The 57,671-nt window shown below is 36.2% G+C and carries 54 protein-coding genes and 1 pseudogene (2 of these 55 cut by a window edge); 44 read left to right on the top strand and 11 right to left on the bottom strand.

Annotated features, from left to right (window positions below):
- Nucleotides 1–530: the end of an NADP-dependent phosphogluconate dehydrogenase gene (gndA, locus tag AC0L8O_RS16290; protein ID WP_473443783.1), read on the top strand. Its footprint begins 883 nt before the window's first position; the window shows 530 of its 1,413 coding nt (coding positions 884–1,413); its start codon lies off the left edge, out of view; it ends in the stop codon at nucleotides 528–530.
- A gap of 119 nt (nucleotides 531–649) precedes the next feature.
- Here gndA and galU read toward each other — a convergent pair whose 3' ends face one another.
- Complete coding sequence (gene galU, locus AC0L8O_RS16285) at nucleotides 650–1,531, bottom strand: UTP--glucose-1-phosphate uridylyltransferase GalU (RefSeq protein ID WP_473443781.1); 882 nt, start codon at nucleotides 1,529–1,531, stop codon at nucleotides 650–652.
- 456 nt (nucleotides 1,532–1,987) lie between these two features.
- On the opposite strand from galU, the gene AC0L8O_RS16280 reads away from it, so the two are divergent.
- Nucleotides 1,988–3,088: a CotS family spore coat protein gene (locus AC0L8O_RS16280; protein ID WP_473443779.1), complete on the top strand. Its 1,101-nt coding sequence runs from the start codon at nucleotides 1,988–1,990 to the stop codon at nucleotides 3,086–3,088.
- Between the two features lie 2 nt (nucleotides 3,089–3,090).
- Nucleotides 3,091–4,716 carry a glycosyltransferase family 4 protein gene (locus tag AC0L8O_RS16275; RefSeq protein ID WP_473443777.1) on the top strand — a complete coding sequence of 542 codons (1,626 nt, stop codon included), beginning with the start codon at nucleotides 3,091–3,093 and terminating at the stop codon, nucleotides 4,714–4,716.
- A 176-nt stretch (nucleotides 4,717–4,892) separates the two neighbouring features.
- Here AC0L8O_RS16275 and AC0L8O_RS16270 read toward each other — a convergent pair whose 3' ends face one another.
- Nucleotides 4,893–5,516, bottom strand: coding sequence for a hypothetical protein (locus AC0L8O_RS16270; protein ID WP_473443775.1), 624 nt, complete (start codon nucleotides 5,514–5,516; stop codon nucleotides 4,893–4,895).
- Nucleotides 5,517–5,857: 341 nt separating this feature from the next.
- Between AC0L8O_RS16270 and AC0L8O_RS16265 the strand changes: the two genes are divergently transcribed.
- The 4 genes from AC0L8O_RS16265 to AC0L8O_RS16250 all read left to right on the top strand — a co-directional run bounded on the left by AC0L8O_RS16265 (nucleotide 5,858) and on the right by AC0L8O_RS16250 (nucleotide 9,700).
- Entirely contained in the window at nucleotides 5,858–6,100 is a 243-nt protein-coding gene (locus AC0L8O_RS16265) for a hypothetical protein (RefSeq protein WP_051475730.1), read from the top strand.
- 210 nt (nucleotides 6,101–6,310) lie between these two features.
- Nucleotides 6,311–7,600, top strand: a complete 1,290-nt coding sequence (locus tag AC0L8O_RS16260; protein ID WP_473443773.1) for a UDP-glucose dehydrogenase family protein — start codon at nucleotides 6,311–6,313, stop codon at nucleotides 7,598–7,600.
- Nucleotides 7,597–8,544, top strand: coding sequence for an NAD-dependent epimerase/dehydratase family protein (locus AC0L8O_RS16255; RefSeq protein ID WP_473443771.1), 948 nt, complete (start codon nucleotides 7,597–7,599; stop codon nucleotides 8,542–8,544). The genes AC0L8O_RS16260 and AC0L8O_RS16255 overlap by 4 nt, the downstream gene beginning before the upstream one ends.
- Nucleotides 8,545–8,557: 13 nt before the next feature.
- Nucleotides 8,558–9,700, top strand: coding sequence for a glycosyltransferase family 4 protein (locus AC0L8O_RS16250; RefSeq protein ID WP_473443769.1), 1,143 nt, complete (start codon nucleotides 8,558–8,560; stop codon nucleotides 9,698–9,700).
- A 60-nt stretch (nucleotides 9,701–9,760) separates the two neighbouring features.
- On the opposite strand, the gene AC0L8O_RS16245 is transcribed toward AC0L8O_RS16250, so the two are convergent.
- Nucleotides 9,761–10,930 carry an ROK family transcriptional regulator gene (locus AC0L8O_RS16245; RefSeq protein WP_473443767.1) on the bottom strand — a complete coding sequence of 390 codons (1,170 nt, stop codon included), beginning with the start codon at nucleotides 10,928–10,930 and terminating at the stop codon, nucleotides 9,761–9,763.
- A gap of 491 nt (nucleotides 10,931–11,421) precedes the next feature.
- Here AC0L8O_RS16245 and uxaC point away from each other — a divergent pair, with 491 nt between their 5' ends.
- The 13 genes and pseudogenes from uxaC to AC0L8O_RS16180 all read left to right on the top strand — a co-directional run bounded on the left by uxaC (nucleotide 11,422) and on the right by AC0L8O_RS16180 (nucleotide 24,608).
- Nucleotides 11,422–12,825, top strand: a complete 1,404-nt coding sequence (uxaC, locus tag AC0L8O_RS16240) for a glucuronate isomerase (RefSeq protein WP_473443765.1) — start codon at nucleotides 11,422–11,424, stop codon at nucleotides 12,823–12,825.
- A 16-nt stretch (nucleotides 12,826–12,841) separates the two neighbouring features.
- Nucleotides 12,842–14,110 carry a nickel pincer cofactor-dependent isomerase, group 22 gene (locus AC0L8O_RS16235; RefSeq protein ID WP_473443763.1) on the top strand — a complete coding sequence of 423 codons (1,269 nt, stop codon included), beginning with the start codon at nucleotides 12,842–12,844 and terminating at the stop codon, nucleotides 14,108–14,110.
- A gap of 60 nt (nucleotides 14,111–14,170) precedes the next feature.
- A complete protein-coding gene (locus tag AC0L8O_RS16230; protein WP_026562473.1) occupies nucleotides 14,171–14,941 on the top strand; it encodes an SDR family oxidoreductase in 771 nt (256 codons plus the stop codon).
- A 39-nt stretch (nucleotides 14,942–14,980) separates the two neighbouring features.
- On the top strand, nucleotides 14,981–15,778 hold the full coding sequence (gene larE, locus AC0L8O_RS16225; protein ID WP_473443761.1) for an ATP-dependent sacrificial sulfur transferase LarE: 798 nt from the start codon (nucleotides 14,981–14,983) through the stop codon (nucleotides 15,776–15,778).
- A 70-nt stretch (nucleotides 15,779–15,848) separates the two neighbouring features.
- Entirely contained in the window at nucleotides 15,849–17,321 is a 1,473-nt protein-coding gene (locus AC0L8O_RS16220; RefSeq protein WP_473443759.1) for a gluconokinase, read from the top strand.
- A 46-nt stretch (nucleotides 17,322–17,367) separates the two neighbouring features.
- Nucleotides 17,368–18,123, top strand: coding sequence for a nickel pincer cofactor biosynthesis protein LarB (gene larB / locus AC0L8O_RS16215; protein ID WP_026562470.1), 756 nt, complete (start codon nucleotides 17,368–17,370; stop codon nucleotides 18,121–18,123).
- Nucleotides 18,120–19,451 (top strand): annotated as a pseudogene (gene larC, locus AC0L8O_RS16210) (nickel pincer cofactor biosynthesis protein LarC). The gene larB and the pseudogene larC overlap by 4 nt, the downstream one beginning before the upstream one ends.
- A 409-nt stretch (nucleotides 19,452–19,860) precedes the next feature.
- Nucleotides 19,861–20,484 (top strand): efflux RND transporter periplasmic adaptor subunit, encoded by a 624-nt coding sequence (locus tag AC0L8O_RS16205; RefSeq protein ID WP_473443757.1) that lies wholly within the window; start codon nucleotides 19,861–19,863, stop codon nucleotides 20,482–20,484.
- Between the two features lie 347 nt (nucleotides 20,485–20,831).
- Nucleotides 20,832–21,572: an ABC transporter ATP-binding protein gene (locus AC0L8O_RS16200; RefSeq protein ID WP_473448952.1), complete on the top strand. Its 741-nt coding sequence runs from the start codon at nucleotides 20,832–20,834 to the stop codon at nucleotides 21,570–21,572.
- A complete protein-coding gene (locus AC0L8O_RS16195) occupies nucleotides 21,511–22,689 on the top strand; it encodes an ABC transporter permease (RefSeq protein WP_473448950.1) in 1,179 nt (392 codons plus the stop codon). The genes AC0L8O_RS16200 and AC0L8O_RS16195 overlap by 62 nt, the downstream gene beginning before the upstream one ends.
- A gap of 53 nt (nucleotides 22,690–22,742) precedes the next feature.
- Nucleotides 22,743–23,162 carry a hypothetical protein gene (locus AC0L8O_RS16190; RefSeq protein ID WP_473443755.1) on the top strand — a complete coding sequence of 140 codons (420 nt, stop codon included), beginning with the start codon at nucleotides 22,743–22,745 and terminating at the stop codon, nucleotides 23,160–23,162.
- A gap of 43 nt (nucleotides 23,163–23,205) precedes the next feature.
- Nucleotides 23,206–23,463, top strand: coding sequence for a hypothetical protein (locus tag AC0L8O_RS16185; protein ID WP_473443753.1), 258 nt, complete (start codon nucleotides 23,206–23,208; stop codon nucleotides 23,461–23,463).
- On the top strand, nucleotides 23,460–24,608 hold the full coding sequence (locus AC0L8O_RS16180) for a cadherin-like beta sandwich domain-containing protein (RefSeq protein ID WP_473443751.1): 1,149 nt from the start codon (nucleotides 23,460–23,462) through the stop codon (nucleotides 24,606–24,608). The genes AC0L8O_RS16185 and AC0L8O_RS16180 overlap by 4 nt, the downstream gene beginning before the upstream one ends.
- A gap of 67 nt (nucleotides 24,609–24,675) precedes the next feature.
- Here AC0L8O_RS16180 and AC0L8O_RS16175 read toward each other — a convergent pair whose 3' ends face one another.
- The 5 genes from AC0L8O_RS16175 to AC0L8O_RS16155 are packed head-to-tail and all read right to left on the bottom strand — an operon-like array spanning nucleotide 24,676 to nucleotide 26,995.
- Nucleotides 24,676–24,975 carry a spore coat protein gene (locus tag AC0L8O_RS16175; RefSeq protein ID WP_026562462.1) on the bottom strand — a complete coding sequence of 100 codons (300 nt, stop codon included), beginning with the start codon at nucleotides 24,973–24,975 and terminating at the stop codon, nucleotides 24,676–24,678.
- 16 nt (nucleotides 24,976–24,991) lie between these two features.
- The gene (locus AC0L8O_RS16170; protein ID WP_473443749.1) at nucleotides 24,992–25,192 is read right to left on the bottom strand and encodes a hypothetical protein; all 201 of its coding nucleotides are present in this window, start codon (nucleotides 25,190–25,192) and stop codon (nucleotides 24,992–24,994) included.
- 16 nt (nucleotides 25,193–25,208) lie between these two features.
- A complete protein-coding gene (locus tag AC0L8O_RS16165; RefSeq protein WP_473443746.1) occupies nucleotides 25,209–26,345 on the bottom strand; it encodes a zinc-dependent alcohol dehydrogenase in 1,137 nt (378 codons plus the stop codon).
- An 18-nt stretch (nucleotides 26,346–26,363) separates the two neighbouring features.
- Complete coding sequence (locus AC0L8O_RS16160) at nucleotides 26,364–26,732, bottom strand: spore coat protein (RefSeq protein WP_473443744.1); 369 nt, start codon at nucleotides 26,730–26,732, stop codon at nucleotides 26,364–26,366.
- Between the two features lie 17 nt (nucleotides 26,733–26,749).
- Complete coding sequence (locus AC0L8O_RS16155) at nucleotides 26,750–26,995, bottom strand: hypothetical protein (protein WP_026562458.1); 246 nt, start codon at nucleotides 26,993–26,995, stop codon at nucleotides 26,750–26,752.
- A gap of 225 nt (nucleotides 26,996–27,220) precedes the next feature.
- Here AC0L8O_RS16155 and AC0L8O_RS16150 point away from each other — a divergent pair, with 225 nt between their 5' ends.
- From AC0L8O_RS16150 to AC0L8O_RS16100, 11 genes are all read left to right on the top strand, one after another.
- Nucleotides 27,221–28,171: a sugar kinase gene (locus AC0L8O_RS16150; RefSeq protein ID WP_473443742.1), complete on the top strand. Its 951-nt coding sequence runs from the start codon at nucleotides 27,221–27,223 to the stop codon at nucleotides 28,169–28,171.
- 12 nt (nucleotides 28,172–28,183) lie between these two features.
- The gene (locus tag AC0L8O_RS16145) at nucleotides 28,184–28,822 is read left to right on the top strand and encodes a bifunctional 4-hydroxy-2-oxoglutarate aldolase/2-dehydro-3-deoxy-phosphogluconate aldolase (protein WP_473443740.1); all 639 of its coding nucleotides are present in this window, start codon (nucleotides 28,184–28,186) and stop codon (nucleotides 28,820–28,822) included.
- A 156-nt stretch (nucleotides 28,823–28,978) separates the two neighbouring features.
- Nucleotides 28,979–29,743, top strand: a complete 765-nt coding sequence (locus AC0L8O_RS16140; protein ID WP_473443738.1) for a DeoR/GlpR family DNA-binding transcription regulator — start codon at nucleotides 28,979–28,981, stop codon at nucleotides 29,741–29,743.
- Between the two features lie 543 nt (nucleotides 29,744–30,286).
- Complete coding sequence (bglB, locus tag AC0L8O_RS16135; protein ID WP_473443736.1) at nucleotides 30,287–31,390, top strand: beta-galactosidase BglB; 1,104 nt, start codon at nucleotides 30,287–30,289, stop codon at nucleotides 31,388–31,390.
- 79 nt (nucleotides 31,391–31,469) lie between these two features.
- A complete protein-coding gene (locus tag AC0L8O_RS16130) occupies nucleotides 31,470–32,465 on the top strand; it encodes a TRAP transporter substrate-binding protein (RefSeq protein ID WP_473443734.1) in 996 nt (331 codons plus the stop codon).
- A gap of 14 nt (nucleotides 32,466–32,479) precedes the next feature.
- A complete protein-coding gene (locus AC0L8O_RS16125) occupies nucleotides 32,480–32,983 on the top strand; it encodes a TRAP transporter small permease (protein ID WP_473443732.1) in 504 nt (167 codons plus the stop codon).
- Between the two features lie 39 nt (nucleotides 32,984–33,022).
- Nucleotides 33,023–34,321: a TRAP transporter large permease gene (locus AC0L8O_RS16120; RefSeq protein WP_473443730.1), complete on the top strand. Its 1,299-nt coding sequence runs from the start codon at nucleotides 33,023–33,025 to the stop codon at nucleotides 34,319–34,321.
- A 458-nt stretch (nucleotides 34,322–34,779) separates the two neighbouring features.
- Nucleotides 34,780–34,932, top strand: coding sequence for a hypothetical protein (locus tag AC0L8O_RS16115; RefSeq protein ID WP_473443728.1), 153 nt, complete (start codon nucleotides 34,780–34,782; stop codon nucleotides 34,930–34,932).
- 22 nt (nucleotides 34,933–34,954) lie between these two features.
- Nucleotides 34,955–35,914, top strand: coding sequence for a LacI family DNA-binding transcriptional regulator (locus AC0L8O_RS16110; protein ID WP_473443726.1), 960 nt, complete (start codon nucleotides 34,955–34,957; stop codon nucleotides 35,912–35,914).
- Between the two features lie 75 nt (nucleotides 35,915–35,989).
- Entirely contained in the window at nucleotides 35,990–36,775 is a 786-nt protein-coding gene (locus AC0L8O_RS16105; protein WP_473443724.1) for a Cof-type HAD-IIB family hydrolase, read from the top strand.
- A 409-nt stretch (nucleotides 36,776–37,184) separates the two neighbouring features.
- On the top strand, nucleotides 37,185–37,955 hold the full coding sequence (locus tag AC0L8O_RS16100) for a class I SAM-dependent methyltransferase (protein WP_473443722.1): 771 nt from the start codon (nucleotides 37,185–37,187) through the stop codon (nucleotides 37,953–37,955).
- A gap of 53 nt (nucleotides 37,956–38,008) precedes the next feature.
- Here the strand turns inward: AC0L8O_RS16100 and AC0L8O_RS16095 are convergent, their stop codons facing one another.
- The 3 genes from AC0L8O_RS16095 to ytvI all read right to left on the bottom strand — a co-directional run bounded on the left by AC0L8O_RS16095 (nucleotide 38,009) and on the right by ytvI (nucleotide 40,438).
- Nucleotides 38,009–38,752, bottom strand: coding sequence for a GTP pyrophosphokinase (locus AC0L8O_RS16095; protein ID WP_026559443.1), 744 nt, complete (start codon nucleotides 38,750–38,752; stop codon nucleotides 38,009–38,011).
- Nucleotides 38,753–38,783: 31 nt separating this feature from the next.
- Nucleotides 38,784–39,311 (bottom strand): TetR-like C-terminal domain-containing protein, encoded by a 528-nt coding sequence (locus AC0L8O_RS16090; RefSeq protein ID WP_473443719.1) that lies wholly within the window; start codon nucleotides 39,309–39,311, stop codon nucleotides 38,784–38,786.
- An 89-nt stretch (nucleotides 39,312–39,400) separates the two neighbouring features.
- Entirely contained in the window at nucleotides 39,401–40,438 is a 1,038-nt protein-coding gene (gene ytvI, locus AC0L8O_RS16085) for a sporulation integral membrane protein YtvI (RefSeq protein WP_473443717.1), read from the bottom strand.
- Between the two features lie 301 nt (nucleotides 40,439–40,739).
- On the opposite strand from ytvI, the gene ltaS reads away from it, so the two are divergent.
- The 13 genes from ltaS to AC0L8O_RS16020 form a co-directional block, all read left to right on the top strand.
- Complete coding sequence (gene ltaS, locus AC0L8O_RS16080) at nucleotides 40,740–42,743, top strand: lipoteichoic acid synthase (RefSeq protein ID WP_473443715.1); 2,004 nt, start codon at nucleotides 40,740–40,742, stop codon at nucleotides 42,741–42,743.
- Nucleotides 42,744–43,140: 397 nt separating this feature from the next.
- Complete coding sequence (locus tag AC0L8O_RS16075; RefSeq protein ID WP_473443713.1) at nucleotides 43,141–43,863, top strand: (Fe-S)-binding protein; 723 nt, start codon at nucleotides 43,141–43,143, stop codon at nucleotides 43,861–43,863.
- A gap of 1 nt (nucleotide 43,864) precedes the next feature.
- Nucleotides 43,865–45,289, top strand: a complete 1,425-nt coding sequence (locus AC0L8O_RS16070) for a LutB/LldF family L-lactate oxidation iron-sulfur protein (RefSeq protein ID WP_473443711.1) — start codon at nucleotides 43,865–43,867, stop codon at nucleotides 45,287–45,289.
- A 4-nt stretch (nucleotides 45,290–45,293) separates the two neighbouring features.
- Nucleotides 45,294–46,013, top strand: a complete 720-nt coding sequence (locus tag AC0L8O_RS16065) for a LutC/YkgG family protein (RefSeq protein WP_473443709.1) — start codon at nucleotides 45,294–45,296, stop codon at nucleotides 46,011–46,013.
- Nucleotides 46,014–46,121: 108 nt separating this feature from the next.
- Nucleotides 46,122–48,191, top strand: a complete 2,070-nt coding sequence (locus AC0L8O_RS16060) for a bifunctional aldolase/short-chain dehydrogenase (protein WP_473443707.1) — start codon at nucleotides 46,122–46,124, stop codon at nucleotides 48,189–48,191.
- A gap of 303 nt (nucleotides 48,192–48,494) precedes the next feature.
- Complete coding sequence (locus AC0L8O_RS16055; RefSeq protein ID WP_473443705.1) at nucleotides 48,495–49,262, top strand: DeoR/GlpR family DNA-binding transcription regulator; 768 nt, start codon at nucleotides 48,495–48,497, stop codon at nucleotides 49,260–49,262.
- A gap of 93 nt (nucleotides 49,263–49,355) precedes the next feature.
- Nucleotides 49,356–50,321 (top strand): AraC family transcriptional regulator, encoded by a 966-nt coding sequence (locus tag AC0L8O_RS16050; RefSeq protein WP_473443703.1) that lies wholly within the window; start codon nucleotides 49,356–49,358, stop codon nucleotides 50,319–50,321.
- 160 nt (nucleotides 50,322–50,481) lie between these two features.
- On the top strand, nucleotides 50,482–50,664 hold the full coding sequence (locus AC0L8O_RS16045; RefSeq protein WP_473443701.1) for a hypothetical protein: 183 nt from the start codon (nucleotides 50,482–50,484) through the stop codon (nucleotides 50,662–50,664).
- The gene (rhaB, locus tag AC0L8O_RS16040) at nucleotides 50,628–51,896 is read left to right on the top strand and encodes a rhamnulokinase (RefSeq protein ID WP_473448947.1); all 1,269 of its coding nucleotides are present in this window, start codon (nucleotides 50,628–50,630) and stop codon (nucleotides 51,894–51,896) included. Before AC0L8O_RS16045 ends, rhaB begins: the two co-directional genes overlap by 37 nt.
- A gap of 5 nt (nucleotides 51,897–51,901) precedes the next feature.
- Nucleotides 51,902–53,155: an L-rhamnose isomerase gene (gene rhaA / locus AC0L8O_RS16035; protein ID WP_473443699.1), complete on the top strand. Its 1,254-nt coding sequence runs from the start codon at nucleotides 51,902–51,904 to the stop codon at nucleotides 53,153–53,155.
- 144 nt (nucleotides 53,156–53,299) lie between these two features.
- Complete coding sequence (locus AC0L8O_RS16030; protein WP_473443697.1) at nucleotides 53,300–54,331, top strand: autoinducer 2 ABC transporter substrate-binding protein; 1,032 nt, start codon at nucleotides 53,300–53,302, stop codon at nucleotides 54,329–54,331.
- Nucleotides 54,321–56,129 carry a cache domain-containing sensor histidine kinase gene (locus AC0L8O_RS16025; protein WP_473443696.1) on the top strand — a complete coding sequence of 603 codons (1,809 nt, stop codon included), beginning with the start codon at nucleotides 54,321–54,323 and terminating at the stop codon, nucleotides 56,127–56,129. Before AC0L8O_RS16030 ends, AC0L8O_RS16025 begins: the two co-directional genes overlap by 11 nt.
- Nucleotides 56,126–57,671, top strand: the 5' portion of a protein-coding gene (locus AC0L8O_RS16020; RefSeq protein ID WP_473443694.1) for a response regulator transcription factor. 71 nt of this gene lie beyond the right edge of the window; 1,546 of the gene's 1,617 nt are visible here — the first part of the coding sequence; the start codon lies at nucleotides 56,126–56,128; the stop codon falls past the right edge of the window. The genes AC0L8O_RS16025 and AC0L8O_RS16020 overlap by 4 nt, the downstream gene beginning before the upstream one ends.

Raw genomic sequence — 57,671 nt, 5'->3', positions numbered from 1 at the left:
AAGAACGAGTAAAAGCTAGTAAACTATTAAAAGGTCCTGATACTGCTGTGTTTAATGGAGATAAAGACGAGCTAATTGAAGCTGTTCGTGAAGCTCTATATTTAAGTAAAATTGTGTCATATGCACAAGGTTTTGCGCAAATGAGAGCGGCGTCTGAAGAATATGAGTGGAATCTTAGTTATGGGGATATAGCGATGATTTTCCGAGGCGGATGTATTATTCGTGCTCAATTCCTGCAAAAAATTAAAGATGCTTATGATCGTGATCCACAATTAGCAAACTTGTTATTAGATCCATATTTTAATGAAATTGCTGCAAACTATCAAACAGCATTGCGTAAAGTCATCTCATTAGCAGTACAAAAAGGTATACCTGTACCTGCTTTCTCAAGCGCAATTGCATACTTCGATAGTTATCGCAGTGAAACATTACCAGCTAATCTCTTGCAAGCTCAACGCGATTATTTTGGTGCACATACGTATCAACGTGTTGATACAGAAGGAGTTTTCCATACAAATTGGATGTCTTGATCAAAGTTAATGTTCTGATAGATTGTGCATAAAGTATTTCACCACCGAAAAGTTCACTTAAAACTACTTAGACTGTAGCAAACATAAATTTACAATGCCTACAGTCTAAGATATTATTATCATTTATCAATGTTAGCAACAATTTTCTTTAAATATTGAATCACATCATCCCGTAAATCTTCACGTTCTAATGCAAAGTCAATTGTTGCACGGACAAAGCCCGCTTTATGTCCTATATCATATCTTTGCCCTTCAAACTGATAAGCATAAACAACTTGTGCTTCATTTAAGATTTTGATGGCATCAGTTAATTGAATTTCTCCGCTTTTATCAGGTGACAATGTCTGTAATACATCAAAAATTTCCGGTCTTAAAACATAACGCCCCATAATAGCCAACCGTGACGGAGCATCTTCTTTTTTAGGCTTTTCAACTAAAGAATCAACAGCACGGATATGATCATCGATATTGCTTCCTTTGGGTTTAATAATGCCATATTTTGAGACATCTTCGTCTGGAACTTCCTGGACGGCGACAATGGAGGAATGATATCGATTGAAAACATCAATTAATTGTTTTAAACATGGTTTTTCCGACTTAATAATATCATCCCCGAGAAGAACAGCAAAAGGTTCATTACCTATAAAACTCCTCGCACAATGAATTGCATGACCCAATCCTTTTGGTTCCTTTTGGCGGATATAATGAATATTAGCCAAGCTTGAGATATGATGAACTTCTTCATATAGTAATTGTTTATTCTTTTTTATAAGTGCATCTTCCAGTTCATATGATTGATCAAAATGATCCTCAATTGATCGTTTTCCACGGCCGCTAATAATTATAATATCTTCAATTCCGGATGCAACTGCCTCTTCCACTATATATTGTATGGTTGGTTTATCCACGATGGGTAACATTTCTTTCGGTAAGGCTTTGGTTGCAGGCAAAAATCGTGTTCCTAATCCTGCTGCAGGAATGATTGCTTTTCTGATTTTCATACCCAGCTCTCCCTCATAAAAATTATTTCACTTCCTATATTCATATTGTAAAACAACCTAAATTGTTTGAGAGATTCGCTTAGGTTTTTAAAAAATTCCGACCAAATCTGTAAAAGGACTAAAAATACAAGGAACAATATCATATAGACTTGGGTGAGCTGTCCTATACAAATATTTTCTTTGAACATAGTTTAATAAAAAGTATATTTCTTCAGAGGAATAAAATAAAACGACTAATGAAAAGTGGAAACTTCAATCTTTATTCACTACTCTCTTCAAAACTTTATCCTAGAATTAATAATGACTTGATTATCATTCTAGGAAACAAGAATTGAAACTCACACCTAATTTTCCATAAACAATAAGATATCTTTTTTGGATGAACAAGTTAAACATGCAATGATCATTACATTTTTCTGATAGAAATGACTTTGTTATTTTAAAGGAGGGGTTTTCATGGAGCAGCAGCTAATTGTGCCATGGGAAGTAGATGAACTTACCCAACACGAGTTTTACGTTCCTGAATACATTGAAAGAATGGCACAAGATGTCCTGGTGCATTACGATTTCTCAGTACAAAGTATTGAAATCGTTACGACAAAGCCTGATAAAGGCGGCGCAATATGGAAAATAGAAACCAGCGCAGGACCCAAAAGTATAAAACTTTTACACCGCAGACCTACTAGAAGTATGTTTAGCCTAGGTGCTCAGGAATATCTAGTAGATGTTAAGGAAGCAAGAGTACCGCCTATTGTAAAAACGAAGGATGGAAAAAATTATGTTGAGGCTGGCGGCAAATTATGGTTTGTTGCCGAATGGATAGAATCTTTAGTGCCTGTTACAAAAGATTTGGAAGGAGCAAAACATCTCTGTCATGCTCTTGGTGAATTCCATGCTTTAACGAAAGGATATGTTCCGCCACCTCAAGCTGAAATTGCCTCACGGGTGTTAAAGTGGCCTAAAAATTATCAAAAAATGGTAAATAAGATGGACTGGTTTCGAAATATTGCCAGGGCATATGAAGAGCTACCTGCAAGCGCCCATATTCTAAATGTTGTTGATCAATTTGAAGAACAGGCAAAAAGAAGCGTTGAAATGCTGAATCAATCTAATTATTTGGAGATGGCAAATCTAGGTAATGAATATTGGGGTTTAGTTCACCAAGACTATGGTTGGTCAAATGGTCAAATGGGTTCCAATGGGATGTGGATCATTGACCTGGATGGTGTAGCTTATGATATTCCAATCCGTGACTTAAGAAAATTAATTACAGGTACGATGGCAGACTTATTTAGATGGGATGCTACCTGGATTAGAGAAATGATCAAAGCCTATCATGAAGCAAATCCGATTTCTCAAGACCTGTATAATATCTTAATGATTGATTTATCTTTACCAAATGAATTTTATAAAAATATCAAGGAAGTCGTTTATGAACCTGAACTTTTCTTAAATGATCCAGCTGTTATTACAATGATTCAAACAATTGTTGATACTGACCAAACAAAATGGCCGATCCTCGAGGAAATAAAGGACGATTGGAAGGGAGTAGAATAAAGATGAAAATATTAATGATTTGTACTGAAAAGCTTCCTGTACCTCCCGTACTTGGTGGAGCCATTCAAACCTATATTGCAGGCAGCCTGCCTCATTTAAGGAACAAACATGATATTACAGTATTAGGAGTAAATGATCCATCTCTTCCTGATCAAGAAACAATTGATGGCATAAAATACGTGCGGGTTCCTGGAAAAATACTAGAGGTTTACCGAGAAGAAGTGGTCCGTTATGTTGAAGCTAACCAATTTGATCTTATTCATATTTTTAATCGCCCTCGCTTAGTCCTTCCAGTCCGACAAGTATCACCAAATGCAAAAATTGTTCTTAGCATGCATAATGATATGTTTTCACCAGAAAAAATTAATCCTGAAGAAGCAAAGGTAGTCATAAATGAAGTGACGAACATTATTACGATCAGTAATTATGTTGGAAATGTAATAAGAGAATTATATCCGGAAGCGGCATCTAAACTTCATACTATTTATTCCGGAGTTGATACGGATCGTTTTCTGCCAGGTCATCATCCAAAAATGCAGAAAATTCGTCAAGAGCTTCGAAGTGCGAATGGGTTAGAGAATAAAACTGTATTATTGTTTGCCGGACGACTTTCCAACAATAAAGGTGTAGATAGGTTAGTGAGGGCTCTACCGGAATTATCAAAAAAATATAAAGATCTAGCCCTTGTGATTGTTGGAAGTAAATGGTTCAGTCAAAATGATGTGACTGACTATGTAGCCTATGTAAGGGCTTTAGCTAATAAACTGCCTATACCAGTAGTAACAACGGGATTTGTTGCCCCTAGTGAAATTCAAAATTGGTTTGCGGCAGCAGATTTATTCGTTTGTACTTCTGTATGGCAGGAGCCGCTCGCCCGGGTTCATTACGAGGCAATGGCAGCAGGACTCCCGATTGTAACAACTGCAAGAGGAGGTAATGCAGAGGTTATCAGTTTAAACGAAAATGGCGTTGTGGTAGAAAATCCGGAAGATCCAGCTGATTTTGTAGAAAAGATTTCTCAAATACTTTCGAATCGTTCTTTGATGAAAAGAATGGGGGAAAAAGGAAGAGAGTTTGCACTAAGCTTATATCAATGGGATAGGGTCGCCTCTAACATACTTGAAGTTTGGAAAAAATCGTTTGAAGCCCCACTCAGTGTATCTCAACCTGAAGTATTACCAACAATTGAACCAACAATTAATGACACACAAGATACCTCTGAACCCTTACAAGATCAAAACAATGATGAGACAGTGAATAATCCAGTACCAGTATATCAATCAGCTAAACTAGAAGAAATGGATGTTCCTAATACAGAAACAGGTAAGGAAGAAATTACGTCACCAGTAAATAGCAAGAAAGACATGCTGAGAGCTCATTTAAGAGATATGATTAGATCTTCTTTAGCGAATTCTCGTCTTTCAACTACGGAAGGAACAACAGATAAGCTGTTACAAATTATTAAAGCAGACGATAAAAATGACATGACAAAAACTGAAGCAAGTAAGGAGAGTAATGAAACTAGTAGAGAGGCTAAGAAAAATGCATTAAAAGCAGCACTGAGAGACATGATCAGGACTTCTGCAAAATCATCTCTTGAAAACCTACTAAATAGACCTTCTGAATAAACTAATTATGTGAAACATCGTCCATAAGGAAAAATAATATTTTTCCTTGTGGACGGTTTCACACTTTTGATGATTTTTCATCCTACCTTTTATCATATACAATTAATCCCTATTTTCTTTAAGGTTCGTTCTTAATGAAAATAGGGATTAATTATTATACAGTAGAATATTTTATTTTACTCGTCATCATCGTCGTCATCATCGTCGTCATCATCGTCGTCATCATCGTCGTCATCATCGTCGTCATCATCGTCGTCATCATCGTCGTCATCATCGTCGTCATCATCGTCGTCATCATCGTCGTCATCATCGTCGTCATCATCGTCGTCATCATCGTCGTCATCATCGTCGTCATCATCGTCGTCATCATCGTCGTCATCATCGTCGTCATCATCGTCGTCACCATCGTCGTCATCATCGTCGTCATCGTCGTCATCATCGTCGTCATCATCGTCGTCATCATCGTCATCATCGTCGTCATCATCGTCGTCATCATCGTCGTCATCATCGTCGTCATCATCGTCGTCATCGTCATCATCGTCGTCATCATCGTCATCATCGTCGTCATCATCATCGTCATCATCGTTATCATCGTCGTCATCGTCGTCGTCGTCGATGTATTCTTCCTCTTCCGTCTCTTCTTCAGCAAATCCCAATGTATGTTCTTGATCCTCTTGATCTAAATCAACAAGTAATTCACTTAATTCTTCAGTTAATAACTCTACAAAAGACAACTCATCTGTTTGTCCGGTTTGTTCAAAAGAAAGACCTGAATTTTCTCCAAAGTTTACATTTTCCATTTCATTTTCCCCCAATATTCATTTTTGCCAACTTTCTTACTAGTTTCCATTGCAAAATAGAAGGATGAGAAGTGAAAACCCTATAAAAATAAGCGTTTGCACCTTTCAGTTAAATAAAAAAGTTTGCGAGAAGTTATTTTAATTTATGTCGTAAAAGGAAGGATGTTATAGCACAACTTAACTAATTTATCCACCAACATAAAAATTGTGCTTGTATCTTCATGAATGATAGTTTTGGTATTTTTCACTTTTATTGAAATTTGGGTATTTGTTCAAGCAAATCTGTCCTAATTTCATACATTAAACTAGAAGATATTAAACTATTCAAGGGAGGTATAAAGATGGATGACTACTGTTCAATTTTACAGTCACTCTCATCCGGTTCCGAGGTAAATATTCATACAAACGATAAAACTTATTATAATGCAATCTTCAAGAAATTTTATCCAAGAACAAATACAGCATTGTTTATGACTGATCAATTTTACAATTATGGCGGAATCCCTGTATTAATTCAATGCAGAAACATTACATCGATGGATTTACCTTTTTCCATGCAAGACATCTCAGATGAAGATGAATAATATGATAAAATCCTAGACTGCTTTTATATGCAGTCTAATTTTAAGAAATAGTCATAAAAAATTGCATATATAACTCAACTCCTCTTACATTACATAAGAGGTAACAGTTTTTACTAATTAATTGTGTTTATGCTCTATCACAATATAAGCTTATCCACTAATAAAATAGAGAGTATAGAAATAGAAACTTTTTGGAGAGGGGATATAGAAATGAAAATATGTGTAGTAGGAGCTGGTTATGTAGGTTTGACTTCTGCCTCTGTCCTTGCAGATCTCGGGCACACTGTTTGTTGTGTTGACACAAATATAGAAAAAATCAGATCATTAAATAGGGGAGAAGTACCAATTTATGAGCCTGGATTAAAGGAAATCATATCTCGTAACGAGAAAAACTTAACATTTAGTTCTGAAGTAATTGAAAATATCCGAAAGCATCCTGTTATCTTAATCGCAGTGGGTACTCCCTCACTCGAAGATGGTAAAACCAACTTAACATATATTTATAGTGTAGTTGATATGATAGCAGATGCACTTACAGATTATAAAACAATCATTACGAAAAGTACTGTTCCACCTGGTACGAACGAAAAGATACATGCTAAGTTACTTCAAAAAGGAATCGCTCCAGAGCAGTTTGCAGTCGTCTCGAATCCCGAATTTTTAAGGGAAGGGTCAGCACTTTTCGATATGTTACATGCTGATAAAATTGTTGTGGGCATGAAAAAAAATGATTCTAAATCCTTAAACATTGTAAAATATCTTTATAAAGGAATAGAAGCACCTTATATCGTAACAACTCTCTCCGGTGCAGAAATGATTAAGTACACCTCAAACGCCTTTTTAGCAACAAAAATCTCATTTATTAATGAAATTGCTAGAATATGTGATAAGTATGAAGTCAATATTGATGATGTTGTTCGGGGAATCAGTACAGACCCACGAATCAGTCCGCACTTTCTAAATTCAGGTCTAGGCTATGGTGGATCTTGTTTTCCGAAAGATGTTCGTTCACTAGAACAAAGTGCGTTTGAAAAAAATATAACTCCGATCATTCTACAAGCCATCCAATCTACAAATCATTCACAAATTGATTATTATATTGAAAAACTTTTAACTGTTTTTGAATCACTAAAAGGGAAAACGATTTCAGTTCTCGGTATTGCTTTCAAACCAAATACAGATGACACAAGAGAATCTCAAGCGGTTTATCTCATCAAAAAATTAAGTCAATTAGGTTGTACAGTAAACACATATGATCCAAAAGCAACGTTACCTTTTTTAGGAGAATCAAATATTATTCAATTTCCTACTTTAGATCAAGCAGTTACTGATGCTGAATGTGTAATCATCGCTACAGAATGGGCTGAATTTCTCTATTTAGATTGGAAGAAACTTAAGCTGCTTATGAAAGGAAATGTTATTCTGGATGCACGAAACTGCATCGATCCATCAAAAGCGTATGAACATGGATTTCAATACGTAGGAGTTGCACGCTCATGAAAATACTTGTTACTGGTGCTGCAGGCTTTATTGGATCTCATTTGTGTGAGAGACTGCTAAAAGATCCGGAAAATAAAATAATTGGGGTAGATACCTTTATAGGGCCAACTCCAATAAATCTAAAAGAAGTAAACCTCCAATCATTTAAGAATCATCCAAGATTTCAGTTCATGGAAATTGATCTTCTGACAGCAGATCTGGACAATGTACTAAAAGAGGTGGACGCCATTTATCATCTGGCAGGTATGCCTGGTGTTCGATCTAGTTGGGGAAAAGACTTTGACCCTTATGTAACAAATAATATTTTGGCAACCCAACGTCTATTGGAAGCTGTGAAAAACAAAAATATTACTAAATTTATCTATGCATCCACATCATCTATTTATGGCGAAAAGAGCGGAAAAGTATCGGAGGACTCAATATCTACACCACTTTCACCTTACGGAATTACAAAATTAACCGGTGAACACCTATGTCATGTGTATAATAAGAGTTTCGGTGTTCCAATTGTAGTGGTTCGATTTTTTACAGTCTATGGACCAAGACAACGGCCTGATATGGCATTCCACCGATTTATTGTTCAAATTCTAAAAGAAGAACCAATCACGATATATGGGGATGGTACCCAATCAAGGGATTTTACTTTTATCAGCGATTGTGTTGAAGCAACATCGGCTGTGTTATACCAAGATCATTTGATTGGCAGAACAATTAATATAGGTGGAAAAGAAAGAGCCTCCATCAATGAAGTCATTGAGTTACTCGAACAAATAACAGGGAAAACATCAAAAATAAACTACACGCAAAAAGTTAACGGAGAACCGAAACATACATGGGCAGATATCACTCTTGCACAAACACTACTACACTACAATCCTAAAATATCGTTAAAAGAAGGCTTAGTTAAAGAACTGAACTATATCCGCAAAGTTTACGGTTTGTAGAGGTGATAGGGGAATGAGAATTGCCTTTATATGTACGGAGAAGTTACCTTCACCTGCAATAAAAGGTGGGGCGGTTCAGATCATGCTTGATGGGATTATTCCTTTTTTAACCGAGCACCAAGTGACGATCTTTTCTATCTCTGACAAATCTCTTCCAAACAATGAGAAGCATGCTCATTTAGAATATTTTCGATTTCCGAGAGAAACCTATATGAACAATGTTGCTGAGGAAATAAAGAAACACCAATTTCATGTCATTCATGTATTTAACAGACCCAGTCATATTCCTATTTACAAAGAATCCTCACCAAACAGCTCATTTGTTTTAAGTCTTCATAACGATATGTTTTCACAGTTAAAACTAACAAAAGAAGAGGGATTAAGGGCGATTGAATGTGTAGATGCCATTACAACAGTCAGCAATTATATAAAGCAAACAATAGTAAAAAGATATCCGCAGGCATCACATAAGGTCCACGTCATTTATTCTGGTGTAGATCTGCAAAAGTATCAAAGTGTTTATGAAAAACAGGGGAAAATCATTCGGAAGAGAGTACGTAAACACTACGATCTCCAAGAGAAACAAGTGATTCTTTTTATAGGTCGTTTAAGTAAAACAAAAGGGCCCCATTTGTTAATAAACGCGTTGCACCATTTAATCGATAAATACCCTGACATTGTGTTGGTCATCGTAGGGGGAAAGTGGTTTAGTGATAATACTGTTGATGATTATGTTCAGAGCTTATTTGATCTTAGTTCCAAGTTCCCTTCACATGTTCTTTTTACTAAGTATGTCCCTACGGAGAATATACCTGAACATTTAGTCATGGCTGATCTATTTGTATGTAGTTCACAATGGCATGAACCACTTGCCCGTGTTCATTATGAAGCAATGGCAGCAGCAATCCCAATCATTACAACAAATCGAGGGGGAAATGGTGAAGTTATTCACCACGGGAGAAATGGACTTGTCATTAATGATTACGACAATCCCAAAGCATTCGCAGATGCAATAGATTTTATATTATCAAATCCTTCTGAAAGTAAATCACTTGGTTTGAATGGAAGAGAATATGTAAAAAAACACTTCCAGTTTCAACATGTTGCAGAACGATTAGAAAAAATTTATCTTCAAATACCTCAAAGAAACGATTAATATGTATCAAAAAACCCTATTCTTTAATAAGAGTAGGGTTTTACTATTGCGATTAAATTGCTATTTTTGATCTTCGATCGTTAAACGGATATCAGGAACACCCAGAAAGCTTTTGATAGCTAATGCACAAGCTCCCATTACTGCTGCATGTTTTCCGAGATCTGAAATTAAGATTTTATGATAATCGCTAATGGACGAAGTTAGGTTTGATTCAATTTTATGAATAACATTAGGATACATTTTTAATAACTCACTATTGAGAACAATTGTTTCGGGATTTAGTAAATTAATAATATTGTTTAAACCTATAGCAACATATTTAATGAACGAATCAAGTACATCACAGGTTGGTTGATCTTGATTTATGATAAATTTGTGAGTATCTTGATAGGTTAGATGTTGATTAGCATGTAATTCCTTTAATTGGTTTAAGATACTTGCCTCTGAAGCATATAATTCCCAACAGCCTGAATTACCACAGTTACAAGGACGACCATCAGGTACGATGATCATGTGTCCCATTTCTCCAGCGTATCCATGATATCCTTTAAGTAGCTCCCCGTTTATTAATACACCTAAACCAATACCCGAGTACATGCTGATACTGACTAAATTTTCACTATGATGATGTTTGAAGACTCTTTCAGCAAATGAGCATAAGTTTGCATTATTTTCGATATGTATTTGCATATCGAGTTCTTTTTCTAAGTCTTCTTTTAAGTTTTTATCTTTCCATTTATGTTGAGGAATAAAGTTAATTATTTCATCCTTGGAAACAGTCCCGTGAATTCCGATCACAACGCCCACAATCCCGAATCGACTATCTGAATATTGATCATCATATTGTTTGATATTAGCTATGAGCAGGTTAAGTATTTCATCATAGTTTGAATTCTTGAACTCTATAATGTCGGTACTTACGGGGTTTCCCCCTAGATCTGATAATGTAAATGTGACATGTCTGTGGTCCAGATCAACTCCTAATGCATAACCAGCTTTTAGGTTTATTGACAGCATAATCGGTTTTCTTCCCACACTGTTATGTTCCTGATGTGACTCAACGATTAATTCTTCTTCTAATAAATCAGCTACTTGTACAGAAATGGTAGCTCTTGTTAATTTCGTTATTTTGGATAAATCTGCTCTGGAGATCATTCCTGCTTCAATTATTTTACTTATGATTAAACGTCTATTAATACTTTTTATATAAGCAGCGTCACCTATCGCCATGTAAATCACCCTTAAAATTTTTTGAAAAAACTCTTAAGGCTGTTTTCTCAAACTTTATTGCTTTGTAATATGTGTTGTGCGGTTGATTTGATCTCCAGGATGCTCGCTTTCCGTGGGGTGGGCGGTGAGCCTCTCCTCAACGATTTGCATTTGCGGGGTCACACCCTCCCACAGCTCCTACAGTAGTCTCGCACCTTCCGCTCCAATCAACCAATATAGTTTTTACAAACAACATATTTACTGGAAAACAGCCATAACTAAATCATCAATTTAATTATTATACATTCTTTCACTTTTACTGAAAATCAGTCATTTGAGAAGTGGTATACAAATGATTGACGAGAAATAATAGAAATGATATTCTACACATAGATTATTAATTTGTTTTGTAAACTAATTAATAAGATTCATCTCATTATAACACAATTGTTCATGACAAAAAGAGAATATAGTAAAAACTTTGAAGAATAACAGGGTACGGAGGAGATAAAATGAAACCGTTTTTAAGTGATTCATTCTTATTAACCAATTCTACGGCAGAAAATCTTTATCATAATATTATGAAGGACTTGCCAATATTCGACTATCATTGTCATCTTAGTCCTAAAGAAATCTATGAAAATCAAACATTTGAGAATATTACACAGCTTTGGCTTGCTGGTGATCATTATAAATGGCGTGCAATGCGTATTCATGGTGTAAAAGAAGATTTAATCACAGGTCATGCAAGTGATTGGGAGAAATTCCAGGCTTGGGCAGAAACAGTCCCGCATTTATTTGGAAATCCTTTATATCACTGGACCCATATGGAGCTAAGAACGTTCTTTGGAATTAATAAACTTCTCTCACCTGATACTGCGAAGGAGATTTGGGAAGAATGTAATGAAAAACTTCAAACAGAGGACTTTACACCTCGAAGATATATTGAAAGATCGAATGTCCAATTAGTCGGTACGACAGATGATCCGACTGATACACTCGAATTTCATAAGTTAATAAGAGAAGATACTGCTTTTGAAGTGGAAGTAGCTCCAACATTTCGTCCTGACCACGCTCTTTATCTTGAAAGAGTTAGCTTTCCAGAATGGTTGAAAAAATTAGAGTCTGCTTCAGGAATGAACATTCAAACACTTGATGGTTTAGTAACTGCATTACAGCAAAGAGTAGATTATTTTGCTGAAAATGGCTGTTATGCATCTGATCATGATATTCAACTAATGGTTTATAAGCAAATACCGAAAAGTGAAGTTGAACAGATTTTTCAAAAGCGATTAAATAACGAAGAGCTTACAAATGAGGAGCTCATTGGATATCGTTCCTATCTCCTTGAAGAGTTGGGAAAAATGTATGCTAATAAAGAGTGGGTTATGCAATTGCATATGGGTGCATTACGAAATAATAATACGTTTATGCAACAGAAAATTGGTGCAGATGGCGGATTTGATTCAATCGGTGATCAGTTGCTCGCAGAAGGATTATCATGCTTCTTGGATACATTAGATCAAGCAAGAAGCTTACCTAGAACTGTCCTATATAATTTAAATCCACGTGATAATTATGTGTTGGGGACGATGATTGGCAACTTCTTTGAAGAAGGTATTCCGGGTAAAGTCCAATTCGGCTCAGGCTGGTGGTTTAATGATCAATATGATGGCATGGTCCGACAAATGACAGACTTAGCGAATTTAGGCATACTAAGTCACTTTATCGGAATGACAACTGATTCGCGCAGTCTCTTATCTTATGTTCGACACGAATATTTTAGAAGAATTGTTTGTAATATCATTGGTGAGTGGGTTGAAGAAGGAAAAGTACCAAATGATGAAAAAATATTAAAACAAATGGTTGAAAACATTGGTTTTAACAATGCACAAAAATACTTTTCTGTAAGATAAAGGAGATAAAAAAGTTATGGGCATTCTTCAAGATCTATTAAAAGACATTCCTGTTCCAAAAATGGCCAAAGTGAAACAGAACTTTGACAATGCAAAAATAGAGAATGTAGAACAAGCAATGGACGAAAAATTGCAACAGGATTCCATTCGCTCTAAGGTGAGACCTGGTATGGAAATTGCTATTGCTGTAGGTAGCCGGGGGATGGATCGACTTGTAGAAATCACGGCATATACCGTGCAATTTTTAAAGGATTTAGGTGCTGTTCCATTTATAGTACCAAGTATGGGGAGTCATGGAGGTGCTACAGCTGAAGGACAACGTGAAGTTTTAGCCCATCTTGGAGTTACAGAAGAAAGTGTGAAAGCAGAAATTCGTTCCTCGATGGATGTGATAAAACTAGGGGAATTACCGAATGGTTTACCGGTTTATATTGATAAATATGCTTCACAAGCAGACGGGATTGTTGTTATAAATCGGATTAAGCCACATACTGCATTTCGTGGGCCAGTTGAGAGCGGTATTATGAAAATGATCAGTATCGGATTGGGAAAACAAAAAGGAGCAGAAGCTACCCATCAGTTAGGGTTTAAATATATGGCAGAAAATGTTCCGGCAATGGCGAAAATGATGATGGAAAAGACACCGATTTTATTTGGAGTAGCCACACTTGAAAACGCATTTGACAGAGTAGCAAGGATTGAAGTTTTACCTGTTGAAGAGATTGAAGAAAAGGAACCGGCTCTTCAGGCATTAGCAAAACAACTATTGCCAAAGCTGTTCTTTGATCAAATTGACGTGCTGGTTATCGACGAAATTGGAAAAAACATTAGTGGAGACGGAATGGACCCCAATATTACAGGTCGATATCCAACACCATACGCAAAGGGTGGGCCTGATGTAAATAAAATGGTCGTGCTTGATTTAACTCATCAAACAGAAGGAAATGCCAATGGTGTAGGGACAGCTGATTTTACAACTCAACGTCTTGTAGACAAAATGGACCGGGAAGTAACGTATGCAAACGGATTAACTTCAACCGTTTGTGCACCTACTAAAATCGCTACTACATTAGCAAATGATAAAGATGCGATTAAAGCAGCAATTAAAACATGTAATATTCTTGATTTTACAAAGGTAAAAATGGTTCGTATAAAAAACACATTAGAGATTGCTGAAATTGAAGTATCGGAAGCTTTGATTGATCATGTTACACAGCATCCGGATATGGAGCAATTATCCAATCTTTTTGAACTGCCATTTAATGATGAAGGTAATTTATCATAATTAATCATCTCGTTAACATATGCCATTTATTTTATGAATAGAATGAGGGGGATTTCTAGAATGTCTAATTTATTTGATTTAACTGGAAAAACAGCAGTAGCAATAGGCGGTAACAGTGTATTAGGTTCATCTATTGCCGGAGGGCTATCTGCTCATGGAGCTAAGATTGCGATTGTTGGCCGTAATCTTGAAAAAGCAAACAAAGTTGTACAAGAAATTGAAGAGACAGGCGGAACAGCAAAAGCATTCCAGGCAGATGTAAGCGCTCGTGAATCTTTAGAAAATGTGGTAAAAGAAATTGAAGAATGGTCAGGCGGATTTGATATCCTTTTAAATGCTCCAGGGAAAAACAGCTCAACCCCATTTTTTGAAATTAGTGATGAAGAATGGGATGACATCATGGATGTGAATCTAAAAGGAATGATGATTACTTGTCAAATTTTTGCTAAGAAAATGATTGAACAAGGAAGAAAAGGAAGTATTATTAATATATCTTCTGTTTCTTCGACAACACCACTTTCAAAAGTGTTTACGTATTCGGTTTCAAAGGCAGGAGTTAATAGCATGACACAGTTTTTGGCGCGTGAATTTGCACCACATGGTATTCGGGTAAACGCGATCATTCCTGGTTTCTTCCCTGCTGAACAGAATCGAAAAATTTTAAGTGAAGAGCGTGTTGAATCCATTATGAATCATACACCTATGAAAAGATTCGGTAGCCCGGATGAGCTTCAAGGTGCTGCTGTTTGGCTTTCTTCAGAGAGAGCATCAAGCTTTGTAACAGGTGCGATGATTCGTGTTGACGGTGGTTTCGGAAGTATGACAATCTAATGGATTAATAGTTTGATAGAAAGAAAGGAGAAGGCAGCGATGAATGAAAAACTACAAAACTTAGTGTCCATTCTCCGAGAAATGCAATCAGTTGTTGTCGCTTTTTCAGGTGGAGTCGATAGTACCTTTTTGCTAAAGGTGGCTGTAGATACATTAGGACCTGAGCATGTACTGGCAGTAACAGCAGATTCTGAAACATACCCTTCTAGCGAGCTTGAAGAAGCTAAAGAGTTAGCTAAGAAAATCGGGGCAAATCATAGAGTGATTGAAACGTCAGAACTAGCCATTCCAGGTTATACAGAAAATGATCGTAATCGGTGTTATTTTTGCAAAACCAGTTTATTTGAACATATAATTCCTGTCATGGAAAAAGAGGGGTTTAAAAATATCATATATGGTGTTATTGCAGATGATTTAAACGAATTTCGACCGGGGATGAAAGCTGCGAAGGAGAAAGGAGTACGTGGTCCTTTGCAGGAAGCAAACTTATTTAAAGATGAAATAAGAGAGCTCTCAAGAGAATTGGATTTAGCTACATGGAATAAGCCTTCTTTTGCTTGTCTGTCTTCAAGAATTGCATATGGAGATAAGATTACAATTGAGAAGTTGACGAAAATTGAAAAAGCAGAAGCTTATTTAAAAACTTTTCATATTCGTCAGGTTCGTGTTCGAACACATCAGGAAATGGCTAGAATAGAAGTTGAACCAAGCGATATGAACATTGTCCTTGAAAACCATGATAAAATAGCTAGTGAACTAACAAAATACGGATATAAATATATAACATTAGATTTAGTTGGATATAAGAGCGGTAGTATGAATAAGGTTCTTTCATAATCAAACAGGCTTTGGAAATCATCCAAGGCCTTTTCTATGGAAATGAATACTGTCAAAGGAAGATGATTATATGTTAAATGAGTTTGTTATTGGACTTGATATTGGAACAACAAGTGTAAAAGCAGTTGTTTTTGATATGAGTGGAAAAGTAATCACAGAATCAGAAGAACACATTACATCACTATACCCGCAACAAGGTTGGGTGGAGCAAGACCCTGTCGAAATTGAACGGTTTGCTGTGAAAGCAGTGCGAGATGTGATAAAGAAAGCCAATCTTCATAAGAATGAACTGGTTACGATTAGTTTTTCATCTGCTATGCACTCATTAGTCTGTGTTGATGAGGAATATCAACCGTTATCGAATGCAATCATTTGGGCAGACGGAAGAAGTACTGAGCAGGCAGAAAAGCTGAAGCAACATGATGGAACGAATGTTTTTCAAAAAACTGGTGTGCCGATTCATCCAATGACTCCACTATCAAAATTACTTTGGATGAAAGAGTCAGGATATGATCCTTATGAAAAAGCAACGTATTTTATTTCGATAAAAGAATATATCCTCTTAAAATGGTTTAACAAACGGGTCGTTGATTTTTCGATGGCGGCTTCAACAGGTTTGATGAATGCTCATACACTTGATTGGGATCTTGAACTATTGGAGATGACTGGTGTAAGGAAGGATCAGTTATCGGAAGTAGCTTCACCTACTATGGTCTTACATGGTATAAAAAAAGAGCTTGCAGAAGAAATGGGAATCACAGAGGATTTACCATTTGTGCTAGGATCAGCAGATGGACAATTGGCTAACTTAGGTATAGGGGCAATTTCTCCGGGAGAAGTAGCCATTACAGCTGGGACAAGTGGAGCTATCAGACAATTTACTAAAGGTTTCAGCATAACGAAAGAACGCGAAACATTTTGCTATGCATTTACAGAAGAGGATTCAATTATTGGCGGTCCTACAAACAATGGCGGAATAGCGCTACAATGGTTAAAAGAACTTTTAAACTTTGAAGGAAGTTTTGATGAGTTTACAAAAGAAGCTGAAAAAACAGCTCCAGGTGCTGAAGGGTTACTTTTCCTTCCGTACATCAATGGAGAAAGAGCACCATTATGGAATCAACAGGCTAAAGGTAATTTTTTCGGGATGAATATTACTCATAAGAAAGAACATTTTGTTCGTGCAGTTTTAGAAGGAATTACATTTAATCTTTATCAAATTGGACAAAGTTTAGAAAGTCAGGCTGGCGAACCTGAAAAGATCTTTGTGAATGGTGGATTGTCAAGATCAAAGCTGTGGCTTCAAATGTTGGCTGATATTTTTGGGAAAAATGTATATGTTTCTGAAAGTCATCATAGCGCAGCATGGGGTGCGGCTTGGACAGGATTAGTCGCTCTAGGTAAAGTACCTTCCTTTGAAAAAATCAAAGAAAATATTCCAATGAGTCCTCCAATTATACCAAATGAAAATAAACATAATACCTACTTAGAAATCTATAAAAAATATGAATCATTGGCTAAAGACATAGCAAAGCATTTTTAAAATGTGAAAATAAGGAAAGAGCTTAAACTAAGGTGAGTGAAAATTAATGCTTGAAGATATTTTAAAGCAGGTACAAACAGGGTCATTAAGTATCAATGAAGCAAAGGAAAAGCTTTCAACATTTGAAAACTTAGGATTTGCAAAGGTTGATCATCACCGAAAGAAGCGACAAGGGTTCCCGGAAGTCGTTTATGGTGAGGGAAAAACAAAAGAACAAATTTTAGCTATAATTAAAGCGATCCGATCAAAGGAGAATAATGTTCTTGTTACACGGATTTCTAAAGAAAAAGCAACACATATTTTAGAAGAGTATCCTGAATTTACTTATCATGAGATCGCTCAAATTCTTTTCTGGAAAGATGAAAAGCAAAGTGAGAAATCCAAAGGTTATATTGCCATTGTCTGTGCAGGAACATCAGATTTAAAAGTTGCAGAGGAAGCGGCAGTAACAGCTGAGGCATTGGGAAGCAATGTTAGGAGATTTTATGATGTGGGTGTCGCAGGAATACATCGTTTATTTGATTCTATAGAAGAAATCCAGAATGCTACAGTTTCCGTTGTTGTGGCAGGAATGGAAGGCGCTCTTCCGAGTGTTGTTGGAGGGCTCGTTAGTCATCCAATCCTTGCCGTTCCAACAAGTGTAGGCTATGGAGCAAATTTTAATGGATTGTCTGCTTTATTAACGATGTTAAATTCATGTGCATCAGGGATAAGTGTAGTCAATATTGATAATGGCTTTGGAGCAGCATATAACGCAGTTTTAATTGATCAACTAGCTAAAAAAGGGGAAGTACAACAATGAAAACACTTTATTTAGACTGTTTTTCTGGAATTAGCGGAGACATGATGATTGGTGCTCTTATTGATGTTGGGGGAGATCCGGCATATCTTGTGGAAGAATTAAAGAAACTTAAAATAGATGAAGAGTATGAACTCCAATGGAAAAAAGTTGTTAAAAATGGTATTACTAGTACGAAATTTGATGTGATACTAAAAAACCACCATGAACATGGACACACCCATGAACATGACCACCACCATGAACATGGACACACTCATGAACACGAACACCATCATGACCATGGACATCATCATGAACACGGGCACCATCATGAGCATGGACATCACCATCACCACAGAACATACAAAGATATCGTTCAATTAATAGAGTCTGCAGGTTTTTCAAGTGAAGTAACAGAAACAGCTTTAAATGTTTTTAAAAAAATTGGTGAGGCAGAAGGGCATATACATGGTTTACCTCTTGATAAAGTTCATTTCCATGAAGTTGGGGCGGTTGATTCAATTATAGATATTGTTGGTACAGCCATATTACTTCATCAGTTAGGTATTAAAAATGTAAAATCGTCAGCTATTCCAGTAGGAACAGGAAGAATTCACATTGATCATGGAATTTATCCTGTACCAGCTCCTGCAACGTTAGAAATGTTAAAAGGTGTGCCAATCGAACAAAGTGATGTTAGATTTGAATTGACCACCCCAACTGGAGCTGCCATTGTATCGGTCCTCTCTGAAGAATTTAGTACACTTCCGTCCATGGAAATAAAGGCAATCGGATATGGAGCAGGAACGAAAACATTTAATGATCGACCAAATGTATTAAGAGTAGTTATAGGGGAATAGGTAACGGATAGGAGTAATTTCATGATTTCTCAACCACCATCAAACGAGGAACATATTGATGATCAAATGCTCAAAGTAGAAGTGAATCTTGATGATATTTCAGGAGAATGGCTTGGGTATGTAATGGATTTACTTTTTGAAGCAGGTGCAAATGATGTTTTTTACACACCAATATATATGAAAAAAAATAGACCAGGTGTGTTACTTCAGCTTCTATGTAATCGTGGGAAGCTTGGAACGATTAGAGAAGTTTTACTGAAAGAAACAACAACACTTGGAATTAGGTATTATCCTTTAACTGTGTTTAGGGCTGAAAGGACGTTTAGGCAAGTGCAAACGGAGTGGGGACCTGTAACTGTTAAAGAAGGGATGTACAATGGACAAGTTATCCAAAGGGCACCAGAGTTTGAGGATTGTAAGAAGATTGCAACCACATATAAAGTTCCATTGAAAAAAGTTTATGAACAAGTTTGGAAACAATTGGATTAGATTGGGATAATTCACTCGATTATTAGTTTAAAAGGCTTCAATTCCTTATTAAGGAATTGAAGTTTTTTTTCGTTAAGGAAATTATAAAATTCTTGAACTGAGGATAAGCGCTTCGACATCCAGCTTCAGCGCCTAGCCCCGAAGCACAGGACGTGCAAGTGCAGCCATTGCGACAGGATGTTGTGTTATTGACTGCCTCTAGGGTCTAGCCAAATGAATTGAAGACAAAGAACGTCTTCTATTCATTTGCGTCTTATTTGCCAGAGGCTGATCAAGGCGCTTGCGCTTTTGTTCTTAATAAAAATTTTATTACTCATTTTTTTAAGGATTCGTTAAGGTTCAAATTTTATAATCACATCAGAAGTAAACTTACGATATAAACGAGGTATTTCAAATAGGAGGAATAATAGTGAAAAAGTGGATTTCAATTATCGTTATTATCATTCTAGCAGTTGGAGGAGGAATATGGTTTTTCCAAAGTAGACAAACAGCAACACCAGTTTCAGCACAAGCCATGACAACAACCGTCCAAAAAGGAAACATCCAAGTTGAGGTTAGTGGTTCAGGAACCGTTGCTTCTGTTAATAGCTCGGATATCACTGCAGATTTAGAAGGAGAGGTAGAAGAGATTTTAGTAGAGGTCAATGATGTTGTTGAAGAGGGTGACGAGATTATTACCTTCACTGACGGTAGTGATCCAATTACAGCTGCACATGCTGGAACAATAACGACTATTGATGCAGAAAGCGGAAGTCGAATTCAAAATTCACAAGTAGTAGGACATATTACAGATTATGAAACATTAGAAACAGTTATTAGTGTCGATGAACTTGATATAACAAAAATGAAAGCAGGACAAAATGCTGAAATCACAGCGAGTGCTTTCCCGGATGAAACATTTGAAGGTACTGTTACAGAGGTTTCTAAGGAAGGAACTGCAGAAAACGGTGTTTCAAGCTTTAGTGTAACTGTACAGTTGAAAGATCCAAAAAGCTTGCTAATCGGAATGTCAACAGAGGAATGTTATTACTGAGAGCAAGCAGGATGTTCTTTATGTACCGATTGAATCAGTACAGGTAAATGGTGAAGAAAAATATGTAACGATCCAAGAAGCAGCTTCAAGTAATTCCGATGCAAGCACATCAGATCAGGTTGTTGAAACAGGCATTAATGACGATCAAAATATTGAGATCATTTCCGGATTAACTGAGGGACAAACGATTGAATTACCAATTTCTACTACGTCTGGTAATGAATCAACTCAAGAATTACCAGGTGCAGGAAGAGAACAAGGTTTTCCGGGGAATGGGAGTGGACAAGGATTCCCTAGCGGCGGAGGACAAATGATGCCAGGCGGAGCAGGAAGAGGTAATGAGTAATATGACAAAACCAATTATTGACATCAAAAACATGAAAAAGTCATATGTGCTTGGTGATGAAACGGTACATGCCTTGCAGGATGTTTCCCTTCAAATTTATGAAGGGGACTTCCTATCCATCATCGGGCCTTCTGGTTCAGGAAAATCTACATTCATGAACATGCTTGGATGCTTAGATACACAAGATGGAGGAGAGTACTTGCTAGATGGAAAAAATGTCGCAACCATGAAAGATCTAGAGCTTGCTATGGTACGTAATGTGAAAATCGGGTTTATTTTCCAACACTTCAATTTGCTAAACAAACTGACAGCTTTAGAAAATGTTGAACTTCCCCTTGTTTATCGTGGATTGGGAGCAAAAGAGCGTAGAGAAAGGGCAGCAGCTTGCTTAGATTTAGTTGGGTTAAATGGAAGACACCAGCATCTGCCAACACAGCTTTCAGGTGGACAACAGCAAAGGGTAGCGATCGCAAGGGCACTTGCGGGCAACCCTTCTGTCCTGCTGGCCGATGAGCCAACAGGTGCTTTAGATAGTAAGACAAGTAAAGAGGTCTTGCAATTGCTTAAAGAATTAAATAAAAAAGGACATGTGATCATTGTAATTACACATGATTTAGAGGTTGCAAAGCAAGCTAAACGGGTTGTAAGAATACATGATGGTAAAGTTTTTGAAAATGGAGGTGACTGGTTTGAACCTGTTGGAATCAATCAAGATGGCGTTAAAGAGTATCAAAGGCAATAAATTAAGAGCTTTCCTTACCATGCTTGGAATTATCATCGGGGTGGCATCCGTCATTACACTTGTAGGAGTCGGTCAGGGTTCTTCAAACTCAGTTACAGAAGAGATTGGCAGTCTTGGAACAAACTTATTAACACTCAGTGTAACAGATACCGAATTTGTTCAGTTGAAAGAAGAGCAGCTTGATCAATTTAATGAATTAAATGGGATTTCAGACGTAGCTCCAATTGTCTCGGGGAGAGTAACGGCAAAGTATGGGGAGAACTCTACACAAGTACCCATAACAGGTACAACTTCTTCCTATTTAACTGTTAGGGATTTATCTCTAAGCCAAGGTCGCTTTCTTTCAGACATGGAGAATGAATTAAGACAAAAAGTGGTGGTATTAGGTTCGGATACCGCTTCAACACTATTCCCTAGAACAAATCCTATCGGAGAAAGTGTTCTAATTAATGGGGTGTCTTTTAAGGTTATTGGAGTACTGGAGTCAGTTGGCAGCTCACTTGGCACAAGTGGTGACAGCGTCATTATTGCTCCTCTTTCTACTACTCAAAGACTTACGAAAAATACAACGATTGGCTCAATTTATCTGAAAGCACAGGATGAACAAATGGTAGACAGAGCGAAGTTTCAAGTACAAAGTGTGATGACGACTCTATTTCCAAATCTAAGTGACTATTATTCAGTATCAAGTCAAGAAGATTTGATGGAAACAATGTCATCTGTTTCAGATACTATGACAGTTATGTTAGGGGGTATCGCAAGCATATCCCTGTTGGTCGGCGGAATTGGTGTTATGAATATAATGCTTGTCTCTGTATCGGAGCGAACGAAGGAAATTGGAATCAGAAAAGCTATTGGTGCGAACCGAAAATCTATTTTGCTGCAATTTTTAATTGAAGCAGTGGTTTTAAGTGTAATAGGCGGACTTATAGGTGTGGCTTTAGGCTTAGGAATTTCTAAATTAATTGAGGTATTCTCTAGTCTGGCAATTTCATATTCACCAACAGTAACATTAGCTGCGTTTTTGTTCTCTTTCGCTATTGGTATTATCTTCGGGGTATTCCCTGCAAATAAAGCGTCTAAGTTAAATCCTATTCAGGCTCTGCGCCAGGAATAGCTGGTATCAATTTTAGATTTATATATTGATTATTTAATAGGAGTGACGAACTTATGAAAAAAATAATGCATTTGATTGGAGTTTTAGTATTAGTATTGTTACTAATTCAATCCACGATAGGAATTATCAATTATTCCTCCTTTGGGTCGCCTCAGAGTTTTCCTGATAGAGGAAGTCTTAATGCAAATGGAGGAGGTAGTGGCTTCAGGGGTACACCACCACAAAATAGTGAGGCTGAAACAGACGCAACCAATACAAATGGTCAAGAAGATACAATGGATCCATCAACCCTGAATGGTCAGATGCAGTTGACTATGGGGCAGCAAGACAGAAGTTCTTTTTCTTCTACTTTACGAAGCTTTGAAAATGGCATACCTGGTCTTGTGGTAAATTGCTTATCTCTTGGACTTGGTATTTGCTGGATACTATTATTTTGGCTTACAAGGAAAAAACAACAAACTCAAGCTATATAGAATAGTAACAAATATACCATGAATGTTGAGAGGTGAATCAAAAATGAGACGAAATCTGGGAATAAGATTAATTGCTGCCGGTACGATTATTGGAGCAAATGTATCAGCTTATCCAATTTCTCATGTACATGCAGAGGAAATGACTATACTTGAAAACTCTGCTGCATTAAAGTCAGTAAAAATTGATGAATTTCAGCTTGATCAGGCATTTTCACCTGATGTAAAGGGGTATTCTGCATCAGTTGGAAACGAAATAAAAACGATGAATATATTAGTTGAAAAAAAGAGGAAGCAGCTTTGATCACGATTAATGGCGAAGCAATTGAGAGCGGGGTGAAAAAAAGTTTACCGCTTTCTACTGGAAATAATGAATTTGAGATTACCGTTACAAATGGAACGGAAGTATCTTCTTATAAGCTTACAGTCGTTCGTGCAAAAAATGACAATAATCAACTTTCCAATCTTTCGTTATCTAATGGGAGCCTTAGCTTTAATTCAGAAAAGACAGATTATTATACTGAAGTTAAAAATGAGATTAGTAAATTAATAGTAAAACCTAATGCAGAAGCTGACACTTCAACTGTTACGATCAATGGTACTACCGTCAAAAGTGGCGAAGGGCATGAAGTCCAACTGTCTGTCGGCTCTACGACGATGACAATCATTGTAACAGCAGAAAACGGTACGAAAAAAATATATACTGTTACCGTCGTAAGGCAAGCACAACAAGATTCAAGTTCAATCGTCGCAAATGAAGAAAAAAATCAATCAGAGGAAGTTCGGCCAACAACGGAAACTACTTCAAACAGCAGTAAGACCAGCGTAACACCCTCAACAACAGAATCAAATAATCGTGGGGCAAACTCTATACCTATTGAAGATGTATTGGCAACTACAAATGTTAATAGTAGTACAAAGAATACCGTGAATCTTGGTTCATCATCTGCAACAGTGACGGGTGAAACAAAGACTACGGCAAATCTCGACTCTCTAACCGTGTCTAATGGTACCTGGAGCAAGTCATTTTCTTCTGATGTGTACACATATCATATATCATTAGCAAGCGACGTAACGGATATTACCCTTTCTGCTGATGCTGAGGAATCAGATGCAGACATTTTTATAGAAGATGAGGAGATCTCAGATAACTCAACAGTGACAATTGGTGATAAAGCCAAAACAGCGATTTCAGTTATCGTCGAAAACGATGAGGATCGCAAAACATATGTGTTAATATTTGAAAAGGATGTAGACGAAGAAGTAACGACTGAAACAGGTGAGTCTATTGCTAATATAGAAACAGAGGCACCAACAGTTTCCTCAGGCACTGAAGGTATAGAAGCTATGAAAGGAACCAGTGAGACTAAACTAATGAACGTTCGTGATGAAAGGCAAGAAGAAGCGACTTCTATTTGGCAAAAGCTTTTGGCATTTTTCGGTCTATAGGTAAAGGAATAACGGAAATAGGAAAGAAAGTGAGGAACTGTTTTGTAAAACGGTTCCTCTTTAAAAATTATAAAGTAGGTAATTTCATAGCAGTGTTTATATTTTGTAGTTCTAACTGGATTTGTTCATTGGTATCAAATGCATGATACCAACCTTTTGAAACCATATAATTTGATATTTTTTCGTGCATATCCAAGGCTTCCTCTAAATGGCGTGTTAGGGTATGTTTAATTTCAGGTGTTCCTGATTCGGTGAGTGCCATGGCATAGTTTCTAACACCGCTTTTAGCTGAAATCAATAAGTCCATTGCGACAACTTGATCGGTTAATGCCTTCATGCCAGTTAAACTTTCTATAATTGAATTCAAAACGATCATCTCCTATCTAGTGTATTCCTTTTGCCTTCGTTAAAATAGAAGAGTATTCTTCTAATTGTCGAGTTGAGATTGTAATATCCTGCTCCATGATGTTCTTTAGCTCTGGATCTGATACTAAAGCTCTCATCGTTTTGGATTTCGTTAAACAAGTTGTTTTAAATGATGCCATTTCCTGAACTTCAAGTACTTCATGTAAAGCATAATCCATGTTATATACTCCTTTGTTATGGTTTCAATACAACTTTTATACAATTATCTGTTTTCGTATCAAATATTTCATATCCACGTTTTGCCTCACTTAATGGAAGAACATGACTTACCACATCGCTTGGATCAATTTTGCCAGTTGAGACTAATTCAAACATATAAGGCATGTAGTGGATAACAGGAGCCTGACCTGAGCGAATATTCACGTTGCGCTGCATGATATCTCCTAATGGAAAACCGTTATATCTTCCACCGTAAACACCTGTAATTTGAATAGTGCCACCTTTTCGAACAGCTTGAGAGGCAATAACAAGCGCACTCATGGTTCCACCTTGAAGTTTTAATCCACTTGCAAGGAATTCTAAATCTGACATTTTACCATCCATCCCTACAGCATCAATGACAACATCTGCTCCACCTTGTGTCATTTCCTTTAAGTAGTTCCCAACATTTTCTTTGCTTTCAAAATTAACAATCTCCACTTTGTTTGTGCGTTTCGCATGCTGTAATCGATAATCAACATAGTCAACAGCTATGACCCGCTTGGCCCCTTTTAACCAGCAAAACTTTTGTGCAAAAAGACCAACTGGTCCACAACCAAGAACAATGACTGTATCCCCATCTTTGACCCCTGCATTATCAACACTCCAGAAACCGGTTGTCATCGCATCAGAAATAACACTTAATTTTTCATCAGGTTCTTCACAAGATTCTGGAATTTTAAAATGTGTAAAATTGGCAAAGGGTACTCGTAAATATTCAGCTTGGCCGCCTGGATAACCTCCTGTATTACCTGCATAGCCAAAATATGCACCCATATCTCCGTTTTCATTTGAATTATCACATTGGCTTTCAAGATTGCTTTTACAATACTGGCATTCTCCACAAGCAATATTAAAAGGAATTATCACTCTATCTCCTTTTTTTACCTTAGTAACACCTGGTCCGACTTCTTCAACGATCCCCATTGGTTCATGACCAATGACGTAATCCTCTTGCATATTGGGAATCATTCCGTGGATTAAATGCAAATCAGATCCGCAAATGGCTGTACTAGTTACTTTAATAATCATATCATCAGATTTTTGAATCTTTGGATCTTCCACTTCTTTGACTTCGACATTTTTGATGCCTTGATAGGTCACTGCCTTCATTCTGTAAAACCTCCAATGTTAGTGTTCATCAGGTGTCCGGTCAAACATACCTTTACGATTGGTTTCCTCTGGAAAGAGCTTCATGTTACCGATCATGATTGTATTTTTAGCAGAAAGTTGATCTAGTTGATATTGTTCTTTTAAATCATGTGGATGAAACCATTTTTTCTCAATCATGAGATCAGTTATTTCTTGATGCATGGCGATCCCTTGCATGAGTTGTTTTCGAAGAAGTGCTCTTAGATCAGGTGAAGTGGTTTCAGTTAGGGCAACAGCGATATTTCTCACGCCTTCCTTTGCACGAATGAGAAAATCCATTGCAAAAGTGGTATCTGCAAGCTCGGGGACATTTAGCGAATTTATCGGATCTAAGTAATCATTGTTCAATGCTCATTACCTTCCTTTCAATTTATGATAGGTGTTGGGCGACTTTCCGGGACAGGTGCTTGAAATGGCGCACGTTGATAGATCGCTTGTAATTCAGTAAGTGCTTGAATAGATTGATCAACATCTTTTTGCATAAGTTTCTTAAGATCATCGTCAAAGATTAGACCTTGCATAAGTTTTGATTTTGCTACACACAGTGTTTTGAAGTTAATAATTTCATGTAAATCCAATGACTCGTGTGCAGATAATGTATTGGGATCCATATTAAATAAACCTCCTATGTGAAATCTCTTGGTATTTTTCCCGATTAGTGGAGTTTAAGACTGAGAAATTTTGTAAGCAGCATGACTCTATCGATTGTTAACATTAAATATTCACTTTATTTATAAAAAGTATAGAGAAATTTCTCCACAAATTATATACTATTCATAAGTGAACAAAAAAGATAATTTTAAAACAAAAATAAACTTTGGTTGTGGGGGAGTTATATGGATGTCGTAACACTTGGAGAATCTATGGTTGTTTTCACACCGACTAGTGACGGTTTTATGAGAAATGCTTCTCAGTTCACAAAAAAAATCGGTGGAGCTGAATCAAATGTTGCGGTTGGATTGGCAAGATTAGGACATAAAGTCGGATGGATTAGCAAGCTTGGTGATGATGAATTCGGAAAAGCTGTCCATGCCAGTTTAAAAGGAGAAAATGTCGACATTAGTCAGGTAATATTTGATTCAGAGGCACCAACAGGTATCTATTTTAAAGAGCCGAGAAGACAGAATAACACAAGAGTTTACTATTACCGAAAGGGCTCTGCCGCGAGCAAGCTTTCACCAACTGATCTTAATCATGATTATCTTAGTAAGGCTAAATATCTTCATATTACAGGTATAACACCCGCGTTAAGTGAAACTTGTAAGGAAACCGTCTTTGAAGCAATTAGGTTAGCCAAACAAAATGGTAGTACGATTGTCTTTGATCCAAATCTCCGTACAAAGCTTTGGGATGAGGAAACAGCAAGAGACACATTGCTTAAGATGGCCAAAGAAACTGACATTGTGTTGCCCGGTCTAGCTGAGGGTGAATTTTTATTTGGTGAAAGTGATCCACATAAGCTCGGACAGTTATTTTTAGCACAAGGTGCAAAAGTTGTTGTCTTGAAAATGGGAGCGGAGGGTGCTTATTATTTCACTGGAAAAGAGAGCGCTTTAATTCCTGGATTTCCTGTAAAGCAGGTCGTAGATCCTGTTGGGGCAGGAGATGGATTTGCTGCCGGTTTTCTATCAGGTTTACTTGACGGCTTAGAATTAGGAAGAGCGGTTGAAAGAGCGAACGCTGTCGGTGCTTTAGTTACAATGGTTAATGGTGATGTTGATGGTTTACCGGAAAGAGATGAAGTAGAACAAATACTAAATAAAAACAGCGAAGATGTTGTTCGATAAGGAGAAGATAAAATGAGTCATATTGACATAATAAGGGAAACCGGAGTAGCTGCTGTCATTCGTGGTGCAACAACTGATAATATCATCGCCATTGCAGAAGCATTAAAAGCAGGTGGAGTTAAGGTATTGGAAATAACGGTTGAAACACCAGGTGCCTGTGCAGCAATTGAAAAAGCATCATTAGAGCTTGATGATGTTCTAGTTGGGGCAGGTACTGTACTTGATGCTGAGACAGCACGAGTTGCCATTATGTCCGGGGCTAAATTTATTTTCTCTCCTACGACAAATAGTAAAACAATTGAAATGGCAAAAAGGTATGGCGTTGTGAGCATTCCGGGCGCACTAACACCAACTGAAATCCTTACCGCTTATGAAAGCGGTGCAGATTTAATTAAAGTATTTCCGGCAAATGTGTTTGGGCCAAGCTATATTAAAGACATTCATGGACCACTGCCACAAGTGCCGCTTATAACAACTGGTGGAATCTCGGTAGATAATGTCGGTGAATATATTAAAGCCGGAGCAGCTGGAGTAGGGGTCGGCAGCTCGTTGGTCAACACGAAAAAGGAGCTTACGTCAGCTTATCTAAGTGAAATAACAGCAACGGCATCAAAGTTCATAAAAGCAGTAAAAGAAGCAAGAGGAGAATAATTCATAGGGGCAACCATTCGTTAAGGAAGGTTGCTTTTTGTGCAGCTTTAAATATATGAAACACCATTTACTAACATGAAAATGGATAAGATGTTTGTTTTTGTATGATTTTATCCTATAATGATATAGAAAATGTATAAATCACGGGGGAACAATATGCTTGCTTTAGAACGGCATGAAAGAATCTTAGATCAACTAGATAAAAATAAAATTGTTAAAGTGTCAGAGCTTAGCACTCTTTTGGGTGTTACTGAAAAAACAATCCGAGGAGATCTTGAGCTCTTAGAAAATAAGGGATTGTTAAATCGAATACATGGTGGTGCAGTAATAGCTGAGGACGCCGGAAAAATGCTTCCAATAGCTGAGCGCCAATCAGGCCATAGTGATGTAAAACTAGCTATTGCAAGAGAGGCAGTTAAGCTAATACAACCAAAAGAAACAATTTTAATGGACGGTGGAAGTACGACCCTTGCTATTGCTGAGTTATTAGGTGATTTTCCTATAACAGTAATTACGAATGATCTAAAAATTGCAAATGTTTTACTAAATAAAACCAATGTTCAGTTAATGGTTTTAGGTGGGATGAGAATTGACAAATCTTCCTCATTAATGGGGGCGCAGGCTACGGAAATGCTTAGTCGTATGAGAGTCAACAGGTTATTCTTTGGAACAACAGGTGTATCAGTCGATCATGGTTTGACAGTTTTCAATAGTATTCATGCTGATTGGAAAAAGCAAATTATCAATTGTGCAGATCAAATTACACTGTTAGCAGATTCAACAAAATTTGAAAAGGTTGCCCTTATTCAATTTGCTGCAATTGAAGAGGTAAATGAAATTGTAACTGATTCTAACCTCGATCAACATGTACAAGAAAAATTCCAAGAAAAGAATATTAAGCTGCATCTTGCAAAGGCATAGTTAGTAAACACACTGTGGGACGAAGCAGGATATAGGAAGAAATAAAGATGATACCGATAATTAAATCGTTGTCATCTTTTTTGTTTGTGCTATAATTAAACCACAACAAACAAAAACAAACATAAACAGATATTAACAAACAAATATTTATAAAGTTTTTACAGGTTAATACAAGTGTTATTAGTATAGTGAAGAGAAAATAGTATATTTACATCTATCAAAATAATATTTATAAGTAGTGAACATATACAAATATAAGAGGGTTTCTTATAAAAAGGCTTTATTTAGACAGGGAAACTGAATTTGATTTTCTCAATTATTTATAAATTTACCTAAAAATTCATTGACCTGATAGAATATTTTCTTTATAATCAAAGTGGAAATAAACAAACAAAAACAGAAGAAAAGGAACAATACTTCAAAAAAATAGTACATCCTATCATAGCAATAAAAATTGTAAAATTTAATAAAAGTAAAAATGAAAACGGTTAATATTATGGTAGCTGGACATGAATGTTCAACCTAAATAGGAGGGTAAAAATAATGGCACAAAAACAAGCATCTCTCGAAAAGACGGACATTTTAACTTATATAGATGTCTTAATGGATAACCTTTCAAAAATCAGTGATGACACAGGAGAATTTCTATTAAACTTTAATGGTTTAGTTGTTGATGATAAAAGTTGGAATGTGTGGAATTGGCCACAAGGTGTCGGGTTGTATGGGATATTTAAATATTGGAAATTAACAAATGATCAAAAGGCACTGAAAATTATTACAGACTGGTTTAATGCTAGATTTGAAGAAGGTGTTCCACCTAAAAATGTAAACACAATGGCTCCGCTTCTTACATTGGCATTCTTATACGAAGAAACGAAAGATCAGACTTTCGTTCCGTATTTGGAAAGCTGGGCAGAGTGGGTTATGTATGAAATGCCTCGTACGAAGGAAGATGGTCTTCAGCATATGACATACGGTCCTGAAAATAAAAATCAGCTATGGGATGATACATTAATGATGACTGTATTACCTTTAGCCAAAATTGGAAGGCTTTTCAATAAACAAGAATACATCGAAGAAGCTAAAAAACAGTTTTTAATTCATATCAAATACTTAAGTGATCGGAAAACAGGACTCTGGTTTCACGGGTGGACATTTGAAGAAAACCATAATTATGCAGAAGCATTATGGGGAAGAGGTAATTGCTGGATTACTATTGCCATTCCAGAAATAATTGAAATACTCGATTTACAAAAAGGAGATTTCTTAAGAGAATTTCTGATCGATACTTTACAAAGACAAGTTGAAGCATTAGCTGAATATCAAAATGAAAGCGGATTATGGCATACCTTAATTAATGATAAAACCTCTTACTTGGAAGCATCTGCAACAGCAGGCTTTGCCTACGGTATCTTAAAATCGATCCATAAACGCTATATAGGCCAAGAGTACAAAGGTGTAGCTTATAAAGCAATCAAAGGAATAATTGAAGAAACCAACGAAGATGGTGCCTTGCAAAAAGTATCTGTAGGGACAGGCATGGGAGATTCATTGGAATTTTATAAAGAAATTAAAATCACGACAATGCCATATGGTCAGTCATTAGCTGTACTTTGCCTGGCTGAATTCTTATACGAGTATATCTAAAAAGAGTGTATTTCATTTAAATAGACTTGGTTCAATTGACACCAAGTCTATTTAAAACATGGACAAAGGGGGAAATAAATTGAAGAAAATCATTCCGGTTATGATAATAGGCTTATTGTCTGTTATTTTAGTTACTGGTTATAGCAAAAATGAGAACGATTCCATAGTCTTGAGATTTGCTTATGCAAGTAATAGTCAGCCTGTTAAAGATGCGATGGCCGAGTTTGGAAAGCTTCTGTCTGAGAAAACAAATGGTGAAGTAACAGTTGAATATTTTCCGGATAGTCAACTTGGTGGAGAACGGGAATTAATTGAATTAACACAAACAGGTGCAGTAGATATTACGAAAGTTAGTGGGTCAGCACTGGAAAGCTTCTCAAATCAATATTCCATATTTGGACTTCCGTATTTGTTTGATAATGAAGATCATTTCTATCGGGTTATGGATAGCGATCTTGTTAAACCTATTTATCAATCAACAGAACAACTGGGGTTTATTGGGTTGACCTATTATGATTCAGGTCAAAGGAGTTTTTATATGACAGAGGGTCCTATTGAAAAACCTGCTGATTTAAAAGGAAAGAAAATCAGGGTTATGCAAAGTCAAACGGCAATAAAAATGGTTCAACTGCTAGGTGGTTCACCAACACCTATGGATAGCGGCGAGGTTTATACCTCCTTACAACAAGGTATATTAGATGGTGCAGAAAATAATGAGTTTGCCATTACAGAAGCCGGTCATGGTGAAGTAGCGAAATATTATTCGTATGATGAACATACAAGAGTTCCAGATATAATGGTCATTAATAAAGAAACATTAGAAGCCTTAACAAAAGATCAACAAGAGGCTATATACGAGGCTGCAAAAGAGTCTACAGAATTTGAAAAAGTTGTTTGGAAAGATGCAGTAGATCAAGCAAAAGAAAGATCAGAAAATGAATTTAATGTGGTCTTTAATGAAGTTGATAAAGAACCATTCCAGGAAGCGGTGCAGCCGTTACATGATGAGTTTGCTGAAAATGAAACGTTTAAACAGCTATATGAAGAGATCATGAAGATGAAGGAAAATAAATGATAGAGGGCGATACGATGAGACATGTAAAGAAAAGTGTCGATAGAGTCATAGAATTTCTGACGTGTGCTTTATTCTTAGTTATGATAGCGGTTGCAACCTGGCAGGTGTTAAGTCGTTTTATTTTGAAAAATCCTAGTACATTTACAGAAGAGCTGTTAAGGTATAGTTTAATTTGGCTTGCAATGCTTGCAACTGCATATGTTGTTGGAAGAAGTGAGCATATTGCCATTACATATTTGAGAGACCGTCTAGACGAAGAATCTGCAAATAAATTAGATATCGTCATTCAAGTATTTTTCCTATTATTCTCTGCGACGATCATGGTATATGGTGGGGCTAAGGCTGTCTCTCTAACGATGGCTCAGATTTCTCCAGCACTGCATTTGCCGATGGGATATGTATATTTGGCGTTACCGTTGTCAGGAGTATTCATTCTTTTTTATAGTGCGATCAATATACTGGATATTTTAAATAGGAAGAAAAAAATAAATAGGATCGTAGAGAGAAAAGCAAGCTGATACGTGAAGTCCCATTAATTGAAAGTAGGTGAGAGATACATGGAGTTACAAGCTAGTTTAATTTTAATTAGTGTTTTTGCAGTGCTTATGTTTATAGGTATACCAATTGCTATTAGTATAGCAGCAGCCTCATTAGCTACCGTTTTAATTGTTTTACCATTTGATGTGTCTGTATTTACATCCGCACAAAAGATGATCACAAGTTTAGATAGCTTCTCTTTATTAGCGGTTCCATTTTTCATCTTGTCGGGAATTATTATGAATAATGGTGGAATCGCTATCAAACTAGTAAACTTAGCTAAGTTGATAGGTGGTAGAATACCTGGTTCATTGGCTCACACAAATATTATTGGAAATATGTTCTTCGGGTCTATATCCGGTTCTGCAATTGCTGCCTCAACCGCCATTGGGGGTACGCTCATTCCACTGCAAGAAAAAGAAGGTTATGATAAAACATTTTCAGCTGCAGTTAATATTGCATCAGCACCAACAGGTATGCTAATCCCGCCTAGTTCAGCGTTTATTATCTTCTCATTGATAAGTGGAGGGACTTCTATTGCAGCCTTATTTATGGGTGGTTATGTTGTAGGAATATTATGGGGATTAGCTGTGATGTTAGTGGCCTATATTATTGCAAAGAAAAATAAGTATCCAGTAGCACCGAGGCTTACTTTTAATGAAGGAAAAAAGATCATTGTTGAAGCAATTCCAAGTTTATTATTGATTGTCATTATTATCGGAGGAATACTCACTGGTATTTTCACAGCGATTGAGGCATCAGCCGTTTGTGTGGTCTATTCATTATTCCTAGCTCTTGTATTTTATCGATCAATATCACTAAAGCAATTACCAAGTGTCTTAGTAGAAGCTGTTAAGATGACTGGAATTATCATGTTTTTAATTGCAGCGTCATCAGGTATGTCGTTTGTCATGGCATTGACTGGCTTACCTGAGGCAATTAGTAATCTCATTTTAGGTATATCAGATAATAAGTTTGTTATTCTAGCGTGTATTACGATTATATTATTGTTGATTGGTACCTTCATGGATATCGCACCAGCTATTTTAATTTTTACACCAATCTTTTTGCCGATAGCAACTAACTTGGGGATTGATCCGGTTCACTTCGGGATATTCTTTATTTTCAACTTATGCATTGGAACAATTACGCCACCTGTCGGTACTGGATTATTTGTAGGAGCGAGTATAGGTAGAGTAAAGATTGAAAAACTTCTAAAACCACTAGTGCCGTTTTATGTTGCAATCATTATGATTGTCGTGTTAGTTACATATATCCCGGAAATCAGTCTATTCTTGCCTAATCTATTTGGGTTGTAGTAAGAGATTTTTTAGAGGTCTATTACCATTTAATGGTGGTAGTCCTTTTTTGTCGTTCAGGTAACTATAAAATTCTATGAACTGTGAATAAGCGCGCGCCACCCCTCTCCGAAGCACAGGACGTTCACCAAACTCTGCTTCACACTATACACATCGAGTACGAAAGGAGGAAAGATTAAGATGAAGAAAACAGTATTCCTGGGTGCAATGGTTACTCCAATCGTTTTGGGGGTCTACTTTTTGCTAGGTGGTTTTAGTAGGCTCTAGCAGCAGGCCAGCATGACATGGACGTCGCGGAATGGCCTATGGGGAGGTTTTGATGGACACCAAATGTATGGTCCTAAGTATGAGGGATTTTTTATGAATGGCTTTCTGGTATTTTTCATTCACCTATTGACCTGGAACGCGTTTCATACATTACACTCATAATGAATTAATAAAAGCGAGGAGAGATACTTATGTTTGGACTAATGATACTATGCTTTATTATCTATTCTGCAGCTTATTTGTGTATAACAAGTTCCGGTCAATCGGTAAAAGTCAAACCCATTAATAATTTTGAAGATTATTTTGTTGAAAGCAATGGTAGAATGAAATCAAAGAAAGACTAGCAAAATGAGTGAAGGTGAGAATATGACAAATATTAGAGACTTAGCTAAAATGGCTGGAGTTTCGGTCACAACAGTATCTCGTGTCATCAATAACCATCCATATGTTAGTGAAGAAAAAAAGAATGCAGTTTTGAAGGCGATACAGGATAGTAATTACCATAAAAATATAAATGCTGTTCATTTAAGCAGAGGAAAAACGTTATTGATGGGGGTAGTACTACCTTACTCAGATCATCCATATTTTGCTCTCCTTCTAAAAGGGTTAGCGAAGCAGGCGTTTGAACATAATTACAAATTGGTATTGTTTCAAACCGATTATATGGAAAGTAGAGAATTGGAAGCTTTAGCCATGTTAAAACACAAACAAATTGATTCATTGGTCATCTGTTCAAGAAGTTGTCAGGTTTCTACTATAGAAGAATATTTACAGTATGGCCCGATCGTGTTGTGTGAAAATATGAAGGGAAAAGAGTTAGCTACAACATTTATCGATCATTACAAAACATTTGTTCATGCACTAGAATATTTATATCAAAAAGGTCACAGAAACATTGGCTATTGTATAGGAAGAAAAACTGGAACGAATAGCCATCAGCGGGAGTTGGCTTATAGGAATTTTGTGAACAAGTACCAGTTAGAATACAATCAGGAGTATATTATTGATCATTGTCTTTATTTTGAGGACGGTGAGAAAGTGATAAAAAGAATCCTCGGAATGACTACTACTCCATCGGCCCTAATTGTGACAAATGATCAGGTGGCAGCCGGAATTGTAACAGCCTGTCAAAGTTTAAACATTTCAATACCGAAACAACTTGCGATTATTGGATTTGATAACCAGCCAATCGCAAGAATGATGAACATTACCTCGTTTGAACTACCACTTAAGGAAATGGGAGAAAATATGTTTCTACAAGCAATTAAAGCGGAGGTTACACATAAAGAATTTTCTGTGCAATTTATTGAAAGAGGAACCGTTTAAGGAGGTTTTATGTAAAATTTCATTTTTTTACTATATAATGACAAGTGGAAAAGAAAAACGAAAGGTGGAATCATCATGACAAATCGTAGTGTAATATTTTTTGATATTGACGGAACTTTGCTGAAACATGATAAAACATTGCCAGCCTCAACGAAGGAAGCAATCTTTCAATTAAAAGAACTGGGGCATGAAGTCGCGATTGCAACAGGTCGAGCTCCCTTTATGTTTGAGGATTTGCGAAAAGAATTAGATATTCATACATATGTCAGCTATAACGGTCAGTATGTTGTATTAAACGGTGAAGTCGTTTATTCAAATCCGCTAAATATAGATTCACTTGAAAAATTAACAGAAACTGCCCTTACAAATGAGCACCCTGTTGTGTATATGGACCATGAAGATATGAAAGCGAATGTTCCAGAGCATGCTTATATAAATGAGAGTATTAACACATTGAAAATTGATCGTTTTCCTACACATGACCCACACTACTATAAAGGTCGTGAATTATATCAATCCCTTCTTTTCTGCCGTGAAGGAGAAGAAACGCAATACGAAGAAAATTTCAAGGACTTTGATTTTATCAGATGGCATCCATTATCTGTTGATATTCTTCCTAACGGAGGATCCAAAGCTAAAGGAATTGAAAAGATTGTAGAAAAATTAGGATTCCCATCAGAACGCCAATATGCATTTGGGGACGGTTTAAATGATATCGAAATGCTTTCCCAGATTACAAATAGTGTAGCGATGGGAAATGCTGAAGAAACGGTAAAGGCAGTAGCCAAACATGTGACAAAGTCTGTTGAAGAAGATGGAATTGTTCACGGACTTCAGATGGTTGGTTTATTAAGTAAGTAGTAAGGTACATACAAACTGAAAAATTCTTAGCATCTTAATAATGAGGTGTTAAGAATTTTTTTTATAATAGCTGTTTTCGTAAAGATTGTTGCTTATGAATATTACTTTATAGTGGAATGGAGCAGGACACTCGACTCCTGCGGGAGATAGAGGAAAGGCTGAGACCCCACAGGCGAAGCCGAGGCTCAACTTCCTCTCCGGCGCATGGAGTGTCTGGAGCTCGATGGAACGAACTAATTTCTCACCATTTAAAATACATAAAAAACAACAAAGTTTGCAAAAAGCAGCGTGTATAATAACTTTTCCTTATTTACTTTCATAAAATGAATGTAATTTTCTTATCTTGCTATGATCTCTATAATAAAACTTAGTTAATAAAATATGGAAACAAGAGATGGGGGAGAATGAGTTGAGTAACAAAAACGATGTGAAAAAGCAATTTAGCAGGAGTGCTGATGATTATGTAAAAAGCCAAATCCACAGAAAAGGTACTGATCTGAAAAGATTGCTCGAAATGGCTGATATAACTGGAAACGAAGTTGTTTTAGATGTCGCCACTGGAGGCGGACATACGGCAAATGCTTTTGCTGCCTTAGTCAAAAACGTAACTGCCATGGACTTGACACCGGAAATGCTGACTGCTTGTAAAAAGTTTATTCATAATAATGGACATTCAAACGTTATGTTTGTTGAAGGTGATGCTGAAAAAATGCCTTTTTCAGATGAACAATTTGATATCGTTACATGTCGAATTGCTTCACACCATTTTCCAAATATTGAAAAGTTTATAAGTGAAGTTTATCGTGTGCTAAAAAGTGGAGGGCAATTTCTATTAGATGATAATGTTGCACCAGAGGAAGAACTATTTGATCACTTTTATAATGAAATTGAAAAAATAAGAGATTATAGCCATTATCGTGCATGGAAAAAAACAGAGTGGATCCAGAAAATAGAATTAGAAGGATTCGAAATACATGAACTCTCTCGCTTTGAAAAAAAATTTGAATTTATGAATTGGTGTGAACGGATGCATTTATCTGGAAAGGTAATAGAAGATTTAACAGATATTATTCTCAACGCCCCGGAAAAGGTAAAATCCAAATTTAGAATTAATATAGAAGATAACCAGGTTAGATCTTTTTTAGGGGAAGCGATGTTGTTGAAGGCAATAAAAAGGTGAATGCTTTCAATGACAAAATACCGTCTCCCAGGAGGGGGAACGGTATTTTGTCACTATTTTTCCGAAATGAAAGACTCAATCAATGCTAAAGGTAGCTGAAATTGATTTTTATCAATTGTAATAACAGAGTCTAGTTCTTCCTGCTCAGCTGCCGTTTCTTTATAAGCATTAATCTCCCGGTTTAGACGCTCCATTTTTTGATCAAGCTGTGTCGCAACGGTCGCAGCATCCTTAAGTTCTTGGCGTAATCTTTTAGGGATTTCTTTATTATATTTATAATAGATTTTATGTTCTAAACTTGCCCAAAAGTCCATCGCAATGGTACGAATTTGTACCTCCACACTTACTAATTCCTCACGATCTGACATGAAAATAGGGATTTCCAAAATCATGTGGAGACTTTGATATCCATTAGGCTTTGGATTTTTGATGTAATCTTTATATTCAACAACACGAATATCTTTTTGGTTTGCAAGCAGCTTGCTCACTTCATAAATGTCTGAAATAAATGAAACGTTAATTCTAATTCCAGCAATGTCTCTAATATTTTCCTTAATAGAATCTAGAGACAAAGGACATTCTTTTTTTATCACTTTTTTAAAGATACTTTCGGGTGATTTTAAGCGGGATTTTACATGCTCAATTGGATTATAGTCATGTATATATGTGAATTCATCCTTCAAAATATTAATTTTCGTATTTATTTCATCTAAAGCAAATTGATAGGCCATCATAAATCGTGTTAATTCTATTTTTACTTTTTTCAGGTCTTGTAGATTAAATTGTTCTGTACTCATTATTTTACCTCTCTCGATGTAGTAGGTGATATTATTTATTCTCTTCATTCACACTTAATTTAAATACAGTATCTACTTTATTATACCTTAGAATCTCCAGTAATTGTGCTGCAAGATAGGTGGAGCTATATTTAAACCCATTTTTAATCCATTCGGTGATCATACCTAATATGGCATAGGAGTGATAAGTAACCTGCAGTTCACGGTTCACATTGGAATCTGGTAACAGAGATTGTAAATCTTGAAGAGCCAAATCTTTTAACACGTCACAAACTCGGGTTTGAAATCCGGAAAGAACATTTGATTTTAACATTAAGCTATAAAATTCTTTATTCATTTCTACGTGTTCAAAAATTTTAATAGAAGCAACCGTTAAGTGTTCTATTTCGAAGGTTTCTTTGTCTTTATATGGCTCGCGGAATGAGTATTTTAAATCCTCCATCACATCTTCCATAATATCATCAAGTAAATCCTCTTTATATTGGTAATGTTTATAAAAAGTCCCTCTATTTAAAACACAAGCTGCTATTATACAAATGATACAATGCCCAAGCGGCATGATGAAATCTTTCTTTCATAAATTATGTGAAAAAATCCCTTCTATTCTTCAACACGTAGGTGTTTGTAAACAGAAGGGATACAGTCCTATTATATTTTGTTCAGCTTACCTATTTTAATAAATCCTGCTTGATATAAGGCTTGCAAGATAATAATGAGAGCAGGACCAATGATCAACCCTATGAATCCTATTAATTCAAAGCCAATATACATACTAATCAAAGCTGAAAGTGCGCTGATCCCTATGCTGGCTCCAAGGATTTTAGGCTCTATTACTCTTCGGACAATCGTAATTACGACGAAAAGGATAATTAATCCGATTCCGAGATGTGTGCTGCCAAACACAAAGTTGTAGATTGCCCAAGGAACTAGGAAGGAACCTGCCCCTAATATAGGAAGAATATCAACCAAAACAACGCAAAGTGATAAAACAAGTGCATACTCTACTTTTAAGATAAGTAGCCCTACAAAAGACAAAATAAATGTAATGAAACAGAAGATGATTTGTGCCTTAAAGAAGCCGATAAATGCTTTTAACAATTGACTAACAACCAAATCGATTTTTTCTCTAGTCGAATTAGAAAAAATACTTAGCACTCTGATCTTAATTTTTGGCAAGTCAAGGCAAAATAGAAACATGGCTACTAAATAAATAATCGTGTGTACTAAAATTAATGGAATAGAGGCAATAAAATCAAACAGGTTCTTCGTAATGGAAGTAGCTAATCCTAAAACAAAGTCTTTAAGTGATTCTATCCCTTGCTGAATGGTTGAAAGATATTCATTAGGGATTTGGATATAATATCCCTGGAAGTGCTTGAATAACTCTTGTGCTTCATCTGCGAAAAGATAATAGTAATCCGGAAAGTTTTTCGTCACATCCAACAATTGAACGACTAGTGTTGTTATGATCCAATAGCCGCTTAATCCAAAAATTAAAAGAAACAGGATAAAAACAATTGTTACACTTAGCTGCCGTTTTATTTTTAATGAACGCATTCCAACCAGTATAGCAGGTTCTAATAATATAGCTGTTAACAATGCTAAAATAATGGGAATACAGTATGGAATCAAAAATATGATGATACCTATCGTTACGGTAAGAAAAATTATTTTTTTATATGACATTGGGCACCTCAAAATTGTGAAAAATCAAACATATTATATCTTTATTATATACTGTGGAGCCTATTTCTCCTATATGTTAATATGAATAAAATAAATTATATTATTCTACCAAAAGAAAAAGGTGGATTATAGGTCATTATACCATGTTGTTGACTAATTAATGATATTGTTTACATGCCGGAATACAGTTGATAAAGAATATTTGGGAAAATTAGACTAACAGCAAGACCTTTACTTTATGATGAAAATCTAATAGAATAATTGAATGACTTTGATTTGAAATTGAACAAGAGGTGAAATAATGAGGAAGTTTTTTAATAACATCCAAAATAATTATATGAGCCTTTTCTTTTTAGCTGTTTTATTATTATGGATAAAAACATATTTCGTTCAACATAATGAATTTAATTTAGGCTTAGAAAATGGCTTACAAGAGTTTCTATTATTTTTCAATCCATTAGGATCAGCACTATTGTTCCTTGGGTTATCTTTATTATCAAGAAAAAGAAAATTGTTATGGCTAATTGTGTTTGACTTTTCAATGAGCTTTTTATTGTTTGCTAATGTTGTGTACTACAGATTCTTTAGTGATTTTATTACACTGCCAACATTGACTCAAACGCAAAACTTTGGGGATGTTAGTACTAGTGTGACTTCACTATTGCATTCAACAGATTTCTTAATTTTCTTAGATCCGATTATTATACTTGTGTTAGGAATTTTATTCCGACGTCAATACAAACAAGTACCAGTTATGAAGCTAAGAAAAGTAGGGGCTGTTCTATTAGCAGCAATTCTTATTATGAGTATTAACCTTGGACTTGCTGAAAAAGATCGTCCACAGCTATTAACAAGAACATTTGACCGAAACTATATCGTAAAATATTTGGGTATGTACAATTACACGATTTATGATGCTGTTCAAAGCACAAAAGCATCTGCTAAACGTGCGATGGCGGATAGCAATGATATTACAGAAGTGCTTAACTATACTCGTTCTAATTATGCAAGCCCAAATCCGGAATATTTTGGTGCTGCAAAAGGAATGAATGTCGTTTATCTTCACTTAGAATCGATTCAGAATTTTATTATCGATTATAAGTTAAATGGAGAGGAAGTAACACCGTTTTTGAATTCTTTAACAAAGGATTCTAACACATTGTATTTCGATAACTTTTTCCATCAAACAGCACAAGGAAAAACAGCTGATGCTGAATTTATGTTAGAAAACTCGTTGTTTGGGCTTCCGCAAGGATCTGCTTTCTCAACAAAAGGTTTAAATACGTATCAATCAGCACCAGCTATTTTAGGTCAAGAAGGGTACACGTCAGCTGTATTCCATGGTAATAAAGGTTCCTTCTGGAATCGTGACGAAATATATAAATCATTTGGATATGATTATTTCTTTGATTCTAGTTATTATGATTTAAATCCAGAAGATCTTGCTGAATACGGGTTAATGGATAAGCCGTTCTTCCAGCAATCAGAACCATTACTTGAAACATTACCACAGCCGTTTTATACAAAATTTATTACAGTAACAAATCATTATCCTTATAAAATGAATCAGGAATTAGCAACAATTGAACCTCATACGACTGGAGATATGTCTGTTGATAATTACTTCCAGACAGCACGTTATGCTGATGAGGCATTAAAGGAATTCTTTGATTATCTAAAAGAATCCGGTTTAGATAAAAACACAATTGTTGTTATGTATGGTGACCATTATGGTATTTCAGAAAATCATAATAAAGCAATGTCTAAAGTTCTAGGTAAAGAAGTTGGGCAATTTGAAAGCACAGGTCTTCAAAGAGTTCCATTATTTATTCATGCACCTGGTCTTGAAGGCGGAACAATGCACCAATATGGTGGTCAAATTGATCTTCTTCCAACATTATTGCATTTACTAGGTGTTGATACAAAACAGTATGTGCAATTTGGAACAGATTTATTATCTGAAGAACATGATGAACTGGTCCCATTTAGAAATGGTGACTTTGTCAGTCCGGAAGTAGTATCCACTGGTGGTAAATACTTTGATTCAGCGACTGGAGCTGAAATAGAAGCAACGGAAGAAGTGCTTAAACAAAAAGAAATTGCTGAAATGAAATTAAGTTACTCTGACAAGCTTGTAGAAGGAGATCTTTTACGCTTCTACACACCACAAGATTTCACTCCTGTAGACCGTTCAAAGTATGATTACAGTGAATTGAAATCAATTATTGAAAAGAGTAATACTGAGACAAAAGCTGAAAATACAGAAGCTCAAACTGAAAAAGAAAATGCAACTGTAACTAAATAATTAAATGAAAGCTGTTGAGTTTATAAACTCAGCAGCTTTTTTGTTTTTGTAAATGGGTTAAGGAGAGTAAAGTACTAAAGGGATTTACTCTTTGAGGGAAAAGTCCCTCACAGGGGCAATGAAAAACAAAAGTCATCCGTCACAGAATGGAAAAGTCCCTCATAGGGGCAATGAAAGACAAAAGTCAGCCTTTGAGAGACAAAAGCACTCCCTAAATCAGCAAAAAATCCTTCACTAATTCTAATAAATCATTTTTGAAATCCTCCAATAAAACTCAGGAATCTAACTAAAATAAAAACAAAACAAAAAAAACAAATAAAAACGGGTGATATTTTGTGGGTTTAGTAGTATAATCAATAAAAAGATGGCTCCAAAAATGAATGGAGGGAATTAGGAAATGAAAGTATCCTTATTTATTACATGTTTAGCAGATGTGTTTTATTCCAATGTTGGAAAACACACTGTGGAGCTTTTAGAAAAGCTTGGTTGTGAAGTTGATTTTCCAGAACAGCAAACCTGCTGTGGACAACCTGCTTTTAATAGCGGCTATCATAAAGAAACAAAAGAAGTGGCAAAACACATGATTCGTACGTTTGAGAATTCAGATTATGTTGTAGGTCCTTCCGGTTCATGTGTAGCGATGCTACGTGAATACGGTCAATTATTCGAAAATGAGCCAGTATGGAAAGAAAAAGCTAAAGGATTAGCAAAAAAATCATTTGAATTAACTCAGTTTATTGTCGAAGTACTAAAAGTAGAAAACGTGAATGCTAGTTTACCGGCTTGTGCAACTTATCATAAATCCTGTCACATGACACGCTTACTAGGTGTAAAGGACGCACCCGGGAAGCTATTAGACAATGTTGATGGATTAGAGGTGAAACCGCTTCCTAATAGTCATGATTGCTGTGGATTTGGTGGAACTTTTTCAGTCAAAATGGTTCCGATTTCAGAGCAAATGGTAGATGAAAAGGTAAGACATATAGAAGAAACAGGTGCAGACGTATTAATTGGCGCTGATTGTGGCTGCTTAATGAATATCGGTGGAAGAATTAACCGAAAAGGAAAGCCAATTAAAGTGATGCATATAGCAGAAGTATTGAACAGCGAGGTGAAGTGAAATGGCGATGAAAATAAGTGATGAAAAGTTTTTTGATCGTGTTGATAAAGGTGTAAACAATTCCTTTATGCGCAATGCTGTTGCATCCGCACAAGAGAGAATGCAGGGAAGACGCCAGTTGGCAACAGAAGAGCTGGGCAATTGGGAAGAATGGCGCAAGCTTGGAGAAGAGATTAGATCACACACTCTTCAAAATCTTGACTACTATTTGGAACAGTTAAGTGAAAATGTGCAAAAGCGTGGGGGGCATGTATTTTTTGCTTCAACAAAGGAAGAGGCAAATGAGTACATCACAAAAGTAGCAAAAGAAAAACAAGCAAAGAAAGTCGTAAAATCAAAATCAATGGTTACAGAAGAAATTCACTTAAATAGTGCACTCGAAAAAGCGGGCTGTGAAGTAATAGAAACGGATCTAGGTGAATATATTCTTCAGCTTGATGATCATGACCCGCCATCACATATCGTTGTTCCGGCTCTTCATAAAAACAAAGAGCAAATTCGTGATACGTTCAAAGAAAAACGGAGCTATGATAAGTCGGAAATTCCTGAGGAGCTTGCTCTTTTTGCCAGAGAGCAATTAAGGCAAGAATTCTTAAGGGCAGATCTTGGAATTACAGGATGTAATTTTGCTGTTGCGGAATCTGGTTCTATTAGTCTAGTCACAAATGAGGGAAATGCCGGACTTGTAACCGCTTTACCGAAAACTCAAATTACAGTCATGGGAATGGAGCGGATCGTTCCAACATGGGAAGAGCTAGATATAATGGTAAGTCTACTGTGCAGAAGCTCTGTTGGACAAAAATTAACTAGCTATATTACAGGATTAACTGGACCAAAAGACGAGGGTGACGTTGATGGACCTGAAGAATTCCATCTGGTTATTGTTGACAACGGACGTTCAAATATACTGGGAACTGAATTTCAAAGTGCCCTTCATTGTATTCGTTGTGCAGCTTGTGTTAATGTATGTCCAGTTTACCGACACGTTGGTGGACATTCTTATGGCTCAATTTATGCAGGACCAATTGGTGCAGTGTTATCACCGTTGCTTGGAGGTTATGAAGATTATAAGGAACTACCTTATGCATCATCATTATGTGCAGCATGTACAGATGTCTGCCCAGTAAAAATACCTCTTCATGAACTTTTAATTAAACATCGAAGAAAAATTGTTGAAGATGAAAAGAAATCACCATTCGGTGAAAAGCTTGCGATGAAAGGGTTTCAACTTGCAGCAAGTTCACCAAGCCTATATAAAACAGGGACAAAATCAGCTTCATCTGTCATGGCACCATTTACAAAAGAAAACAGCATTCAAAAAGGACCAGGTCCTATGAAGCCATGGACAGATGTACGTGATTTCCCGGCACCAAGTAAAGAGAGATTTAGAGACTGGTATAAAAAGAGAGAAAAAGGAGGGGAATAATAAGATGGCAGCAGGACAAATCATAAATCGCGAATCATTTCTCAATACAGTAGCTGAAAAATTAGGAAGAGATAGAGTGAAATCCGTCACAAAACCACAATGGACGACAACCCCTCAATATGATGTATTAAAAGATGCAACACCGGATGAATTGGTGCAGGTACTTAAAGAACATTGTAAGGTCATTCATACTCAATTCGTTGAAACAAATTTAAAAGAGCTTCCACATAAGATCCGGGAGGTTTTTACCCAGTATGAAGTTAAAAGTGTTGTGACATGGAAGGATAAGCGTCATAAAGAGTTTGGTTTAGAAGAAGGGCTGTTAGATCAACTCCCAGAAGAGGATATTGAGGTCCACATATGGGATCCGGCTCTCAAAGAAAAAAATAGAGAAGCAGCAGAAAAGGCAGATGTTGGGATTACATTTAGTGATATCACTCTTGCAGAATCAGGGACAGTTGTGTTATTCAGCAGTGAAAACAAAGGGAGATCGGTAAGTTTATTGCCCAAAACCTATATTGCCATTGTTCCAAAAAGCACACTTGTTCCAAGGATGACACAGGCTACTGCTTATATTAACAAACAAGTTCAAGAAGGCGAAAAAATTGCTTCCTGTATTGATTTTATTACAGGACCAAGTAATAGTGCTGATATTGAATTGAACCTTATTGTAGGGGTACACGGTCCAATAAAAGCAACGTATATTCTCGTGGAAGATAAATAAATTCAAAAATAAACAAAAAACATATTCAAAAGTAAACAAACATGATATATAATAAAAAACAGATAATCAAATGAAAACAGATATAAATAAAATAGAGGAGGAAACGAAATGGTACAAAGTTTATGGAATAAAGAAAAAGCAGCTTCATTATCTAAAGGTGTGGAAGAGCTGGTATATCGCTCTAACTTAATCGGTTCAGATCGTGCCGTTTGTAACTGGGGTGGCGGAAATACTTCAATGAAAACAATTGAAAAGGACTTCCGAGGCCGTGACGTAGAGGTTATGTACGTGAAAGGTAGTGGATCAGATTTAGCAACAATGAAAGCGCACAATTTCACTGGATTAAGAATGGAAGATATTCGTCCATTAATCGAACGTGACGAAATGTCAGATGAGGATATGGTAGCTTACCTTGCACACTGCATGATCGATAGCAAACACCCACGTGCATCAATCGAAACTCTATTACATGCATTCTTACCATTCAAGCATGTTGACCATACACACCCAGATGCAATCATTGGTCTTTGCTGTGCAGACAATGGTCGTCAAATTGCTGAAGAAATCTACGGAGATCGTTTTGTATGGGTACCATATGTACGCCCAGGATTCACCCTTTCAAAAATGATCGCAGAAGGTGTTAAAAACAATCCGAACGCAGAATTAGTATTAATGGAAAAACACGGTCTTGTTGTTTGGGGAGAAACTGCTGAAGAAAGCTATGAAAAAACAATTTCAGTAATTAATGAAGCAGAGCAATATATTCAATCTAAATTAGTAGAAGAAAACGTATTTGGCGGACAAAAATACGGAGCACTTTCTGAAGAAGATCGTCAAAATGCTTTAGCACAAGTAATGCCTGTCATCCGTGGTGCGGTTAGCGAAGAAAAGAAAATGCTATTAACATATGATGATGCGGAAGATGTTCTACAATTTGTAAACAGCCATAATGCTCCAGAATTATCACAGGTTGGTGCAGCATGTCCTGACCACTTAGTTCACACAAAAATGACGCCACTATTCATTGACTGGAATCCTCAAGAACAAGATGTTGCTAGTTTAATAGAAAAGGTAAAGGCTGGAATCGAAAGCTTTAAAGAAGAGTACAAAGCATACTTCGAACGAAACAAAAACGAAGGAGACCAAATTTCTGAAACAGCTCCACGTGTTATTTTAATTCCTGGTATCGGAATGGTGAACACTGGTAAAAACATAACGATGGCAAACGTTAGTGGTGCTTTATACCACCGTGCAATCGCGGTTATGAAACGTTCTACAACTTTAGGAAAATTTGTTTCTTTAAATGAAAATGAATCATTCAATGTAGAATATTGGCCATTAGAGCTTTATAAATTATCTCTAGCTCCTGCAGAAGCTGAGTTCTCAAGACAAGTAGCCTTTGTAACAGGTGGTGCTGGTGGTATCGGCAGCGAAACATGCCGTCAATTCGTAGCAGAAGGTGCACATGTTGTGATAGCTGACCTTAACCTAGAAGGTGCTGAAAAGGTAGCAGCAGAAATCAACGAGAAATATGGAGAGGGTCGTGCATTTGCAGTAAAAATGGATGTAACAAGTGAAGAAGCTGTTCAAGAAGCATTCAAACAAACAGCTCTAACTTACGGTGGCGTTGATATTATCGTAAACAATGCAGGTTTGGCAACTTCCAGCCCATTTGATGAAACATCTTTAAAAGAATGGAACCTTAACATGAATGTTCTTGGTACAGGTTATTTCCTAGTTGCCCGTGAAGCGTTCAAACAAATGAAATCACAAGGTACTGGTGGAAACATGGTATTTATCGGTTCGAAAAACTCTGTATATGCTGGTAAAAATGCAGCAGCATACAGCTCAGTTAAAGCAATGGAAACACACCTTGCAAGATGTATTGCAGCAGAAGGTGGAGAATTCGGAATCCGTGTAAACTCAGTTCTTCCAGATGCAGTGCTCCAAGGTTCAGCAATTTGGGGATCAAGCTGGAGAGAAGAGCGTGCAGCAGCATACGGAATTCACCCAGACCAATTAGAAGATCACTATCGTAAACGTACTACATTACTAGTAAATATCTATCCAAAAGATATTGCACAATCTATTCTATTCTTTGCATCATCTAAATCAGATCGTACTACAGGTTGTATGTTAACTGTAGATGGTGGAGTTCCAGCAGCGTTTACTAGATAATAAAGAATAAACAAGGTGTAACAGAATAAAGTTTCTATTACACCTTGTTTATTATACTATTAGAATGCATAAGAAATAATTGATCATAGTATAAGAAAAGCCAAGGCTTCCCGTGTTAGGACCTGGAAATAAGCCAAGTTTTTGTCCCGATTATTTTGAAAGCGCATTAGTATAAAACACGGTGCGTTTAAACTTACACTCTTGTATAATAAAATATCTAGAGCCTACAAGCATAAGAGCTGTCTCTTTTAGCACGTAAGCTCAGACCTCATTATAAAAAGAAGTTACAGGAGGTATCGATCAATGCTTGTAGCAGAAAGACATAAAAAAATCGTTGAAGTTGTAAATGAGAAGTTAAGTGTTCGTGTAACGGAGTTGAGTAAGATTTTCCAGGTAACGGAAGAAACAATTCGTCGTGATTTAGAGAAACTGGAAAAAGAAAACTTGTTACGCCGTAGTCATGGTGGAGCTGTTAGTATAAAAGACGAGCAAACTGAAGTATCGTATGCTGAACGGGAAATCACAAATGCTTCAGAAAAAAGATCCATTGCAATTGAAGCAGTGAAACTTATTCAGCCAGGTGATCAAATCGTACTTGATGCGAGTACAACAGCATGGTATATGGCAAAAGAAATGCCTGATCTGCCCTTAACTGTTTTGACAAATTCAATCAAGGTAGCGATAGAGCTTAGTAAAAAAGAACAGGTAAAAGTGATCTCAACTGGTGGCATGCTCCAACCGAAGTCTCTATCCTATGTCGGTCCATTAGCCGAAAGGTCACTTAATATGTACCATGTGAACAAAGCCTTCTTATCATGTAAAGGGGTACATGTGGACGCTGGTTTAAGCGATTCAAATGAATGGCAGGCATTATTAAAAAGACAAATGATGTCGATTGCAGACAAAACAATTCTGATGGCTGATTCTACAAAATTTGGTGTAAGAACATTTGCTCAAATTACGGACATTCAGCGAATTGGTTATGTCATTACAGATGATCACATTGATGAATCATTTTGCAGAGCACTGGAAGAAAAAGGTGTACGAGTAAAAACCGTCGAGATAAAGTGAGTCTTCGGTCAAAAGATTACTCCTATTTGGGAAACTGGATAAAACGGGGTGTGGAAGCTATTCCGTTTTTTGCTAGAAAAAAGAGGGATCTAAATGAGTGCGAATCTTTTACATGAACTATTGCAACTAAATGATGAAGAAAAATTAATGCTTCAGCAAAAAAAGGAAGTTCAGAAGGAGCTTTATACTAGCCAGGAACCCTTCATTGTTGAAGGTGAGAGATTTTTAAATCAAAATAAAATGATCATGGTGCGAAAACACACTAGATTTGTTCACTTTCCGAAGCATAGGCACAATTATATAGAAGTGAATTATGTTTTTAGTGGTTCTCTTACCCAAACCGTTGGAAATGAACGAATGGAATTAAAAAAGGGAGATCTTTTATTTCTTAATCAACATATAGAGCATGAACTTGAAGCGTGCAATGAAGAAGATATTATTATTAACTTTATTATTAAGCCCGAATTCTTTACGTTTATTTTTTCTTACTTAACGACGGACAATTTGATCTCAAACTTTTTAATTAGCAGCCTATTCGACCAAACAAAACAAGGTCAATATTTATATTTTGCTGTATCAGAAATTGACAGTGTTCAAGAGCTTATTGGTAAAATCATCGTGGAAATTATGAATCCGTCAATGCTATCAGAATCAACGATAAAATTATATATGGGTTTGCTGATGGTAGAGCTTATAAAGAATTCGGATAAGGTCCGTTACAATCAGGATCTGAATAAGCACTATATTATTGTGGAGTCTCTAAAATATATTGAAGAACATTTTCGACATGCTTCTTTATACGAATTGGCAGAAAAACTAAATCAACCTCATTACACCTTAAGTAAAGAAATTAAAAAGGCAACAACCTATACATTTAAAGAGCTTGTCCAAGCAAAAAGATTGACCATTGCAAGAGATCTGTTGGAGAATACTTCACTATCTATTTCTTCTATTGTTGAAGAGGTAGGGTATGAAAATATAAGTTATTTTTATCGCGTTTTCAAAAGCAAATATGGATATACACCAAAGAAATTTCGAGATCAACTTTCTAACAATTAGTCATGTCATTACTAGAAATAGTAGGTGATATGACTTTTTTTACACCTTTTTCACTTGGCAAATAAGGACAATAAAAAGAATGAATTAAGATATAGGAACTTCCGGGGATATCAACTAAAATAAATATAGAAGCAAGCGTTTTCAGGAAAGAGGTGTCAAAATGAGTAATTATAGCTTAGCTGTCGATATTGGTGCTTCAAGTGGGAGGTTAATACTTGGGCATTTAGCTAATGGAAAATTAAACTTAGATGAAATACATCGTTTTGAAAATAAAATAGTGAAAAAAATGAACATTTTTGCTGGGATATTGAGGCCCTATTCCAAGAAATCAAAACAGGTATAAAAAAATGCAATAAACTAGGGATCAAGCCGGATAGCATTGGAATTGATACATGGGCAGTTGATTATGTCTTACTTGACGAGCATGACAACCTCTTAACAGATGCAGTTGCATACAGGGATCCAAGAACAGACGGAATGATGGAAGAGGTCTTTAAAATCATTCCAAAGGAAAAATTATACTTTGAAACCGGGATCCAATTTCAAAAATTTAATACGATTTATCAATTGTTTGCGTTAAAGCAAACATCACCTGAAGTTTTACAAAAAGCAAAGTCATTCCTAATGATTCCTGAGTATTTTAATTTTTTATTAACAGGAAAAAAGGCGAATGAGTATACAAATGCAACCTCTACCCAGCTTGTGAATGCATTTACAAAAAATTGGGATCATGAGCTTCTGGAAAAGCTTGGAATTAACAAACAGATGTTTCATGAGATCTTACCACCTAAAACAGTGTTAGGGACACTTTCACAAGAGCTTGTTGAAGAGTTTGGTTTTGATATGAAAGTCGTATTACCGGCAACACATGATACGGGATCAGCTGTCATCTCGGTGCCGGAAGTAGAGGACTCAGTTTATATCAGCTCCGGTACATGGTCGCTAATTGGTGTTGAAAACCGCTTTCCAATTTGTGTTCCGCAAGCGCTTAAATATAATTTCACAAATGAAGGCGGGATTGATTATCGCTACCGTTTTCTTAAAAATATTATGGGACTTTGGATGATTCAAGAAGTAAAGCGCAACTATCATGACCAATACTCTTTTGCAGAATTAGTAAAGCTGGCTGAAGATGAACAACAGTTCAAGTCGATCGTTAATGTAGATGATGACCGTTTCCTAAAGCCTGACAATATGGTGGATGAAATCCAAAAATACTGTCAGGAAACAAATCAGCCAATTCCGCAAACACCGGGTCAAATGGCAAAATGTGTGTATGATAGTTTAGCAGAAAGCTATAAACTGGCAATTAATGAAATAGAAGAGATTTTTGAGAAAAACTTCCAAAAAATAAATGTGATCGGTGGCGGATGCCAAAATGAAATGCTTAACCAAATGATTGCAAATGTTACGAACAAAGAGGTTTGTGCCGGACCAATCGAAGCGACAGCTATAGGAAATATTGTTGCACAATTTATGGCATTAGGTGAGATTCATACAATTCAAGAAGCAAGAACCACGATTAAAGATTCATTTGAAGTGAAAACATACAAAAACCAATACGTGAGAGGATGATTAAAATGTCAGTAAGAGAAAGCTATGAATTAGCCAAAAAGGAATATGAAAAATGGGGTATTAATGTAGATGAAGTACTTGAGCAGTTAAAACAAGTACCAATCTCAATCCACTGCTGGCAAGGTGATGATGTTGGCGGGTTTGAAGTAAATAAAGGAGAATTATCCGGAGGAATTGATGTAACAGGAAATTACCCTGGTAAAGCAAGAACACCTGAAGAGTTAAGAAGCGACCTGGAAAAAGCGCTGTCATTAATTCCAGGAAAACACCGTGTAAATCTTCATGCGATTTACGCTGAAACAAATGGAGAAGTAGTTGAACGTGATCAATTAGAACCGAAACACTTCGAGAACTGGGTTAACTGGGCAAAAGAACAAGGACTTGGCCTTGATTTTAATCCAACATTATTTTCACATGAAAAATCTGCTGATGGCTTAACACTATCACATCCAGACCAAGAAATCCGTGAATTTTGGATCAACCACTGCATTGCCAGCCGTAAAATCGCCGAATATTTCGGAAAAGAGTTAGGCACTCCTGCCTTAACAAATGTCTGGATCCCTGATGGGTACAAAGATGTACCAAGTGACCGTTTAACGCCAAGAGTACGTTTAAAAGAGTCATTAGATAAAATTTTCGCAGTGGACATTGATGAACAATACAATATCGATGCTGTAGAAAGCAAATTATTTGGAATTGGTTCTGAAGCTTATGTTGTTGGCTCACACGAATTTTACATGGGCTATGCATTAAAAAATAACAAGCTTTGCTTATTGGATACCGGACATTATCACCCAACGGAAATGGTTTCTAACAAAATTTCTTCTATGCTTTTATACAGCGACAAACTGGCATTACACGTATCACGTCCAGTACGATGGGACAGTGATCACGTTGTCACGCTTGATGACGAGTTAAAAGAAATTGCTCTTGAAATCGTTCGTAACGATGCATTAGATAAAGTGATGATCGGTCTTGATTTCTTTGATGCAAGTATCAACCGTGTTGCAGCATGGACAATTGGCACACGTAATATGATTAAATCATTACTTAATGCAATGCTTGTACCAAACGACCACTTAAAACAACTTCAAGAAGAAGGAAACTTCACAGAAAGACTAGCATTAATGGAAGAATTCAAAACATATCCATTCGGTGCGATTTGGGATTACTATTGTGAGCAAAATGGTGTTCCTGTAAAGGAAACTTGGTTAGAAGATGTTAAGAAGTATGAGAATGAAGTGCTTTCTAAGAGATAAACGTTCTTAAATTTGAAGGTGGATATTCGCATATAATGTCAAAAAGCGCAAAAGTGATCAATCAATCACTATGTGCTTTTTGCTGTTTATATTTGTATAATTAAACATTAATCTTAAATTAATTTTCAAATAGGAGCTTATTCTATGTTTCCTCGTATATATATCTGTTTGTTTTTTCTCATATTTCTAAACGGTTGTACTACTTCATCAAAATACGATGTGATATACAACGGCGAGAAAGGCCAAAAGCAGGAACAATCCGAAATAAATCATCAGGACTACACGATTGCAATCGTACCGAAAGTAACAGGGATTCCTTATTTTAATGCAGTAGAAGAAGGTGCCGTTGAAGCTGGATATGATTTAGATGTAAATGTACTTTACTCCGGCCCGTTAATTGCAGATTGGAAACAGCAGGAAACCATTATTAATCATTATATTGAACAGAATGTCGATTTAATAGCCGTCTCAGCAAACGATCCTGAAAAGCTTGGTCCAGTCCTAAAAAAGGCAAGCCTTAAAGGAATTAGAGTTATTACATGGGACTCTGATACAAATAAACATTATAGAGAAATGTTTATAAATATGGTTGATCCCGAGGTTTTAGGTAGACATATTATGGATACCCTTTCATCCCGTGTGAATGAACAGGGGAGTTATGCCATAATAACAGGTGCAAGTGATGCAGCTAATTTGAATGAATGGATCGAATGGATGAAGCTGCATCAAAAAGAAAATTATCCGAATATGACGGTCGTTGATATCGTTGCATCAAATGATGATCCAAAACAAGCCTATAAGGCAGCAACAGATTTAGTGAAAAAGTATCCTGATCTTAGAGGGATAATTGGTAGTTCATCTGTGGGCCCACCTGCAGCTTCACAAGCAGTTCAGGACGCTGATAAAGCTGGGGATATCACTGTAGTAGGGTTATCAACACCAAATTTGATGAGAGAATATATTAAAGAGGGCTCCTCTCAGGTTGTGACCCTGTGGAGTCCAAAGAAGCTTGGTTATTTAACTGTTAGTGTGGCCAAAGAACTACTGGACAGTCAGGAGATTCAGGATAATCAATATATTTCAAATATCGGAAACATTCGTGTGAAGGAAGATACAGTCATCATGGGCCAGCCAATTGATTTTACAAAGGAGAATATTGATCAGTATGATTTCTAGAATAATGGAAGCGTTACAACTAAAACACTTCCGTCTTAAGACAAAATTAATCATCACCTACATTCTTCTTACCGTTATACCGATGGCTATATTAGGATATATCACCTACTATCAAAATACAAAAGCAATAGAGGAGGAAGTAGGGGAGTATGTACCAAGGCTTTTAAAACAGGCAAATAAAAATATTGAAAATGAAATTAATGAGCTGGGGAATTTACCTAATCTCATTTACAACTCAAGTGATGTGATGGCGATCTTAAGGACAAACCCGTATGATGAAAGATCTTCTATACTGGAAGATCAATTTACAATAGAAAGCTTTCTTTCAAGAACGTATCTAGGGAGTAATAACAATAATATCTTAGGGGCATTTTTACTATCAAAAAATAGATCATTCATTAGTACGCGTGTATCATATGATGGCTTTGTTTTTAGTGATCATACATTTCCATATGGAGAGGCACATGATCTTGGTGGAGATACAAAAATAATTCTGCCGAGTCAAGCTAACTTGTCCTTTGAAGGAAACCCTCCATATATGCTTCTTGTTAAGGACATTGTAGATCTTGATAATCGAAAAAATCTTGGGACATTATTTTTAGCAGTTAAATTAAATTTTATAGAAGAAATACTCGAAGATTTAGATGAAGAAGAAAAAGCGACGATGTGGCTAATGGACAGTCAAGGTCAGATTATTTACCACCCGGTTCATAACAAGATTGGTTCTTATTTCGAGGAAGTTCATGATTATCCTCTTCTTAATGGTAGCTTTCGCACAATTGATGACCAAAACAGAACATTAATTAGTATCAACCAGTCTGAGAAACAGGACTGGATCCTTGTTCACAGAATACCGATTACCTATTTAACCGAGAGAACCGATGTGGTTAAAACGGTAGCCATTATTATTTTTATTATTCTTGTGATTTTTACCACGATCATTTCGATTGGTGTTGCTTGGAGTGTAACAAAACCAATTAATATACTAGGGAAAATCATGAAAGATGTTGAACGCGGGAACCTTGATGTGAAAATTCCCATCCATTCTAAGGATGAAGTGGGAGTCTTAGCAACTAGTTTTCAATCAATGATTAGAAGAATAAGGGAATTGATTAAGAAAAATTATCACATTGAGTTACGGCAAAAAGATGCTGAACTATATGCTCTACAGTCGCAAATCAACCCCCATTTTATGTACAACACATTAGAAACAATTGGTGCAGCAATTGAAGATGGAGAATCTGATTTAGTTGTGGATATGGTAGCTATACTGGGAAGAATGCTTAGATATTCACTAAGTAATAAAGATAAAATTGTTCCAATCAAAGAGGAAACTCTCCATATTGAAGATTATTTAACCTTGCAGAAATTTCGCTTTGAGGAGAGAATCTCTTTTCAGATTCACCAAAATAAGGAACAAAAGGGGTACTTAACGCCGAAGTTTATTTTACAGCCAATAATAGAAAATTCAATAAAGTATGGAATGCAAAAGCGGAAAACCCTTCATCTTGACATTGAAGTTATTCATAAAGAGGATTCCTCAATTTTGTTTGTGATTAAAGATAATGGTCCGGGGATCGAGCCTAAAAAGCTTGATGAGTTAAATCAATTATTAGAGAAAAATCCGATCATTAATAGAGATTCAGGATTTGGGATAACGAATGTCCATGCTCGAATCGTTATGATGTATGGATCTGAATACGGCATCACAATAGTGAGCAAGGTAGATGAAGGAACTGTTGTAACGATAAGAATTCCACAAAAAATAAAAAAGCAAGAAAATGGTGAGCAATCATGACTTCGATTAAAACAATAATTGTAGATGACGAAAGTAGAATACGACGTAGAATTGAAAGGCTCGTTCAAGCTTGTGGGGAAGAATGGGAAATTATCAATCAATTCTCAGATGGGAAAGAAGCTTTTGAAAAAATCACAAATCAATCCATTTCATTTGATTTACTGATAACCGATGTACAAATGCCTAAAATGGATGGTTTAGCCTTAATCAGCGAATTGAAAAAAACACATTCTTTTACTTCTATTATTATCAGCGGTTATGATGATTTCACTTACTTACAAACAGCTATGCGTGAAGGGGCAGTCAATTATATTTTAAAACCTGTAGATAAACATAAATTTACTGAGCAATTGGAAGAGGTTAAAACCAAGATTTCTGCTAAACGAACGGAACAACAAAAGTGGAGCGAAATAAATAGCAAGGCACAGCAGTTAATTTATACAAAGCAAATACAGTTATTAAGTGAAATCACCTGGAATGATGCGATGGATTTATCTGTCATTGATTGGACAAAGCAATTTCCTGATGGAGTTTATCAATTACTTTATGTCAGTGCTGACCAGAACATTTCTTCAGTAGAAAATCTAGCTTCAACTTCGAATTGGGATTTGAAAATGGAAGGAATGTTCAAACAAATTTCTCAGTTGGCTGCAATAGAAATGGATTACTGGTGGTGGAGAAGTGGAAAACTTCAATATTGGATTCTCATACGTTTTTCTGACATAAATCATGTTAAAGTTAACCAAATGATAGAACAGTACAAAGCGGATATAAAAAAGATAACTCCTTTTACAATTTCTATTGGGGTAGCTAACCCTTTTCAAGAAATTAAATTATTACCTAGTATAAAAGATCAGCTGTTAACTTTGCTTCAGTATCGGATGATACATGGGGGAAATAAGATTTATCATCAACACATGCTTGTTAATTTAACGGTTAATTCAAAGCCAAAAAATGTATCATCCATGATCTACAAACAAGTTCAACAAATATTATCATCACTTGACGGGAAAGGGGAAGACGAAACCGCATGTGCTGTAAATCAACTGTTCAATGAATTAGAAAGTATAAGTTCCCCGACAATAATAGAAGATGCCGTTCATTACTTATGTCTTCAAGTATTTAACAAGTGGATGGAAATTGACGGCTTTGGAGAAAATGCTGAAATGCTTTCAAAAGCTCTAAAAGTCACGAAAAAGGCGGGCAATTTTACTCAGCTGAAAGACAGTGTTAAGCATTGGGTAGTTGATATCAAAAGAAAAGTAGATAGTCGAAGAAAAATAGATTCAGATCCTATTCTACGTGCAAAGAATTGGATTCATGAGAACCTTGGAAAGCATATAACCATTAAAGAAATTGCCGAACACATTTATATGAGCCCGACCTATTTTAGTAACTATTTCAAAGCACAAACCGGTGAGACAATTTTAGATTATATTACAAAATGTCGTTTAGAAAAAGCAAAGGAGCTTCTCGAAACAACTGATACAAAGGTTTATGATATTTCATCAAAGCTAGGATATCAGGATACAAAATACTTTA

The organism is Metabacillus sp. KJ11-3, assembly GCF_055808295.1.
Note: the sequence above shows the minus strand (reverse complement) of the source record. Positions and strands in the feature narration are given on the sequence as shown.

Coding starts and splice junctions, on each gene's coding strand:
- galU (WP_473443781.1), bottom strand. CDS start 1,531: ATGAAAATCAGAAAAGCAATCATTCCTGCAGCAGGATTAGGAACACGA.
- AC0L8O_RS16280 (WP_473443779.1), top strand. CDS start 1,988: ATGGAGCAGCAGCTAATTGTGCCATGGGAAGTAGATGAACTTACCCAA.
- AC0L8O_RS16275 (WP_473443777.1), top strand. CDS start 3,091: ATGAAAATATTAATGATTTGTACTGAAAAGCTTCCTGTACCTCCCGTA.
- AC0L8O_RS16270 (WP_473443775.1), bottom strand. CDS start 5,516: ATGGAAAATGTAAACTTTGGAGAAAATTCAGGTCTTTCTTTTGAACAA.
- AC0L8O_RS16265 (WP_051475730.1), top strand. CDS start 5,858: ATGGATGACTACTGTTCAATTTTACAGTCACTCTCATCCGGTTCCGAG.
- AC0L8O_RS16260 (WP_473443773.1), top strand. CDS start 6,311: ATGAAAATATGTGTAGTAGGAGCTGGTTATGTAGGTTTGACTTCTGCC.
- AC0L8O_RS16255 (WP_473443771.1), top strand. CDS start 7,597: ATGAAAATACTTGTTACTGGTGCTGCAGGCTTTATTGGATCTCATTTG.
- AC0L8O_RS16250 (WP_473443769.1), top strand. CDS start 8,558: ATGAGAATTGCCTTTATATGTACGGAGAAGTTACCTTCACCTGCAATA.
- AC0L8O_RS16245 (WP_473443767.1), bottom strand. CDS start 10,930: ATGGCGATAGGTGACGCTGCTTATATAAAAAGTATTAATAGACGTTTA.
- uxaC (WP_473443765.1), top strand. CDS start 11,422: ATGAAACCGTTTTTAAGTGATTCATTCTTATTAACCAATTCTACGGCA.
- AC0L8O_RS16235 (WP_473443763.1), top strand. CDS start 12,842: ATGGGCATTCTTCAAGATCTATTAAAAGACATTCCTGTTCCAAAAATG.
- AC0L8O_RS16230 (WP_026562473.1), top strand. CDS start 14,171: ATGTCTAATTTATTTGATTTAACTGGAAAAACAGCAGTAGCAATAGGC.
- larE (WP_473443761.1), top strand. CDS start 14,981: ATGAATGAAAAACTACAAAACTTAGTGTCCATTCTCCGAGAAATGCAA.
- AC0L8O_RS16220 (WP_473443759.1), top strand. CDS start 15,849: ATGTTAAATGAGTTTGTTATTGGACTTGATATTGGAACAACAAGTGTA.
- larB (WP_026562470.1), top strand. CDS start 17,368: ATGCTTGAAGATATTTTAAAGCAGGTACAAACAGGGTCATTAAGTATC.
- AC0L8O_RS16200 (WP_473448952.1), top strand. CDS start 20,832: ATGACAAAACCAATTATTGACATCAAAAACATGAAAAAGTCATATGTG.
- AC0L8O_RS16190 (WP_473443755.1), top strand. CDS start 22,743: ATGAAAAAAATAATGCATTTGATTGGAGTTTTAGTATTAGTATTGTTA.
- AC0L8O_RS16185 (WP_473443753.1), top strand. CDS start 23,206: ATGAGACGAAATCTGGGAATAAGATTAATTGCTGCCGGTACGATTATT.
- AC0L8O_RS16170 (WP_473443749.1), bottom strand. CDS start 25,192: ATGGATTATGCTTTACATGAAGTACTTGAAGTTCAGGAAATGGCATCA.
- AC0L8O_RS16165 (WP_473443746.1), bottom strand. CDS start 26,345: ATGAAGGCAGTGACCTATCAAGGCATCAAAAATGTCGAAGTCAAAGAA.
- AC0L8O_RS16155 (WP_026562458.1), bottom strand. CDS start 26,995: ATGGATCCCAATACATTATCTGCACACGAGTCATTGGATTTACATGAA.
- AC0L8O_RS16150 (WP_473443742.1), top strand. CDS start 27,221: ATGGATGTCGTAACACTTGGAGAATCTATGGTTGTTTTCACACCGACT.
- AC0L8O_RS16145 (WP_473443740.1), top strand. CDS start 28,184: ATGAGTCATATTGACATAATAAGGGAAACCGGAGTAGCTGCTGTCATT.
- AC0L8O_RS16140 (WP_473443738.1), top strand. CDS start 28,979: ATGCTTGCTTTAGAACGGCATGAAAGAATCTTAGATCAACTAGATAAA.
- bglB (WP_473443736.1), top strand. CDS start 30,287: ATGGCACAAAAACAAGCATCTCTCGAAAAGACGGACATTTTAACTTAT.
- AC0L8O_RS16125 (WP_473443732.1), top strand. CDS start 32,480: ATGAGACATGTAAAGAAAAGTGTCGATAGAGTCATAGAATTTCTGACG.
- AC0L8O_RS16120 (WP_473443730.1), top strand. CDS start 33,023: ATGGAGTTACAAGCTAGTTTAATTTTAATTAGTGTTTTTGCAGTGCTT.
- AC0L8O_RS16115 (WP_473443728.1), top strand. CDS start 34,780: ATGTTTGGACTAATGATACTATGCTTTATTATCTATTCTGCAGCTTAT.
- AC0L8O_RS16110 (WP_473443726.1), top strand. CDS start 34,955: ATGACAAATATTAGAGACTTAGCTAAAATGGCTGGAGTTTCGGTCACA.
- AC0L8O_RS16105 (WP_473443724.1), top strand. CDS start 35,990: ATGACAAATCGTAGTGTAATATTTTTTGATATTGACGGAACTTTGCTG.
- AC0L8O_RS16095 (WP_026559443.1), bottom strand. CDS start 38,752: ATGAGTACAGAACAATTTAATCTACAAGACCTGAAAAAAGTAAAAATA.
- AC0L8O_RS16090 (WP_473443719.1), bottom strand. CDS start 39,311: ATGCCGCTTGGGCATTGTATCATTTGTATAATAGCAGCTTGTGTTTTA.
- ytvI (WP_473443717.1), bottom strand. CDS start 40,438: ATGTCATATAAAAAAATAATTTTTCTTACCGTAACGATAGGTATCATC.
- ltaS (WP_473443715.1), top strand. CDS start 40,740: ATGAGGAAGTTTTTTAATAACATCCAAAATAATTATATGAGCCTTTTC.
- AC0L8O_RS16075 (WP_473443713.1), top strand. CDS start 43,141: ATGAAAGTATCCTTATTTATTACATGTTTAGCAGATGTGTTTTATTCC.
- AC0L8O_RS16070 (WP_473443711.1), top strand. CDS start 43,865: ATGGCGATGAAAATAAGTGATGAAAAGTTTTTTGATCGTGTTGATAAA.
- AC0L8O_RS16065 (WP_473443709.1), top strand. CDS start 45,294: ATGGCAGCAGGACAAATCATAAATCGCGAATCATTTCTCAATACAGTA.
- AC0L8O_RS16060 (WP_473443707.1), top strand. CDS start 46,122: ATGGTACAAAGTTTATGGAATAAAGAAAAAGCAGCTTCATTATCTAAA.
- AC0L8O_RS16055 (WP_473443705.1), top strand. CDS start 48,495: ATGCTTGTAGCAGAAAGACATAAAAAAATCGTTGAAGTTGTAAATGAG.
- AC0L8O_RS16050 (WP_473443703.1), top strand. CDS start 49,356: ATGAGTGCGAATCTTTTACATGAACTATTGCAACTAAATGATGAAGAA.
- AC0L8O_RS16045 (WP_473443701.1), top strand. CDS start 50,482: ATGAGTAATTATAGCTTAGCTGTCGATATTGGTGCTTCAAGTGGGAGG.
- rhaA (WP_473443699.1), top strand. CDS start 51,902: ATGTCAGTAAGAGAAAGCTATGAATTAGCCAAAAAGGAATATGAAAAA.
- AC0L8O_RS16030 (WP_473443697.1), top strand. CDS start 53,300: ATGTTTCCTCGTATATATATCTGTTTGTTTTTTCTCATATTTCTAAAC.
- AC0L8O_RS16025 (WP_473443696.1), top strand. CDS start 54,321: ATGATTTCTAGAATAATGGAAGCGTTACAACTAAAACACTTCCGTCTT.